At 64.5% G+C, this 56831-nt stretch carries 49 protein-coding genes, 1 tRNA gene and 3 pseudogenes; 33 read left to right on the top strand and 20 right to left on the bottom strand.

What is annotated here, in order from left to right:
- Nucleotides 1–45 precede the first annotated feature (45 nt).
- Nucleotides 46–240: a hypothetical protein gene (locus HLH25_RS13775; RefSeq protein ID WP_182974611.1), complete on the bottom strand. Its 195-nt coding sequence runs from the start codon at nucleotides 238–240 to the stop codon at nucleotides 46–48.
- An 81-nt stretch (nucleotides 241–321) separates the two neighbouring features.
- Here HLH25_RS13775 and HLH25_RS13770 point away from each other — a divergent pair, with 81 nt between their 5' ends.
- Nucleotides 322–879 carry a phosphate-starvation-inducible PsiE family protein gene (locus HLH25_RS13770; protein WP_182974610.1) on the top strand — a complete coding sequence of 186 codons (558 nt, stop codon included), beginning with the start codon at nucleotides 322–324 and terminating at the stop codon, nucleotides 877–879.
- Nucleotides 880–1346: 467 nt separating this feature from the next.
- On the opposite strand, the gene HLH25_RS13765 is transcribed toward HLH25_RS13770, so the two are convergent.
- On the bottom strand, nucleotides 1347–1838 hold the full coding sequence (locus HLH25_RS13765; RefSeq protein WP_182974609.1) for an Hsp20 family protein: 492 nt from the start codon (nucleotides 1836–1838) through the stop codon (nucleotides 1347–1349).
- 494 nt (nucleotides 1839–2332) lie between these two features.
- Between HLH25_RS13765 and HLH25_RS13760 the strand changes: the two genes are divergently transcribed.
- From HLH25_RS13760 to HLH25_RS13735, 6 genes and pseudogenes are all read left to right on the top strand, one after another.
- Complete coding sequence (locus tag HLH25_RS13760) at nucleotides 2333–2581, top strand: hypothetical protein (protein ID WP_182974662.1); 249 nt, start codon at nucleotides 2333–2335, stop codon at nucleotides 2579–2581.
- A 107-nt stretch (nucleotides 2582–2688) separates the two neighbouring features.
- Nucleotides 2689–2952, top strand: a complete 264-nt coding sequence (locus HLH25_RS13755; protein ID WP_012553568.1) for a type II toxin-antitoxin system RelB/DinJ family antitoxin — start codon at nucleotides 2689–2691, stop codon at nucleotides 2950–2952.
- Nucleotides 2953–3241: 289 nt separating this feature from the next.
- A pseudogene (locus HLH25_RS13750) lies at nucleotides 3242–3935 on the top strand (recombinase family protein).
- A gap of 94 nt (nucleotides 3936–4029) precedes the next feature.
- The gene (locus tag HLH25_RS13745) at nucleotides 4030–4200 is read left to right on the top strand and encodes a glutathione S-transferase family protein (protein WP_182974608.1); all 171 of its coding nucleotides are present in this window, start codon (nucleotides 4030–4032) and stop codon (nucleotides 4198–4200) included.
- Between the two features lie 64 nt (nucleotides 4201–4264).
- Nucleotides 4265–4687 carry an alternative ribosome rescue aminoacyl-tRNA hydrolase ArfB gene (gene arfB, locus HLH25_RS13740; protein ID WP_182974607.1) on the top strand — a complete coding sequence of 141 codons (423 nt, stop codon included), beginning with the start codon at nucleotides 4265–4267 and terminating at the stop codon, nucleotides 4685–4687.
- Between the two features lie 48 nt (nucleotides 4688–4735).
- Nucleotides 4736–6040 carry a replication-associated recombination protein A gene (locus HLH25_RS13735; protein WP_182974606.1) on the top strand — a complete coding sequence of 435 codons (1305 nt, stop codon included), beginning with the start codon at nucleotides 4736–4738 and terminating at the stop codon, nucleotides 6038–6040.
- A 65-nt stretch (nucleotides 6041–6105) separates the two neighbouring features.
- Here HLH25_RS13735 and HLH25_RS13730 read toward each other — a convergent pair whose 3' ends face one another.
- The 3 genes and pseudogenes from HLH25_RS13730 to HLH25_RS20325 all read right to left on the bottom strand — a co-directional run.
- Entirely contained in the window at nucleotides 6106–6243 is a 138-nt protein-coding gene (locus tag HLH25_RS13730) for a hypothetical protein (protein ID WP_182974661.1), read from the bottom strand.
- 34 nt (nucleotides 6244–6277) lie between these two features.
- Nucleotides 6278–6493, bottom strand: a pseudogene (locus HLH25_RS20330) (phage protease); the annotation flags it as partial.
- Nucleotides 6494–6522: 29 nt separating this feature from the next.
- Nucleotides 6523–6708, bottom strand: a pseudogene (locus tag HLH25_RS20325) (phage virion morphogenesis protein); the annotation flags it as partial.
- Nucleotides 6709–7172: 464 nt separating this feature from the next.
- On the opposite strand from HLH25_RS20325, the gene HLH25_RS13720 reads away from it, so the two are divergent.
- Complete coding sequence (locus tag HLH25_RS13720; protein WP_182974651.1) at nucleotides 7173–7487, top strand: DUF6525 family protein; 315 nt, start codon at nucleotides 7173–7175, stop codon at nucleotides 7485–7487.
- 82 nt (nucleotides 7488–7569) lie between these two features.
- On the opposite strand, the gene prpB is transcribed toward HLH25_RS13720, so the two are convergent.
- The 3 genes from prpB to HLH25_RS13705 all read right to left on the bottom strand — a co-directional run bounded on the left by prpB (nucleotide 7570) and on the right by HLH25_RS13705 (nucleotide 11275).
- Nucleotides 7570–8490: a methylisocitrate lyase gene (gene prpB / locus HLH25_RS13715; RefSeq protein WP_182974605.1), complete on the bottom strand. Its 921-nt coding sequence runs from the start codon at nucleotides 8488–8490 to the stop codon at nucleotides 7570–7572.
- Nucleotides 8487–9647, bottom strand: coding sequence for a bifunctional 2-methylcitrate synthase/citrate synthase (prpC, locus tag HLH25_RS13710; RefSeq protein ID WP_182974604.1), 1161 nt, complete (start codon nucleotides 9645–9647; stop codon nucleotides 8487–8489). The genes prpB and prpC overlap by 4 nt, the downstream gene beginning before the upstream one ends.
- 101 nt (nucleotides 9648–9748) lie before the next feature.
- Nucleotides 9749–11275, bottom strand: a complete 1527-nt coding sequence (locus HLH25_RS13705; RefSeq protein WP_182974603.1) for an MmgE/PrpD family protein — start codon at nucleotides 11273–11275, stop codon at nucleotides 9749–9751.
- A 124-nt stretch (nucleotides 11276–11399) separates the two neighbouring features.
- On the opposite strand from HLH25_RS13705, the gene HLH25_RS13700 reads away from it, so the two are divergent.
- From HLH25_RS13700 to HLH25_RS13655, 10 genes are all read left to right on the top strand, one after another.
- Entirely contained in the window at nucleotides 11400–12815 is a 1416-nt protein-coding gene (locus tag HLH25_RS13700; RefSeq protein ID WP_182974602.1) for a helix-turn-helix domain-containing protein, read from the top strand.
- A 138-nt stretch (nucleotides 12816–12953) separates the two neighbouring features.
- A complete protein-coding gene (locus HLH25_RS13695; protein ID WP_182974601.1) occupies nucleotides 12954–13514 on the top strand; it encodes a GNAT family N-acetyltransferase in 561 nt (186 codons plus the stop codon).
- A gap of 39 nt (nucleotides 13515–13553) precedes the next feature.
- Nucleotides 13554–14381 (top strand): 3-methyl-2-oxobutanoate hydroxymethyltransferase, encoded by an 828-nt coding sequence (gene panB / locus HLH25_RS13690; protein WP_182974600.1) that lies wholly within the window; start codon nucleotides 13554–13556, stop codon nucleotides 14379–14381.
- A gap of 110 nt (nucleotides 14382–14491) precedes the next feature.
- Nucleotides 14492–14941 (top strand): aminoglycoside 6'-N-acetyltransferase, encoded by a 450-nt coding sequence (gene aac(6'), locus HLH25_RS13685; protein ID WP_182974599.1) that lies wholly within the window; start codon nucleotides 14492–14494, stop codon nucleotides 14939–14941.
- Between the two features lie 223 nt (nucleotides 14942–15164).
- Entirely contained in the window at nucleotides 15165–17432 is a 2268-nt protein-coding gene (locus tag HLH25_RS13680) for a TonB-dependent siderophore receptor (RefSeq protein ID WP_182974598.1), read from the top strand.
- Nucleotides 17429–17713 carry a hypothetical protein gene (locus tag HLH25_RS13675; RefSeq protein ID WP_182974597.1) on the top strand — a complete coding sequence of 95 codons (285 nt, stop codon included), beginning with the start codon at nucleotides 17429–17431 and terminating at the stop codon, nucleotides 17711–17713. The genes HLH25_RS13680 and HLH25_RS13675 overlap by 4 nt, the downstream gene beginning before the upstream one ends.
- Nucleotides 17710–18006: a hypothetical protein gene (locus HLH25_RS13670; protein WP_182974596.1), complete on the top strand. Its 297-nt coding sequence runs from the start codon at nucleotides 17710–17712 to the stop codon at nucleotides 18004–18006. The genes HLH25_RS13675 and HLH25_RS13670 overlap by 4 nt, the downstream gene beginning before the upstream one ends.
- Nucleotides 18003–19565 (top strand): PepSY-associated TM helix domain-containing protein, encoded by a 1563-nt coding sequence (locus HLH25_RS13665; RefSeq protein WP_182974595.1) that lies wholly within the window; start codon nucleotides 18003–18005, stop codon nucleotides 19563–19565. Before HLH25_RS13670 ends, HLH25_RS13665 begins: the two co-directional genes overlap by 4 nt.
- A gap of 65 nt (nucleotides 19566–19630) precedes the next feature.
- Nucleotides 19631–20050: a fosfomycin resistance glutathione transferase gene (locus tag HLH25_RS13660; protein WP_182974594.1), complete on the top strand. Its 420-nt coding sequence runs from the start codon at nucleotides 19631–19633 to the stop codon at nucleotides 20048–20050.
- Nucleotides 20051–20164: 114 nt separating this feature from the next.
- Nucleotides 20165–22486 (top strand): TonB-dependent receptor, encoded by a 2322-nt coding sequence (locus HLH25_RS13655; protein ID WP_246402325.1) that lies wholly within the window; start codon nucleotides 20165–20167, stop codon nucleotides 22484–22486.
- A gap of 60 nt (nucleotides 22487–22546) precedes the next feature.
- On the opposite strand, the gene dgoD is transcribed toward HLH25_RS13655, so the two are convergent.
- The 5 genes from dgoD to HLH25_RS13630 form a co-directional block, all read right to left on the bottom strand.
- Nucleotides 22547–23695 carry a galactonate dehydratase gene (gene dgoD, locus HLH25_RS13650; protein WP_182974593.1) on the bottom strand — a complete coding sequence of 383 codons (1149 nt, stop codon included), beginning with the start codon at nucleotides 23693–23695 and terminating at the stop codon, nucleotides 22547–22549.
- Nucleotides 23692–25026, bottom strand: coding sequence for an MFS transporter (locus HLH25_RS13645; protein WP_182974592.1), 1335 nt, complete (start codon nucleotides 25024–25026; stop codon nucleotides 23692–23694). Before HLH25_RS13645 ends, dgoD begins: the two co-directional genes overlap by 4 nt.
- Before the next feature lie 64 nt (nucleotides 25027–25090).
- Nucleotides 25091–25711: a 2-dehydro-3-deoxy-6-phosphogalactonate aldolase gene (locus tag HLH25_RS13640; RefSeq protein WP_182974591.1), complete on the bottom strand. Its 621-nt coding sequence runs from the start codon at nucleotides 25709–25711 to the stop codon at nucleotides 25091–25093.
- Nucleotides 25708–26643 (bottom strand): 2-dehydro-3-deoxygalactonokinase, encoded by a 936-nt coding sequence (locus tag HLH25_RS13635; protein WP_182974590.1) that lies wholly within the window; start codon nucleotides 26641–26643, stop codon nucleotides 25708–25710. The genes HLH25_RS13640 and HLH25_RS13635 overlap by 4 nt, the downstream gene beginning before the upstream one ends.
- On the bottom strand, nucleotides 26640–27446 hold the full coding sequence (locus HLH25_RS13630; RefSeq protein WP_182974589.1) for an IclR family transcriptional regulator: 807 nt from the start codon (nucleotides 27444–27446) through the stop codon (nucleotides 26640–26642). Before HLH25_RS13630 ends, HLH25_RS13635 begins: the two co-directional genes overlap by 4 nt.
- A 364-nt stretch (nucleotides 27447–27810) precedes the next feature.
- On the opposite strand from HLH25_RS13630, the gene HLH25_RS13625 reads away from it, so the two are divergent.
- Nucleotides 27811–29376 (top strand): carbohydrate porin, encoded by a 1566-nt coding sequence (locus tag HLH25_RS13625; protein ID WP_182974588.1) that lies wholly within the window; start codon nucleotides 27811–27813, stop codon nucleotides 29374–29376.
- A gap of 64 nt (nucleotides 29377–29440) precedes the next feature.
- Here HLH25_RS13625 and HLH25_RS13620 read toward each other — a convergent pair.
- Nucleotides 29441–29517: transfer RNA gene (locus tag HLH25_RS13620), tRNA-Arg, on the bottom strand.
- Between the two features lie 52 nt (nucleotides 29518–29569).
- On the bottom strand, nucleotides 29570–30652 hold the full coding sequence (locus HLH25_RS13615; protein ID WP_182974587.1) for an alpha/beta fold hydrolase: 1083 nt from the start codon (nucleotides 30650–30652) through the stop codon (nucleotides 29570–29572).
- Nucleotides 30653–30710: 58 nt separating this feature from the next.
- Here HLH25_RS13615 and HLH25_RS13610 point away from each other — a divergent pair, with 58 nt between their 5' ends.
- The 4 genes from HLH25_RS13610 to HLH25_RS13595 all read left to right on the top strand — a co-directional run bounded on the left by HLH25_RS13610 (nucleotide 30711) and on the right by HLH25_RS13595 (nucleotide 36192).
- Entirely contained in the window at nucleotides 30711–30941 is a 231-nt protein-coding gene (locus HLH25_RS13610) for a zinc-finger domain-containing protein (RefSeq protein ID WP_114727402.1), read from the top strand.
- 11 nt (nucleotides 30942–30952) lie between these two features.
- Nucleotides 30953–33793, top strand: a complete 2841-nt coding sequence (polA, locus tag HLH25_RS13605; RefSeq protein ID WP_182974586.1) for a DNA polymerase I — start codon at nucleotides 30953–30955, stop codon at nucleotides 33791–33793.
- Nucleotides 33793–34404, top strand: coding sequence for an SCO family protein (locus HLH25_RS13600; RefSeq protein WP_182974585.1), 612 nt, complete (start codon nucleotides 33793–33795; stop codon nucleotides 34402–34404). Before polA ends, HLH25_RS13600 begins: the two co-directional genes overlap by 1 nt.
- Nucleotides 34405–34506: 102 nt before the next feature.
- Nucleotides 34507–36192, top strand: a complete 1686-nt coding sequence (locus HLH25_RS13595; protein WP_246402359.1) for an ABC transporter substrate-binding protein — start codon at nucleotides 34507–34509, stop codon at nucleotides 36190–36192.
- A gap of 287 nt (nucleotides 36193–36479) precedes the next feature.
- Here HLH25_RS13595 and HLH25_RS13590 read toward each other — a convergent pair whose 3' ends face one another.
- Both HLH25_RS13590 and HLH25_RS13585 read right to left on the bottom strand, forming a co-directional pair.
- On the bottom strand, nucleotides 36480–38978 hold the full coding sequence (locus tag HLH25_RS13590) for a zinc-dependent metalloprotease (RefSeq protein ID WP_182974583.1): 2499 nt from the start codon (nucleotides 38976–38978) through the stop codon (nucleotides 36480–36482).
- Nucleotides 38979–39121: 143 nt separating this feature from the next.
- Nucleotides 39122–40552 carry an amidohydrolase gene (locus tag HLH25_RS13585; RefSeq protein WP_343065502.1) on the bottom strand — a complete coding sequence of 477 codons (1431 nt, stop codon included), beginning with the start codon at nucleotides 40550–40552 and terminating at the stop codon, nucleotides 39122–39124.
- Between HLH25_RS13585 and HLH25_RS20675 the strand changes: the two genes are divergently transcribed.
- A complete protein-coding gene (locus HLH25_RS20675) occupies nucleotides 40496–40726 on the top strand; it encodes a hypothetical protein (RefSeq protein WP_343065503.1) in 231 nt (76 codons plus the stop codon). The genes HLH25_RS13585 and HLH25_RS20675 overlap by 57 nt on opposite strands.
- Here HLH25_RS20675 and HLH25_RS13580 read toward each other — a convergent pair.
- The 3 genes from HLH25_RS13580 to glyA form a co-directional block, all read right to left on the bottom strand.
- Nucleotides 40716–43499, bottom strand: a complete 2784-nt coding sequence (locus HLH25_RS13580; RefSeq protein WP_182974581.1) for a TonB-dependent receptor plug domain-containing protein — start codon at nucleotides 43497–43499, stop codon at nucleotides 40716–40718. The two genes, HLH25_RS20675 and HLH25_RS13580, sit on opposite strands and share 11 nt — an antisense overlap.
- Before the next feature lie 797 nt (nucleotides 43500–44296).
- A complete protein-coding gene (locus HLH25_RS13575; RefSeq protein ID WP_220791816.1) occupies nucleotides 44297–46108 on the bottom strand; it encodes an amidohydrolase family protein in 1812 nt (603 codons plus the stop codon).
- Nucleotides 46105–47412 (bottom strand): serine hydroxymethyltransferase, encoded by a 1308-nt coding sequence (glyA, locus tag HLH25_RS13570; protein ID WP_182974580.1) that lies wholly within the window; start codon nucleotides 47410–47412, stop codon nucleotides 46105–46107. Before glyA ends, HLH25_RS13575 begins: the two co-directional genes overlap by 4 nt.
- 206 nt (nucleotides 47413–47618) lie before the next feature.
- Here glyA and HLH25_RS13565 point away from each other — a divergent pair, with 206 nt between their 5' ends.
- The 9 genes from HLH25_RS13565 to HLH25_RS13525 all read left to right on the top strand — a co-directional run bounded on the left by HLH25_RS13565 (nucleotide 47619) and on the right by HLH25_RS13525 (nucleotide 56707).
- On the top strand, nucleotides 47619–48098 hold the full coding sequence (locus HLH25_RS13565; RefSeq protein ID WP_182974579.1) for an Lrp/AsnC family transcriptional regulator: 480 nt from the start codon (nucleotides 47619–47621) through the stop codon (nucleotides 48096–48098).
- 318 nt (nucleotides 48099–48416) lie between these two features.
- Complete coding sequence (locus HLH25_RS13560) at nucleotides 48417–48761, top strand: hypothetical protein (protein WP_182974578.1); 345 nt, start codon at nucleotides 48417–48419, stop codon at nucleotides 48759–48761.
- A 49-nt stretch (nucleotides 48762–48810) separates the two neighbouring features.
- Nucleotides 48811–49836, top strand: coding sequence for an ABC transporter permease (locus HLH25_RS13555; RefSeq protein ID WP_375288982.1), 1026 nt, complete (start codon nucleotides 48811–48813; stop codon nucleotides 49834–49836).
- Nucleotides 49836–50810, top strand: a complete 975-nt coding sequence (locus HLH25_RS13550) for an ABC transporter permease (protein WP_182974577.1) — start codon at nucleotides 49836–49838, stop codon at nucleotides 50808–50810. The genes HLH25_RS13555 and HLH25_RS13550 overlap by 1 nt, the downstream gene beginning before the upstream one ends.
- Entirely contained in the window at nucleotides 50800–51810 is a 1011-nt protein-coding gene (locus HLH25_RS13545; RefSeq protein WP_182974576.1) for an ABC transporter ATP-binding protein, read from the top strand. Before HLH25_RS13550 ends, HLH25_RS13545 begins: the two co-directional genes overlap by 11 nt.
- Complete coding sequence (locus tag HLH25_RS13540; protein ID WP_182974575.1) at nucleotides 51807–52802, top strand: ABC transporter ATP-binding protein; 996 nt, start codon at nucleotides 51807–51809, stop codon at nucleotides 52800–52802. The genes HLH25_RS13545 and HLH25_RS13540 overlap by 4 nt, the downstream gene beginning before the upstream one ends.
- 329 nt (nucleotides 52803–53131) lie before the next feature.
- Nucleotides 53132–54184 carry an alpha/beta hydrolase gene (locus tag HLH25_RS13535; protein WP_182974574.1) on the top strand — a complete coding sequence of 351 codons (1053 nt, stop codon included), beginning with the start codon at nucleotides 53132–53134 and terminating at the stop codon, nucleotides 54182–54184.
- Between the two features lie 442 nt (nucleotides 54185–54626).
- Nucleotides 54627–55679 (top strand): DNA polymerase IV, encoded by a 1053-nt coding sequence (dinB, locus tag HLH25_RS13530; protein ID WP_182974647.1) that lies wholly within the window; start codon nucleotides 54627–54629, stop codon nucleotides 55677–55679.
- A 101-nt stretch (nucleotides 55680–55780) separates the two neighbouring features.
- A complete protein-coding gene (locus HLH25_RS13525) occupies nucleotides 55781–56707 on the top strand; it encodes a 2-hydroxyacid dehydrogenase (protein WP_182974573.1) in 927 nt (308 codons plus the stop codon).
- Nucleotides 56708–56831: the final 124 nt, after the last annotated feature.

The raw sequence follows: 56831 nt of genomic DNA, 5'->3' as shown, positions 1-56831 counted from the left end.
CCCGGATGTGCGCCGGAACGACCACGTGTCTTTCCGCAGACTGTTTCAGTCCGCATGTGGGTCCGCATCCACATCCGAGGGATCGAGCGGTTCGACCAGTCCTTCCTTGTCCGGATCGATTGGTGGCTCCTCTTCGTCAGGTGCAGGCGCCGGATGCGGGCGCTGCTCCTTCTCCCGAAAAGGAAGCGGAGGCGGTTCGAACGGGCGGTGAGCGCCCATGATCCGGAACGTGTCCTGCATGGGGACGTTCTCCATTACTAAAAGAAAAGCCAGACCCAGGACGTGGGAACTATAACGCAATTCATAGATGGGAAAACGGCTATGGAAGACCTCTCCATGAAACGTTCCTGGCAGAGCAGGGACTGGTCCCGGCTCATCAAGCTGTTCAGGGGCCTGACATTCTACGAGCGTTTTGAACAGGCGATCATTCTGACCCTGATTGCGCTCATCATGCTGGTAACCGCCATAGCGACGATTCATCTGATCGGCGCGGTATGGCATTTGGTCGTCGATGTCGGAATCGATCCGATCAATCAGACGATCTTCCAGGCGATTTTTGGCGCGATCTTTACTGTTATCATCGCTCTTGAGTTCAAGCACTCCCTGCTGGTCGTTCTTGCCCAGCATGAGAACGTCATCCGGGTGCGGACCATCGTCCTGATCGCTCTCCTGGCGATTGCCCGCAAATTCATCCTGCTGGATCTGCATGATGTGACTGCCCTGGAATTGTTCGCTCTCTCGGCGGCTGTTCTGGCTCTGGGCATCGTCTACTGGCTGGTTCGCGAACAGGATGCGCGTGTCGCGCGCGATGCCAGGGAACAGGCGCATCTCGAAGATAATCCTGCGGCCCGCTGTGAGCCTGAACGGTCTTCATCCTGAAGAGTCGAGGTAAAGGCGGTCTCTAACGCCGCCTTTACTCAAAGCCCCATTACGTCCCGTGCGATGAGGACGACTTCTTCGCCGTCTCTGGCCCTGACGGCGCCAGATGATCTGTGTCGATGGGCCGGAACGGCGGAATGGGTTGTCCGGGATAATAGACCGGCCCCTTGTAATTCTGATCCAACTGGCTTGCGTTCAAGCTGTCGACCAGCATATCACCTGTGGCGTCATTCGTAATGAGTGCGCGCTCCGGTTTTGGGGATTGTGGACGTTCCCTCAGTCGCCCTCGCATCGAACGATGTTGCAGCCGCCCGGGCGAGATCAGCAGCATGTGCGTCCGACTGGCTCAGTAGAGACAAGCCCAGAGCAGCGCATGGCAGAAATATTTTCATCCTCTTCATGCTCATGACCTTTCGAGACTCTCCCCCGGCCGGATGAATGGCCGGGGGAGAGGTTTCGTCACGCTATCAGGCTGCCTCTTTCCGTGCCTCGATCTGGGGCACGGCTTCTTCCGCACGGTCCGCACGTATTGTAGAGGACGTAATCGCGATACGACGCGGCTTCATCGCTTCGGGTATCTCACGTTTCAGGGTAATGGACAGAAGTCCGTTCTCGAAGTGCGCATCGGTGACTTTCATATGCTCGGCCAGATCGAAGCGGCGTTCGAATTCTCTGCCCGCAATACCACGATGGAGATATTCGCCGGCACTTTGCGGCTCCAGCGCCTTTCGTCCTGCCACGACAAGAATATTGCGCTCCTGGGTGATCGTAAGGTCGTTCTCGGCAAGTCCGGCAACCGCCATGTCGATCCGGTAATCATCCTCACCGGTCTTGATGATATCGTAAGGCGGCCAGTTATCGGCCGTCGGAATCCGACCGGCGAGATCAAGGGCATTGAGCATTCTGTCAAAACCCACGCTCGAACGGAACAGGGGGGCAAAATCAACGGTGGCTCTCATAGCCATATCCTCCTTTGAGCAACATGGACACAAGATCAAAACTGATAGTTCTGTCTGCCGACCCCTTCGGCGGCCGGCAAATTCAATCTGGGAACTCCGTGCATGGTGTCAAGAGGCATCAAAAATGCAGAAAGGCAGGTTTGGGCGCCCTCTATCGCGTCTTCATTGCCTGCCCCATCACGATCCGGCGCTATGGCAAAAGCAGGTGTAGCAACGCCGTGAATTATGCGGCGCTTCAACTGAAGATTCTGTGCTTCTGACGCCCCGCCTTATTCACAAAACCATCAGAATAATTAATAGTTATTCATCATATCACCGAACGTTCTCCTTTTGTCGTCCGCCGGATTACGCCCGGATACGCCAGAGTACGCACACGCCTACAATTTCCGACACGAGTACCATGTCCTCGCTTCCAAAGTACAACGCCCTTGCCTTGAGGTATTCGTTTTTCATGCCCCATGATCCGGTTCTCTCCAGACGGGAAGGGCAGGACGATGACGGGCAAGGACCGCAGGGCGAAGACTGGGCCGATCGCGCCGGCCAATGATAATAACCCGTCGGGAACCGCATCCGATCCGGCGATGAAAGCGCGGATGGACGAACTGGTGTTCATCCTCGCCAGGATGCTTGGACGCCAGATCGCCCGCGAGGAATTCCAACGGCGGCTGGGTCAGATTGACACAGCCAACGACAACGATCCGTCAGACCGAAGGACAGCAAGTCGAGAGGAACCAGATGAATGACGCCTGTCCCATCCAGGGCACCATTTCAGGCAGGCCGGGATCACCTGTTTTGCGCTTCCTTTATTCGTACAAATGTATTACATTTGTCCTGCAATCAGGAGGAAGCCATGTCCGCCGTGACGTTCCGTGTCGATGACACCCTCAAGGCCGCCGCTGTCGCGAAGCTGTCGGCGCAAGGCATGTCCCTGTCCGACGTGCTGCGCGATACCCTGGCCTATATCGCCGAGACCGGCCAGCCGCCGGTCAAGCGCCGCCTTGTGACCGACGAGGATGCAAGGCTGATCGAGATCGTCCGCGAACGCCTCGCCGATCCCGCGCCGCGTCATCGCATGACGCTGGCGGACTTGAAGGCCCGCCATCCGGATGACTGAATACGCGATCGAGTTCGACGATCGTGCTCTAGGACGGCTACCGCCTCGTCTATCAGGTCGTGGAACAGCGGATCGTCATCTTCGTCATCGCGGTCGGACGCCGCGAGGATAGCGACATCTACACGGCGGCAACCGGGCGCATCCCGGAGACGCCAGCCGATCGGACACATCAGCCCAGCGGCAGAAACCGCAAGAGGTAAACCTTACAAAACCACCTATCGGGAGATTCGCCATGACCCGCGTTGCTCTCTATGCCCGCTAATCCTCGGACAACCAGCGGGGGGCTTCGATCGAGGACCAGTTCCGCCTCTGTGAGGAACGCGCCACGCGCGAGGACTGGCAGGTGGTGGAGTATTACCGCGACGCGGCCATCTTCGGGGCCAGCATGATCCTGCGCCCCGGCATCCAGACCGTGCTGCGCGACGGCTCAGGCCGGGCAGTTCGACGTCGTGCTGGCCGAATCCCTCGATCGCGTGTCCCGCGACCAGGCCGACGTCGCTACCCTGTTCAAGCGTCTCCAGTTTGCCGGCGTGACCATTGTCACCCTGGCCGAGGGCGAGATCTCCGAACTTCACGGCGGCCTCAAAGGCACGATGAACGCTTTGTTCCTCAAGGACCTAGCGATGAAGACCCATCGCGGCCTTCGGGGCCGGGTCGAGGCGGGTATCCATCCCAATGTCGCGGCGATCTTCAAGCACAAGGTCGAGCGGCTGGCGGAAACCCTGAACCACCCCGAGGACCGGCAGGAAGCGTCCGAGGCCATCCGCGCCCTGATCGAGAAGATCGTGCTTCATCCCGGCAAAGGCCGGGGCGAGATGCACGCCACGCTCCATGGCGAACTCGGAAACCTGCTCGACTTCGCCGCGTCACGCGATCAGGGGGCCAAAAACACGAACACTCCCGGAGCCAGGGCTTCGGGAGTGTCGGTATCGGGTATTGCGGGGGGGGCGCAATCGGCGGCCCCAGCGGACGCTGGAAGTTGAAGCCGATATCGCGCGCGTGGCGGCGATAGGGGAGACGGCGGAGAACCCCCCTGGGGGGCCTTGGCTGTTTGGATACTTCACGGCCGCCGATATCATGTTCGCGCCGGTGGCTTCCCGCTTCCAGACTTACGGTGTTTCCTTGGAAGGTCGTGCCGGGCGCTATCTGGAGCGGATGCTCTCTCACCCGCTGGCGCAGGCGTGGTTTGCCTCTGGACAGGATGAACCTGAAACCATTGATATGTTCGAACTGCCCACAAGCGGATAGACGGCAGATCTGCGATCACGGAGGAATAGCGCGTGGCGGCGCGAAACATGGTATGTCGCGCGCCATGGCAATCCCGATCCTTCCCGGACTGTCGCTGGCCGAGACCGAGCTGGAGGTCAGCTACATCCTTGCATCCGGCCCTGGCGGGCAGAACGTCAACAAGGTGGCCACGGCGGCGCAGTTGCGGTTTGACGCCGCGCGCTCGCCTTCGCTGCCCGAACGGGTGCGGGTGAGGCTGCTGGAAGTCGCGGGTAGCCGTGCCACGCGGGATGGGGTGATCGTGATCACGGCGCGGCGGTTTCGCACGCAGCTGCGCAACCGCGAGGATGCCATCGAGCGGCTGGCCGAATTGATCCGCGAGGCGGCGCATCGCCCCGCCTTTCGTGTGGCCACGCGGCCTGGTCGGGCCGCGCGCCAGCGCCGGCTGGATGGCAAGGCCCATCGGGCGGGTATCAAGCGGGGGCGTTCGGTGCGGTTGGATGATTAGGCGGGGCGCGCCCACGTTGGTCCGGGCAATTCGGTCCCGGGGTGAGCGATGAGCGATCTTTTCGACAGCGGGGCGCCGCTGGGGCGGGTGCCGCTGGCCGCCCAGTTGCGCCCGGCGACGCTGGATGACGTGATCGGGCAGTCGGCGGCGATCGCGCCGGGGTCTATCCTGCGCCGGCGGATTGCCGGCGGGGCGCTGGGCAGCGTCATCCTTTACGGACCGCCCGGCGTGGGCAAGACCTCGATCGCGCGGGCCGTGGGGAACATGCTCGGCAAGCGGTTCCGCCCGCTGCATGCGACGCGCAGCGGTGTTTCGGACATCCGCAAGCTGGCGGACGAGGCGCGGATGGTGCCGCTGCTGATCTTCGTCGATGAAGTGCAGCGTTTCACGGCGACCCAGACCGATGACCTGCTGGCGATCTGCGAGGAAGGCACGGCCGATTTCATCGGGGCCACCACCGGCAACCCGTATCATGTGCTGACCCCGGCGCTGGTGTCGCGCTCGACGATCCTGAAGCTGGAGCCGCTGAGTCTCGACGAGATGGAGCAGGTGGTGCGGCGTGGCATCGGCCATCTGCGCGCCGAGGGCGTGGAGATCGGGCTGACGGGGGAGCAGGTTCGCCGGATCGCGGGCCGTTCGGGGGGCGACGCGCGCCGGGCGCTGACGACGCTGGAAAGCCTGGCGGTGGGGCATGAAGCGCGGGCGGTCACGGTCAGCGACGCGATGCTGGATGAGGCTTATGCGGCGGCGCCCGTCAATCACGACCGGTCGGGCGATGCGCATTATGATGTCGTATCGGCCTTCGTGAAATCGATGCGCGGGTCGGACCCGGATGCCACGCTGTACTGGCTGGCGCGCCTGATCCATGGCGGTGAAGACCCGCGCTATATCGCGCGGCGGATCATGATCCATGCGTCGGAGGATGTGGGGCTGGCCGACAATACCGCGCTCCAGACCGCCGTGGCGGCGATGCAGGCCGTGGAGAAGATCGGGTATCCCGAGGCGCAGATCGTGCTGGCGCATGCGGCGCTGCATGTGGCGCGGGCGCCCAAATCGGGCTCGGCGTGCCGGGGGATTTCTACCGCCATGCAGTATGTGACGAGCAATCCGCCTGCCGCGGTGCCGCTGCATCTGCGCGATACCCATTACAAGGGGGCGGCGTCGCTCGGCCATGTCGGATATCGCTTTCCCCATGACGACCCGCGCGGTTGGGTGGAGCAGGTTTATGCGCCGATCGCGAAGGGGACGCTGTATCAGAGCGATGCCCGCGATGCGGCGACGTTCGAGAAGCGGGCCGATGAATATTGGCAGCGTGTGACCGGTGAGGAGCCGCCGCGCCGGGGGCGGACCTGATCCGGAGCGGAGCCCGTTCGCATGGGATGGCGGATTGTCGCTGGTGTGGATTCTTCGACAGGATCTTACGTTTTCGGGTCGTGGGCAGTTGGGACCACGATCTTCGACAGGGCCGCTTCGATGGGTGACCATTTTCCCGCGCGGGATGTCGCGGCGACGTAGCCATCGGGGCGCACCAGCCAGCGCGGCGGCCACGTCGGCATCGGTCGCGGTTTCGGGGAGGCCGAGCCTCCGCCGGATGTCAGCGAGGTCCGTTCGGTTCCCCTGGTTGTGCAGAGAGGCGAGTTGCAGGTTGGGCAGATTGGTGAGGGATGCGCGGGCGACCTGCGTCACCCGGCCGTTCGGGGCCATGAACGCGGGCGAAATCCCGCGATAGGCGCGCCCTTCCACGAGGGCGCGTCCGTCGGGCGTCCATTCGACACGCCCCCAGATGCCGTCCTGGCGGGCCTGCATCGCGACGATCCAGCCAACGGCCGGTGCCGGGCCGCCGCCTTGTCCGCCGCGTGATGCGGATTCAGCGGCGTCCAGGGCGTGCCGTCCGACGCCGTCTGGGTCTCGAACCGCCACTGGGTGGACTGGATCAAGTCCTCGCCCACCGCCGCCAGCACCCGCGACGGGTAGCGCCCGATCGCGGCGATGCGATCCAGGGCCGAGGCGATCTCTCGCATCGTCCCGGTCAGTCTGATCTGCGCCATTGATTTTCCCGTATCCGTCCGTCATCGTGCAGGCGCGGAACACGCGGTGAGAGCGCCGATATTCTCCCCAGCGCAGCCACCTCCCAAGGGGCGGATTATAGGGTTTCCGGGAGGCCCTATTCGCGTGTTCCGTCCTCCATCCTTCCCCATAGAAAACCGCGCCGCGCCAGACGCCGGCCTGTCTCTTTTTCCGGACGGGAGGCGGCGTGCGCGGGGGCGGAAGAGGAGGGGGCGTGATCGACGCGGGCGGAGGAGGGGAGTCGTCCGCGATAGGCTATATTGTTATGTTATAATATACGATATAGACTGGGCCGAACAGAACGGAATGGGCGGCCGCTGTGATGGACGAAAGAGCTGGGGTTTGCGTGTTGTCCGCAGGTGGCACGGAGGCCGGGACGCTGCCGGTTGCGGGCAACGAGCGGACGGTGCGGCATGAGATGTGGCGGCGATACGATGGGGATGACTGGGAGGCGTTCGACGTGCTGCCTCCCGCGATCCGTCAACGGGTCGCCGAACACGCTTATGATGCGTGGTCGGTGAATGTGATGGTTCTCTGGCGCCATTACAGACGGCTCCATGGACGGACGCCGCGCGCGGAACGGGCGTTGATCCGGTATCTCGATTATTGTGAAAGGCTGGAGCGGGCGGCTTTCGCCGCGCGATATGCGCAGGCATATGGCGCGGCATTGCCCCATGATGCGGCGGGCGCGACCATCCTGCGCGGCCGGCCGGCCGATGCGTCGGTGCGATGACGGGCCGCGCGCGGCGGAACGGGTGGGGGGAAGGGGATGGTGTCCCCTTCCGGCGGGTCGCGGGGTTTGACGACCGGGTTTTTTATGCCGGTTCGCCGACCTTTGGCAGAACCGTTTCCACGATCGACTGATCCAGCGCCTCGTATTCGTGATAGCGCAGGGTTCGGTAGAGGGCCTCGCGGGTTTGCATGTGGGGCAGCATGGCCTCGGTGCTGCCGTCGCGGCGCAGGGTGGTGTACAAATCTTCCTGCGCCTTGTTGGCGACCCGCAGCGAACTGACGGGCCAGATGATCATGCTGTAGCCCATGTCCGCGAATTCGCTGGCGGTGAAGAAGGGGGTGCGGCCGAATTCGGTCATGTTGGCCAACAGCTTGACGCCGGGCATGCGGCGGGCGAATTCGCGGAACATGTCCGCCGTCGTCAGGGCTTCGGGGAAGATCGCGTCGGCGCCGGCTTCGATATAGAGTTTGGCGCGCGCGACGGCGCCGTCGATGCCCTCGCTGGCCGCCGCGTCGGTGCGGGCGATGACGACCAGATCGCGCGCGGCCTTGCGGGCGGCGCCGACTTTCATGGCCATGTCGTGCGGGGTGGCGAGCTTCTTGTTGTTCAGGTGGCCGCATTTCTTGGGCAGGATCTGGTCTTCCAGATGCACGGCGCCGGCGCCCGCATCTTCGAAGGTGCGGACCATGTTCATGACGTTGAGCACCTCGCCGTAGCCGGTGTCGCCATCGACCAGCAGGGGCAGGCCGGTGGCGTTGACGATCTGGCGGATGAAGAACGTCACCTGGTCGATGGTGATGATGCCCAGGTCGGGCAGGCCCATGCTGGCCGTCATGGCCGCGCCCGAGAGATAGAGCGCGTCGAAGCCGGCGTCCTTGGCCTGTAGCGCGGCCTGTCCGTTATGGGCGCCGGGCAGTTGCAGGATGCCGGGCGCATTGAGCTGGGCGCGGAAGCGTTGGCCCGCCGATTTGTCGGCGGCGGCGCCGCCTGTCAGGTAAATCATGCTGCTTTCTCCATGCCGCCGCGCTGGTGCACGGGGGTGAAGGGCCTCTTGTCCGGCCCGATATAGTCCGCCGAGGGGCGGATGATCTTGCCGTTCTCGCGCTGTTCGATGACGTGGGCGCTCCAGCCGGTCAGGCGCGCGATGACGAAGATCGGCGTGAACATGGCGGTGGGGATGCGCATCATGTTGTAGGAAACGGCGCTGAACCAGTCGAGATTGGCGAACATGTTCCGCCGTTCGGCCATGACGCCCTCGATCCGCTCCGCCACGTTGTAGAGGCGCATCGCGCCGCTGCGGGCCGACAGGCGTTCCGCCCATTGCTTGATCACCGCGTTGCGCGGATCGGCGATGGTGTAGACCGGGTGGCCGAAGCCGATCACGACCTCGCGGTTTTCCAGCCGGCGCAGGATGTCGGCCTGGGCTTCGTCCGGCGTCTGGTACCGCTGCTGGATTTCCAGCGCCACCTCGTTGGCGCCGCCGTGGCGCGAGCCGCGCAGCGCGCCGATGCCGGCGGTGACGGCGGAATACATGTCCGACCCCGTGCCGGCCACCACGCGGCAGGCGAAGGTCGAGGCGTTGAATTCATGCTCCGCGTACAGGATCAGCGAGGCGTGCATGGCGCTGACCCACTCGGCCGGCGGGGCGTGGCCGTGCAGCATGTGCAGGAAATGGCCGCCGATGGTCTCGTCGTCGGTCTCGACGTCGATGCGTTTGCCGTTGGTCGAGAAATGATACCAGTACAGCAGCACCGAACCCATGGAGGCCAGCAGCCGGTCCGCGATTTCGCGCGCGCCGACCGGGTTCATGTCGCGCCGTTCGGGCAGGATGCAGCCCAGGGCGGACACGCCGGTACGCATGACGTCCATCGGGTGGGCGGCGGCCGGGATGTCCTCCAGCAGGCGGCGCAGGCGGACGGGCAGGCCGCGCATGGCGCGCAGGCGCTCCTTGTATTCCGCCAGTTCGGCGGCGTCGGGCAGGTGGCCGTGAATCAGCAGGTGGGCGACTTCCTCGAACGCGCAGGATTCCGCGAGGTCCTTGATGTTGTAGCCGCGATAATGCAGGTCGTTGCCGGTGTGGCCGACCGAGCTGAGGGCGGTTTCGCCGGCGGTGACGCCGGAGAGGGCGACCGATTTCTTGGGCTTGGACGCTTGGGTCATGTCACGTCTCCTTTTTGTGCCTTTTCGCAGGGCGCTGCCCTGCACCCGGAAGGGGACTCTCGTCCCCTTCACCCCTGTTCGTTGAGGGGTGGGGTGGTCTTTTATGCCGGGAAATTGAAGATTCCGGTCTTGTCGGTGGCTTTCAGCAATTGCGGCGGAAGGGTGATTTCGAGATGGCGCAGTTCGTCGGCACGCAGGGCGGGCAGGCGTTGGGCGACGTCCAGGAAGCGTTCGATTTCGGCGGGAAGCAGGATGCCTTCGGTCAGGACGCGGAATTTCCGGATGTAGTCGGGCCGGGTCCACGGGGTCGCGCCCAGGGGGTGGGCGTTGGCCACCGCCAGTTCGCCGTCCAGCTTCGTGCCGTCATTGAAGGCGATGGTGATGCGGCCGCCGAAGGCTTTTACCGCCGGATCGTCGGCGTGATAGCGGGCGGTCCATTTCGGGTCTTCCACCGTGTGGATCTTGCGCCATAGCCGTACCGTGTCTTCGCGTTGCGCGCGCTCGGGCAGGTAGGAGCGGACATGGTGCCACGCGCCGTCCTGCAGGGCGACCGCGACGATATACATGATCGAATGGTCCAGCGTCTCGCGCGAGGCCGTGGGGTCGAATTTCTGCGGGTCGTTGGAGCCGGTGCCGATCACGTAATGGGTGTGGTGGCTGGTCTCGATCAGGATGTCCTTCACGTCGTCCCAACTGCGGCCGGACGCTTTGACCTCGGCGCCCAGGCGGAAGGCGAGGTCGATCAGGGCCTGGCTTTGATATTCCGCCGAATGTTCCTTGGTGTAGCTGTCGAGGATCGCGCGTTTGGCTTCGCCGGCCTCGGGCAGGGCGACGCGGTAATGGGCATCCTTGCCGTCCAGCATCCAGGCGATCACGCCGTCTTCGCCCTCGTAGATCGGGCTGGGGGAGGTTTCGCCCAGCATGGCGCGGTCCACGGCCTCGACGGCCATCTTGCCGGCGTGGGAGGGGGCGTAGGCTTTCCATGAGGAAATCTCGCCCTTGCGGCTCTGGCGGGTGGCGGTGGTGACGTGCAGGGCGTGCTGGATCGACTGGTAGATGGTCTCGGTGGGCAGGCCCAGCAGGGTGCCGATGCCGGCCGCGACCGATGGGCCGAGATGGGCGACATGGTCGATCTTGTGCTTGTGCAGGCAGATCGCCCGCACCAGGTCGATCTGGATTTCGTAGCCGGTGGCGATGCCGCGCACCAGTTCGGCGCCCGAGCGGCCGCATTGCTGGGCCACGGCGAGGATGGCGGGGATGTTGTCGCCGGGATGCGAATATTCGGCGGCCAGGAACGTGTCGTGGTAATCCAGTTCGCGCACCGCCGTGCCGTTGGCCCAGGCGGCCCATTCGGCGTGGACGCGCACGTCCGGCCCGCAGCCGAACAGGGTGGCGCCGCCGGGCCTGGCATGGGCCAGGGCTTCGGCGCGGGCGCTGACCACCGTGTGGCGGTTGACCGAGGCGATGGCGACCGAGGCGTTGTCGATCACGCGATTGATGATCATCTCGGTGACGTCGGGGACGATGGCGACCGGGTCGGCCGCGACCTCGGCGATCTGCCAGGCCAGTTGCGCGTTGCGCGCCAGCCGGTCGCTCTCGGGGTGAACGGTGATGTCGTAATGCCGCATGGCTTCGTTCCTCTTCAGGGGCCTTGCTGCGGAGTATGGCCGTTCTCGCGCATTCGGGAATGGCGATCCGGGCGAAATGGTGCCACGGTCGGGCAGTGGTTTTGCGAAGGGTGCGAAGGTGGCAATGGCGGGCGAGAAGATCTTCGCTGGGTCGAGAATCCGTGATTTGCGCAACAGGAATGGGCAGTCGCAGCAGGGACTGGCGACGGCGCTGGGTCTCTCCGCGAGCTATCTCAACCAGATCGAGAACGATCAGCGCCCTTTGACGCCCGGCATTCTGTTAAAACTTTGCACGATGTTCGGCGTGGAGCCGACCTGGTTCAGCGACAGTGGCGATGTTCAGCGCATGCAGGTGCTGCGCGAGATCCTGGGGGACCCGCTGTTCAGTACCATGCCCTATCCGCGGCAGTTGCAGGAGGCGGTGCGGGGCGCGCCGTGGCTGTGCGACCAGTTCGTGACGCTCTATCGCGCCTTTCGCGCGTTGCGGGAGGAGCGGGGGCCGGGGGGGGCCGCGACGCCGGCGCCGCAGCCGGGCACCGGGTCGTATGACTCGGTGGGCGACTGGGTGCAGGCCGAACGGAATTATTTCGACGAGATCGACCGTGCGGCGGAAGGGCTGTACGAGACCGCGCGGCTGGACGAGGGCGGGCCGGCCGAGATGCTGGGGCGTTATCTGCGCGACCGGCACGATATCCGGATCGTGACCGATGCGGGGCTGGACCGGGAAGGGGTGATGTGGCGGTTCGACCGGCGGGCGCGCCGGTTGTCGCTGACCGGGGGCGCGCCGCCGGAGAGCAGTGCGTTCTGGCTGGCGCAGGTGATCGGGCGGCTGGATTACGGGCAGGTTCTGGCCCGGCCGGTGCGCCGATCGGGGCTGGGCAGCGCCGATGCGCGGGCGCTGGCTACCGTGGGGATGAGCAATTATTTCGCCGGGGCGCTGCTGCTGCCTTATGAGCGGTTTCGCCGGGCGGCGCGGCAGACGCGGCATGATCTGGATTTGTTGCAGCGCCAGTTCGGGGTGAGTTTCGAGCAGGTGTGCCATCGGCTCTCCACCATGCAGCGGCCGGGGGCGGAGGGGATTCCGTTCTATTTCATCAAGACCGATATCGCCGGCAATGTGCTGAAGAGCTACAGCGCCACCCGCTTCAGCCGCGCGCGGTTCGGCGGGTTGTGCGCGCAATGGAATGTGTTCGAATGTTTTTCGGCGCCGGGCAAGCTGCATGTCCAGATGTCGCGCACCACCGATGAGGCCGTCTATATCAGCGTTGCGCGGACGGTGGGGCATTCTCCGGTTTCCTATTTCGACCGGCCGCGCCTGGTGGCGATCGTGCTGGGGTGCGCGGTGTCGCATGCTCCGGAACTGGTCTATTCGGCGGGGCTGGACCTGACGGACGACCGGATGGTGATCCCGATCGGGCCGGGGTGTCGGGCCTGCATCCGCACCGATTGCCGCCATCGGGCGATCCCGGCCACCGGCTTCGGGATCGACGCGGGCAGCGAGGAGCGCGGGGTGGTGCCGTATCACATGGTGGCACCGTGAGAGCGTTGCGTGGAAATGCGTGCTTGATCGCCGCCGGCCTGGATTTCCAGGCCGGCCATGGGTGGATTGACCGCATGGCGGGTCCGTTCCATGCACGGCGTCATGAAAAGCGCGACATCGGGACAGGGAGAATGGCAGATGCATGGTGACTGGCAGATCCGGCCGGCCCGGCCGGATGAGGCCGTGCTGTTGCCGGCGGTGGAAGAGGCGTCGGGCGCGCTGTTTCGCACCATCCCCGATCTGGCCTGGATCGCGGATGACGGCGTGATGCCGGCGGAGGCGCATCTGGCGGCCATTGAGGCCGGAACGTGCTGGGTGGCTGTGGATGGCGAGGCTGTTGCCGGTTTTCTGTCCGCCCGTGTGGCGGGCGAGGACGGTGATGGCGCGGATGCCGGCCGGGCGGTGCTGCATGTGTGGGAGATGTCGGTGGCACCCGCGCATCAGGGCCGGGGACTGGGCCGGGCGTTGCTGGAGCACGCGGCTGCTTATGCGGCGGCGCAGGCGATGGCGGCTGTGACCCTGACGACGTTTCGGGATGTGGCGTGGAATGCGCCGTTCTATGCGCGCGCCGGTTTTGCGGTCCTGCCCGACGTGGCGCTGACGCCGCGTTTGCGGGACGTTCTGGCGGCGGAAGTGGCGCATGGCCTGCCGGGGGCGCGGCGGTGCGCCATGCGGCGGCCGGTTTCTCTCGTTTCCTGATCGTCCTTTCATAAACCGCCAAATTTCATGGATCGTATCATGCGTATCACCGTTTTCGACATCCAGGCCATGAAGGAGTCCGGGCAGCGGATCGCCATGCTGACGGCGTACGATCACCCATCCGCCGCGCTGGCTGAACGGGCGCAGGTGCCGATGCTGCTGGTGGGGGATTCGCTGGGGATGGTGGTCCATGGGGCCGACACCACCCTGCCGGTGACGCTGGACGACATGATCCGCCATGCGCGTGCCGTGGTGCGTGGCAGCAGCCGGGCGCTGGTGGTGGCCGACCTGCCGTTTCTGACCTATGCGACCGAGGCCGATGCCATCGCCTCCGCCCGGCGGGTGATGCAGGAGGCCGGGGTGCAGGCGCTGAAGCTGGAAGGCGGGGTATCCATTGCCCCGACGGTGCGGCGGCTGACCGAACTGGGCGTGCCGGTGATGGGCCATCTGGGCCTGACGCCGCAGGCACAGCATACGCTGGGCCTGCGCGTGCAGGCGCGGCAGGCGGAGGCGGCACGGCGGCTGGTGGAGGACGCGCTGGCCTTGCAGGATGCCGGGGCGTTTGCCCTGGTGCTGGAACTGGTGCCGGCGCCGCTGGCGGAAGCGGTGACGCAGCGGCTGCGGATTCCGGTGATCGGCATCGGGGCCGGGGCGGGGTGCGACGGGCAGGTGCAGGTGTGGCACGATCTGTTGGGCCTGTTGCCGGGTAAATCGCCGCGCCATGCAAAGCGTTATGCCGATATCGGTGTCGCGATCGAGGAGGCGGTGCGGGCCTATGTGGGCGATGTGCAATCCGGCGCCTTCCCCACGGCGGCGCAGAGCAGCAGCATGGACCCGGACGAACTGTCGCGCGCGCTGGAGGGATGACAGGGAGAGTGCTTGCGACGGTGTGACCGTCATGGCGGGGCGCGCTTCGTTTGGACACGCCTTGGGGCGGATGAGGCTTGTCCGGCGCACGCGGGGCGACGGAAGGGCGGATGATGGAAATCATAGCGGTGTCCGCAGGTCATATCGGTGCTTATGCGGCCCTGCGGGTGGCGTTGTGGCCGGCGGAGGGTGTTGCCGGGCACCGGGAAGAGATCGAGCGGGCCATGGCGGCACCGGATGCCGGTCATGTGGCCTTTCTGGCCGTTGCCGGAAGGGATGTGTGCGGCTTTGCCGAGGCGGCGCTGCGGCATGATTATGTGAATGGGTGCACGACCTCGCCCGTCGCCTTTGTCGAGGGGCTTTATGTATCGCCGGACTGGCGGCTGCACGGGGTGGCGCGCCTGTTGATCGACCGGGTGGTGGCGTGGGCGCGCGGGCTGGGATGTGCGGAAATCGCATCGGATGCGGATGTGTCCAATACGGACAGCCATGCGATGCACGCGGCATTGGGATTCGCCGAAACCGAGCGGGTCGTGTTTTTCCGACGCAGTCTGCGCTGAGAGCCTGACCGGCGCATGGTCCGGTGACGCAGGACAGGGGCAAAACCCGGCCCCGTTCCGCCTTTTTCGGGAAAATGACGTCTTTGTCGCGGGATGTGCGAAGAGGGGGGCGTCACATTGTGGCGAATGTATCAAAATATTGATGCTCGTGCTCTTTTGTTGACAGTAAGTCTCAATTGCATCAAAGCCCCGCTGCATGGTTTCAGTCGCGGAAAAGGGGCCGATGAGACAGTCAGTTCGTTTGGCGGGCATTGCTGCCCCCGTTGTGCTCATGGCGTCGTTCGGCGTGCCGGCCGTGGCGGCCGCGCCGGAACAGGATGTCGTTCAGGAGAAGGCGGCAAAGGAAAAGCAGGACGGGAAAGGCGGCAAGGAGGAAGTGATCGTGGTGACGGCGACCGGGCTGTCGCACGCCACGTCTTCCACCAAGACGCGGACGCCGATCATCGACTCTCCGCAGACCATTTCCATTGTCAGTCGCGAGGAAATCGAATTGCGGGCCTCGCCGACCGTGGCGGATGCGCTGGCCTATACCGCCGGGGTGCAGTCGGAGCCGAGCGGTATCGACAGCCGTGTCGATGAAGTGTCGGTGCGCGGTTTCGGTGCCGGTGGATTTTCCTCGAACAACAATTTCGTCGATGGGCTGCGCCTGCCGTCCGGTGGGCAATGGACGCGGACATCGTTCGATCCGTTCGCGTTGCAGCAGATCGAAGTGCTCAAGGGGCCGTCGGGTGCTCTCTACGGGCAGACGGCACCGGGGGGCATCGTCAATCTGACGACCAAGCGGCCGACCGAGCAGAGCCATGGCGAGTTCTTCCTACAAACGGCAGGCTTTACCGATCTGGGGAACTGGCAGGGGCAGGCTTCGGGCGATGTGTCGGGCAAGCTGACCAAGGACGGGGCCGTGTCGGGGCGGATCGTGGCGGTGGCGCGCTATGGCGGGACGCAGGTGAATGATGTGTCGGTCGGCCGCTATTACGTGTCGCCCAGCCTGACCTGGAAATTCGCGCCGCACTCGTCCTGGACGCTTCTGGGGCAGTATCAGCGGGATGCCGGTGGGTCCACCTTTCAGTTCCTGCCGAAGACGGGCACCCTTGTTGCGTCGAAAGGACGCCGTATCGCCAATGATGCGAATATCGGCGAGCCGGACTGGGATACGTTCGACCGTACCCAGGCACTGGCCGGTTCGTTCCTCGAACACCGTTTCAGCCGCTTTCTGACGGTGCGGAACAATCTGCGCTATACCTATCTCGACAATCTCTATCGCGCGACGGTGCTCTCCGGTGACACGCTGGCGGCCTGCCCGCCGACCCTGAAAGGGTGTGTGGCGGGCGAGACGGTCAACCGCCGTGCGGTGGAAGGGCGGGGCCGCTCGCAGGGCGTTGCCATGGATACGCAGCTCGAGGGGCATGTACGCACCGGGCCTGTGCAGCATACATTGCTGGCGGGGACGGATTTTTTCTATACCAGTTGGGAGAGTTCGCGCGATCTGGCGAACCCGGCGCTGGTGTTGCCCATGCTGGATATCTTCGATCCGGTCTCGCGCGGGGCGGCGGGTTATGAACGCGGGTTGAGGCCGCAGGTCTATAGCGCGACGGAATCGAGCCAGAAGGGCGTGTATTTTCAGGACCAGCTCAAATATGAGCGGTTGCGGGTGACGATCGGCGGGCGGCAGGACTGGGCGGAGGACGATACGCTCAACATCCTGACCAGGAAACGCTATGTCACGGATTCCAATAAATTCACCTGGCGGGCGGGGGCGGTCTATCTGCTGGATTTCGGGCTGGCGCCTTATTTCAGCTATGCGACCTCGTTCCTGCCGCTGGTGTCCGACCCGTCCACTTCGCTGGACGGCAAGCCCTTCAAGCCGACGACCGGCGACCAGTACGAGGCCGGACTGCGCTATCAGTATGGCAAATCCATCTATGTGACGTTTGGTGGTTACCAGATCACCCAGCAGAATATGACGACGGTCTCGCCCGGTGGGGAACAGTGCGGCACGACGACCTGTCTGGTGCAGACCAGCGAAGGCCGCGTCCGGGGGCTGGAACTGGAAGGCCGCGCCACCCTGCCGTGGGACATGGCGGTGATCTTCACCGGCACCCGCAGCGATGCCAAGGTCACGAAATCGAACACCGCCTTGCAGGTCGGCAATTATCTGCCGCAGGCGCCGAAATGGATGGCATCGCTGTTCGTTGACCAGCGGGTGCGTTCGGGCATGTTCCGTGGCGCGGGTGTCGGGGGCGGTGTGCGCTATACCGGCCACAGCTATGGCGATACGGCGAATACGCTGTCGATTCCGGGCTATACGTTGTTCGACATGTTCCTGCGCTACGATTTCGGTGCCGCGCATCCGCGTTATGACGGGCTGTCGTTCTCGGTCAATATGCGCAATATCGCCAACAAGCGGTTTGTCGCGACCTGCACCGCCGTGTCGGCCTGCTATTACGGGCAGGGGCGCAGCCTGACCATGCGTCTGGAATATCGCTGGTGACGGCTTCGGTCTTCTTCCTCGCGGTGGGGAGTGGGGCGTCGGTTGTGGGGGGGATGCTGTGCTATCTCGCCTCGCGGCACCAGCGCCTGCTGGTTGCCCGTCCTGCTGCGGGGCCGTGCCTGACGGGTGCGGCCGTCGCAACCTGTGTCGCGCTGGGCTGCCTGTTGCAGGTCCGGGGACCGGCGACGGCTGTGTTCATGGTCGTGCTGTTGCTGATGGCGGTCTGGAGCATCGTGCCGGCGATGGTCGCCTTCCTGATGCAGCGGGAGGGGCGGCGATGAAAGGCGCGCGGCTGGATAATCGCCAGTGGGTGGCCAAGCTGGCGGCCGGGATCGTGCCGGGCTGCGCGCTGGCCCTCGCGGTCATGGCCGTGGTCGGGGCGCTGTGCCATACGACGGGCAGCCCGATGACGCTCTCGGCGCAGTTGCTGCTGTGGTTGGCCGGATTGCTTTGGGCGGTGATCCTGTCCGGCTGTTTCCTGTTTCGCTCCGGGGGGTGGGCCTGGGGTGTGCTGGGGGGCGGGGCCGTCGCGGTCTGGCTGTTGTTCGCCGTTCTGAAGAGCGTGTTGCCATGAAGATCCGGTCCGATATCGTCGCGGTTTATCGCGAGGTTCATAGCTGGGCGGGGATTCTCGCGGGGCTGTTTCTCTTCGTCGCTTTTTATGCCGGTGCCATCAGCATGTTCGAGCAGCCGATTCAGGCGTGGCTGACGCCGCCGGCGGGCCTGCCCGCGCCGGTGTCGCTCGACCGGACGCCGGAGCTGATGGAAAAGACCTTTGCCGCGTTCCCCGAGGCACGCGCGCATTATACGGTCGTTCTGGCGCCCGATGCGACGCAGCCGGGGCGGCTGATCTGGCCCAAGGGCGGCGGCGGCCATGGGCATGGGCCGGCCGTCAGTGTCGCGGCGGCTCTGGCACCGGACGGGAGCGTGGTGACGGTGACGCAGGCGCCGTCCGAGGCAGCGCATTTCATCGACGAACTGCATCAGAAAATCGGCCTGCCGTTGCCGCACGATGTGGCGATGCCGATCATGGGGGTGGTTGCGCTGGTCTATGCGGTGGCCCTGGTGTCTGGGGTGATCGCGTTTCTGCCGGCGCTGACGCGCACGCTGTTCGCGGTGCGGCTGGAGGGCGGGAAGGCGCGTGCGTGGCTCGACCTGCATAATTTGTTCGGGTTCTTTTCGCTGCCCTTTCATATCGTCATGGCGGTCACGTCGGTCGTTTTCGCTTTCCACGAACAGATCTTCGCCGTTCAGGGGCATCTTTTCCATCAGGACAGAGTGCCGCATGTCGCGCGGATGGCGCATGGGCCGGAAGCAGCCATGCCCCGCCCGGCAGCGCCTCTGGCGCCGGCTGAACTGGTTGCGGCGCTGGCGCGGCAGGCGCCGGGATTCGTGCCCGATACGCTCGATTACGCCATGCGGCCGATGGGGCCGGGCGGCCGGACGCTGACGCTGCGCGTTGCCGGGCATGATGCGCGTTTCGGCCTGAGGGGGCCGGTCAGCGGCTTTGCCGGGCTTGATCCCTATACCGGTCGGGTGATTTCGGCGGACTATCTGCCCGGCCGGCAGTCGAACGGTTTTGCGATCGTGACCGCGTTCTTCTCGCTGCATTTCGGCAGTTATGGCGGGGCGCCCGTGCGTTTGGGGTATCTGGTGCTCGGGTTCGGCGGGGCGTTTCTGTTCTATACGGGCAATCGGTTGTGGATCATGGCCCGGCGGCGGTCCGAACGGCGGACGGGTGTCGTGACGGACACGCGCGGTACCTGGGTCCTGTCGCGCCTGACGCTGGGCTGCACCACGGGGTGCATGACCGGGGTGGCTGTCGTGCTGGCTGTCGCTGCGCTGTCGCCCGGTGCATCGTCGTATGCCGTGTTGTCCTGGGTCTATTATGCGGTCTTCCTGGCGTGCGTGCTTGGTGCGTTCTGTCTGACGGCACGGACGGGGGCGCCGGTTCTGCTGCTGGGTACGGCCGCGGCCAATCTGGTTCTCGCCATCGTGGCCGGGGGGCTGGCGGCGCACGGGATCGGCATTTCCGGCGGCATCGCGCTGACGGCCCTGCTGGTAGCCGGATGCGTGGCCGTGCCGGGGGTGCGCGGCGTGGCGGCGGGCAGGGTCGTGCAGGCTGCGGATTGAGGTGCGGGGTCCTTGTGGGGCGGTTAAGCTGATGCTCCGATAAAGACCCCGCGACAGGACGAACCATGGCCCCGGCAATCAGCGGACTGAATCATATTACCCTTGCGGTGACGGATCTGGATCGGTCCGTGGCCTTCTATCGCGATACGCTTGGCTGCGTGCTCCGCGCGCAATGGCCTGACGGTGCCTATCTCGAAGCCGGTGCGTTATGGCTCTGCCTGACCCGTGAGGAGGAAATGGGGCAGATGCCCCGGCCGGATTATACCCATATCGCTTTCAGCGTGTCCGAGGAGGATTATCCGGCGTTGGCGGAACGGCTGCGTGCCTCGTGCCGCGTGTGGCGGCAGAACCGGAGCGAGGGGGCATCGACGTATTTTCTCGATCCTGACGGACACAAGCTGGAGGTGCATGTCGGGTCTCTGGATTCGAGGCTGGCGCATTATCGGGCGCATCCGGAGAAGGGGGTGGCGGTTTTCCTCGCCTGAGGCGGCGGGAGGGTGAATGTCCGCATGGGGTGGAATGGCTGTTGCTCCGCTTCGCCGGATCGGCCATAGCCCGAGCCTGATGCAGATGTTCAATTTTACAGGCCGAGGCACCGCATGATCACACGTTGCAGCAGGCTTCGGGGTGCCGGATCGGTGTGGGCCTCGGGCGTGTCCATCGGGGCATGCATGGTGGCGCTGCTCTCTGCTGCATCCGCGCAGACCGCGCCGGAGCGGGTCGCGACGCCCGAGAGCGGTCGCCGGCCGGTGGCGGCGCGGAAAGCTCCGCCGGCTCCGACGGTGCCCGAGACGGTGGAGGTCAACGGAATCCGGCGCGCCTTTACCTATGGGGCCGCCCAGCATCTGCCGGATGCCGATACGCGCGTGACGGCGGAGCGGTTGACCGAGCGCGGGGTCGTGGATCTGCGCGGGCTGGAATATGTGGCGCCGAACCTGACGGTGCAGACCATCAACGGCACGGCTTCGACCAATTTCTATCTGCGTGGCCTGGGCTTCAACGACTTTACCCAGAACAATATGGGGCCGGTCGTGACCTATGTGGACGACGTGGCCTTTCCCTACTCGACCATGGCTTCGGGGCTGATGTTCGACATGGCGGGTGTGACCGTCACGCCCGGCCCGGTCGGCACCGAGCATGGCCAATCGACCACCGGCGGCGAGGTGAAGCTGCGGACGAACGACCCCACCGATACGTTCCATTATGGCGCGAGCGAGGACATTGCGTCCTATGCCCGCAGTCGGAGCGATGCCTATGTCTCGGGGCCGATTGCCGACGGGTTGAGCTTTCGCCTCGCCGGGCAGGTAAGGCAGGGCGGTGGCTGGCAGACTGATCCGCTGAATGGCGCGCATCTGGGCGATGCCGATAGCTGGGCACTGCGGGCCAAGCTGAAATGGACGCCTGACGCGCGGACGACGGTGATGCTCTCGGGCCATGTGGTCCGCGACCAGAGCGAGGTGGTGGGCGGTGTGCCCGTCGCGCGCCTGATCGGTTCGGCGCCGATCCCGCATCTGGGCTGGACGCAGACGGAATGGTCGGCCAGGAATGCCTTTACCGATGTGATCGGGCGCCAGCACGGGTTGAAGCCCAGCGAGAATAACTGGTTCTGGGGCGCGGACCTGCATATTGCCCATGATTTCGGCCCAGTGACCGTGACGGCAGTCAGCGCCTTCGAGACCGAGCGCGAAGCCGAGTACACCGATCAGGATGCGACGGCGGCGGCCCAGGCGGATGCCTATCGCACGATTGCCGCCAACAGCTTTACGCAGGAAGTGCGGTTGGCGAACAGTCACGCCAGCGACAGGCTGCAATGGGTGGTCGGCGCCTATTACCAGCGTTCGCGGATGAATCAGGCCTTTCCGTTCGACTACACGGATTACCTGCCGGCCCGTGGCTACATGCAGGTCTCCACCTTCGGGTTGAATCAGGAGGCCACGTCGCAGTTCGGCCATGTCAGCTATCGCCTGCCGCGCAATGTGACGCTGTTTGTGGGGCTGCTGCATGAAATCGACGACCGGGGGATTACCGGACTGACGTCGCGGATCTATGGCGGGCGCACGCTGAATTTCCACGGCGAGAACACGGCGGCGGCGCAGTTTGCCGGGCAGGTGGGGGTGTCGTGGCAGGCGACGAAGAATGTCCTGCTCTATTACAAGATGAGCAAGGGCTTCAAACCGGGGGGCTTTACCGCCAACAACACCCAGGTTCAGGCGCAGCTCGACCCTTTCAAGCCCGAAAGCGTGCTGACCTATGAACTGGGGCTGAAGAGCGACCCGATTCCCAACGTGCTGCGGATCAATGCCGCTGCGTTCTACAACGATTTTCACAATCAGCAGATTCTCGGCACGATCCTGATCCCGAATTACGGGCCGTTGAGCCAGTTGACCAATGTGCCGAAATCGGAAAGCTGGGGCTTCGAGGGCACGATCGACCTGCATCCGTTCCGCCATGTATTCGTGACCCAGAATGTCGGCTGGCAGCGCGGGAATTTCCAGAATTTTCCCACCGTCAATCGTGCGAAGACCAATGCCTATTATGCGCGGACGGGCGTATGGAAGGCGATCAACGATAATTTTTCGGGCGTGGATAACGGGCAGCCGAAACTGACGCTGAACGGGCAGCTCGACTGGCGCCAGGCCATCAGCCACGATTATGCGGTCGAGTTCGGGCCGAACTGGGTCTATCGCGGCGCGCAGGCCATGACGCCGGGTGGGACGGGCTTCTATCGCCTGCCGCCCTATTTCCTGCTGGGCGCGCATGTGACGCTGCGACCGGCGTCGGATCGCTGGCAGGTGACGGTCTATGCGTCGAACATCCTGAACCGGCAGTATTTTACCTCCGGCGGGCAGGCGACGACGACGTATCTCTACATTCCTGGTTCACCGCGTTTCATCGGCGGCCGGGTGTCCTGCGGGTTCTGAGAGCATGACGGGACAGGGGCGCCGGGGGAGCCGGCCCACCTGTCCAATGCCGTGCGGCCGTCACCACTCCGCGAAGCTGCCGTCCGCGTGGCGCCAGACCGGGTTGCGCCAGCGGTGCCCGTCGGCCGCCCGCGCACGGACATAATCCTCGTTGATCTCCACCCCCAGGCCCGGCGAGTCGGGGATGGCGACGTGGCCGTCCTTGTAGGCGAAGATTTCGGGGTTGGTGATGTAGTCCAGCAGGTCGTTGCCCCGATTGTAATGAATGCCCAGCGACTGTTCCTGGATAAAGGCATTGTAGCAGACGGCATCGAGTTGCAGGTTGGCCGCCAGGGCGATGGGGCCGAGCGGACAGTGCAGCGCCAGCGCGACATCGTAGGCTTCCGCCATGTTCGCGATCTTGCGCGTTTCGGTGATGCCGCCGGCGTGGGAGGGGTCCGGCTGGATGATGTCCACATGGCCGTCGGCCAGGATCTTCTTGAAGTCCCAGCGGGAATACAGGCGCTCGCCCAATGCGATGGGCGTGGAGCAGTGGCGGGTGATCTCTTCCAGCGCCTCGGCATGTTCGCTCAGGACCGGTTCCTCGATGAACATCAGGCGGAACGGGTCGAGTTCGCGGGCCAGGATCTTGGCCATCGGCCGGTGGACGCGGCCGTGGAAATCGACCCCGATCCCGAAATCCTGGCCCATCGCCTCGCGGATCGCCTGGACGCGGGCAAGCACCGCGTCCACCTTGGCGTGGCTGTCGACGAACTGCATTTCCTCCGTGCCGTTCATCTTCACGGCCGTGAAACCACGGCTGCCGACGTCCCGCGCCATCGCCGCCGTGTCGGCCGGCCGATCGCCGCCGATCCAGGAATAGACGCGGATGCGGTCGCGCAGCTTGCCGCCGAGCAATTGATGCACCGGCACGCCCAGAGCGCGGCCCTTGATGTCCCACAGAGCCTGGTCGATGCCGGCGATGGCGCTCATATGCTGGCCACCGCCGCGATAGAAGCCGCCGCGATACATCACCGTCCAATGATCCTCGATCAGGAACGGATCGCGGCCGATGAGGTAATCGGACAATTCGTCGACGGCGGCGGCGACGGTATGGGCGCGCCCCTCCAGCACCGGCTCGCCCCAGCCGGAAATGCCTTCATCGGTTTCGATCTTCAGAAAGCACCAGCGCGGCGGCACGATGAACGTGGTGAGTTTGGTGATCTTCATGAGCGGACCCTCTGTTCGATGATGGGGGACATTGGTGTGGGTGTCGGGTGGCGTGGCCGGCCGGCGGCTTTCAGACCAACAAGGCCGCCGGTAGTCAGGGCGGCGGCGATCAGCAGCATGCCGGAGTCGTAGCTGCCGGTTGCATCCTTGATCCGGCCGATCAGGGGGGGCAGACCCATGCCGGCGAACTGCGCCATGGCATTGATCAGCCCGATGCCGGCGGCCGATGCCGCGCCGGAAAGCTGGCCGGCGGTAGTGGCCCAGAAGACGGGCGTGGCGGCCCAGTTCAGCCCCACGGCCGCGATCAGCAGCCCATACGCGGCGACGGATGCGCCCGTCCGTGCCACCAGGATGCTGCCCGCCAGCAGCAGGCCGGACAGGAGCAGTGGCAGGCCCAGATGCAGCGCGCGTTCGCCGGTATGATCGGAATGACGGCCGTTGGCGTACATCAGGATGCAGGCCAGCAGGAACGGCAGCGCCGAGAGCAGGCCGACCAGAAGCGTGTCGCCGCCCGACATGCTCTTGATCAGGAGCGGCATGAACAACGTGACGCCGATCGTGCCGAATGCCTGCAACAGCCATACCATGGCCAGGGCCCATACCCGGCCGCTGCGCAGGGCCGGGCGCCAGTCATGGGAATGGTCCGGGCCTTGCTGGGCATGGTCGGCCGCGAGCGTCCTGGCCAGCCATGTCTTTTCCTCGGGAGACAGGAACGTGCCCGTGGTCGGGCTGTCCGGCAGGCAGACCAGGACCAGCGCACCGAGCAGAACCGCCGGCAGGCCCTCGATCATGAACAGCCAGCGCCATCCGGCAATGTTTCCCACGCCGTCGAGCTTCATCAGCAGCCCGGAGACCGGCAGGCCGATGACCGAGGCAAGGGCCGCGCCGATATAGAAGAACGACATCGCACGCCCCCGCTCGCGGGCCGGATACCACAGCGAGAGGTAATAGATGACACCGGGCGTGAAGCCGGCTTCGGCCGCGCCGAGCAGCAGGCGGACCCCGTAGAGCTGCCAGTGGCTGTTGACGAAGCCGAGCAGGACGGCGACGACACCCCACGAGACCATGATGCGCGCGATCCAGCGCCGTGCGCCGAACCGCACAAGGGCCAGATTGCTGGGGATTTCGAAAATCGTATAGGTAATGAAGAATATTCCGGCGGCGATGCCGTACATTTCCGCGGTCATCTTCAGGTCCGCGCTCATTGCCAGCGCCGCGATCGAGATGTTCGAGCGGTCGATATAGGCGGCGAAGTAGCACAGCATCAGGAAGGGTAGCAGCCGCCAGGAAATGCGCCGGATCGTGTCCGCGCGCTGTCTTTCATCAAACATGGGCGTGTGTCCCGCAGGCGCCGTTTTCCGGCGCGTTCTTATTGTTGTTTTCTGGTGGGGAGGATTATTCGAGCGCGGCCCACGCATCGGCGAAGGCGCGCGCGCGGTCGGTAACCTGGCCTGCGTTGTCGCCGGGGCGATAGAGGGCCGAACCGAGGCCGAACCCCGCCGCACCGGCCGCGACATAGGGCGCCATGGTCTCGGGCGTGATGCCGCCGACGGGCAGGAAGCGTGTGCGCTGCGGAAAGACGCTGCGCCATGCCTTGAGGACCGCCGGCGGCATGGACTCGGCAGGAAACAGCTTCAGCGCGTCGGCACCATGGCGCAGGGCGGCAAAGCCTTCGGTAGGGGTGGCGACGCCCGGCGTGCAGACCATGCCGGCGGCTTTGGCGGCCTGGATGACCTGTGGGTCGCTGTGGGGCATCACCGCCAGCCGGCCGCCGGCTTCGGCCAGCCGGTCGATCTGTTCCCCTGCGGTGACGGTGCCGGCGCCGACCAGGATGTCCGGCCCCAGCTCCGCGGCGAGGCGGCGGATACTGTCGAAGGGGTCGGGCGAGTTGAGCGGCACCTCGATGATGGCGAAGCCGGCGGTGACGAGCGCCTGGCCGATCGGTACCGCCTCGTCGGGCCGCACGCCGCGCAGGATTGCGACCAGGGGGAAACGGTCGAGGAAGCGCTGGATCATGGCATGGTCTCCTGGACGGGTTCGGGGATGACCAGTCCGGCCAGGCAGGCGATGCGCCACAGGCCGGCTTCGGCCGCGCCTTCGATGGCGGGGACATCGGTGATGCCGAAATGGCTGAGGGCGCGGCGGTAACGGGCGCAGAGCGCCGCATCGCCGATAAGGGCCAGCCGACCGGCCCCATGGCCGGCGGCCAGCGCGCCGCGGATCTCGTCGCCGATCAGCAGGCCGGACAGATAGGGCAGGCTGGCGGCCGCGGGCAGCGTGCCCAGCAGCACCTGCGCGCGTGCCGAGAATAGGAGCGCCGCGAGCCCGTCGCCGTCGCGGGCGGTCGTGACGCCCGCGTCGAAGCCGCTCTCGTCGGGGGGCAGGTCGCCTTGCAGGCGCCCCAGGATGGAATGGCCGCGCAGTACGGCGAAGAGTTCACCCGTCATGAAGGTGGCGAAGCCGGCGATGCGCCCGTCTGCGAGAACGGCCCATTTGCTATGGGTGCCGGGCAGCAGCAGCCGGCCGCGGGCCAGGCCGGGATCAATCGTCAGCGCGCCGATGATCTGTGTTTCCTCGCCGCGCATGACTTCGGCGCGCGGGGTGTCCATCGCCAAGCCGGGCACGATGTGCAGCACGCCGCCATCGCCGGAGGGAACGCTGATCAGGCTCTCGGCCATTTCGGCGGCACCGGCGGCGTTGCGGCGATAGGGGGCCTGCGCCCATCCTTGCGTGCTGCCGATCATGCCGGCGGCGATGGCAGGCAGATGCGGCCACCGCCTGCGCCACGCTCCGGCGATCTGTGCGAAGGAGGCTGGGAAACCATCCGGCGGCGTCTGCATGATTCCCAACCGTTCGGCCCGGCGTTCCAGCACCGTGCCGTCGGCTCCCAGCAGGAATGCGCGCAGCGAGGACGTGCCCCAGTCGAGCGCGATCAGACGGGGTGTCATGCGAAGGCCCTCCGCCGGGGTAGCCAGCCCAGTTCGCGCGAGATGGCCTGCGCGGTGGCGACCACGGCGGGGGCCAGTTCGTGCATGCGTGTCTCGGACATATAAACCGTGGCGCTGGCGACGCTGACGGCGGCGATCACCGTGCCGGTCGCGTCGCGGATGGCGGCGGCCACGCATCGAATGCCGGGCTCGTTCTCCTCGAAATCGAAGGCGCAGGCCGCAAGGCCGGACTGGCGCAGCCCTGCGCGATAGTCGGGCCAGGCGGGCAGCCGTGCGTTGGGCGTGGCCGGATGGCTGAGAGCCGCGTCGTAAAGCGTCCGCCACTCGGCTTCCGGCAGATCCAGCATCAGTGCCTTGCCCAGGCCGGTGGAGGCGATCGGCATGCGTTTGCCCACGCGCGACCGCATTTCCAGGCCGCGCTGCCCGGCAATCTTGTCCAGATACAGCACTTCGATGCCTTCGCGGATGCCCAGATGCACGGTGTCGCGGGTGGTGGCGCCCAGGGCATCGAGATGCGGGCGGGCTACGGCCACCACCGGCAGGGTGTCGCGGGCCAGAAAACCCATTTCCACCAGGCGGGGACCCAGAATGAACGTCTGGCCGCCACCGCTGGACGGTGCGCGCAGATAGCCCGCCTGCACCAGGGCACTGGCCAGCCGGTGGGTGGTACTGCGGCTGCATCCGATGGTGGCGGCGATGTCGGTCAATGTGCGATGGCCCGCCGCCACGGCCTCGATCACTGCCAGGCCGCGCGTCAGGGTCTGTGTCCCGGCGGGAAAGGCGACGCTATCGGTTCCTGTCATGTCCGTGTTCTTCCGTCTGCTTGCCGGCACCATGAGGCGGGTGATGGGGTGTCGTCAATATTTTGGAATGACATCTCATATAGTGGGATATGTTGGTTGATCAGCCGATGGGTTTGCTTCTATCGATACGGAAGACTGCGCAGCATCCTGGAAATTTATCCTGGTATTTCGGGACAAGTTCGGGATGCGAGACGGGGTTCAATATCAAGAGCGTCATATGAGGCGTCACATGCGTAACCAGAGAAACAGAGATCGTTCGCGGAATCGGTGGCGGGACGGGAGTCTTCGTCGGCGCTAGCGGTTGCGGCACGCCCGGCAAGACGGCGTGCCCGGCTTGAGCTGTTCTGTGCAAGCGGATCTTTTCATGAAAATTCACGATGTATCGCGGACCTTGCTGTCCGCCATGGCCCTGCTGTGTCTTCAGGATATGCCTGCATGGGCCGGGCCGGATTCTCTTGGGACGCATGCGGCGGCGCCTGTCGTTTCTCCTGCCCCCGAACCGGCCGGCAAGGCCAGCACGCGCGTGATTGTGAACAAGGGGGCGGTCGTGCGGTCTTCAGCAATCCTGCCTGCCGATAACCTGCATGTGGCGTCAGCCGACGACATGCCTTCTTCGACGCGGCAGCGCGAAAACCTGGGCGTGAACGCATCCGCCCTGGGGTCGACCTGGTCGGAAGTGCGTGTCGTGCCGACACTGGACCGGCTGCTGGGCGCGATGGGTGGCTGGCGGCAGCGCCTGTCGGATGCCGGTTTCGATTTCACCTTGAGCTATCTGGCGGAGACCGTCGGCAATGTGGCGGGCGGGCGTCGGAGAGGGGTGGATTATTCGCACCAGATCGTCATGGGAACCGATTTCGATCTTGAAAAGATGATGGGTGCAAAAGGGCTTTCGTTCCACATGCTGGGTGTCCAGCGCGCGGGCCGGAGTGTTGCGACCGATTATCTGGGGGTGACGGGCCTGACCCAGCCGCAGGAGGATTATGGAGTTGGCGGCAACGTGCTCTACAAACTGGTTTATATCTATCTTGAGCAGAAGCTGTTCGGTGGAAAGCTGCTGGTGGATGTCGGCCACATGCCGGCCAATCTCAAGTTCGGCACATCGTATTTCGCGTGCTATGCGCTCAATAACGTGACATGCGCGCATCCCACGGCATTGTCGGCCGGCACGAAATGGCGGTCCTGGCCTTTTTCGCAATGGGGCATGATGGCACGGTTCAATCCCGGTCGGCACCTCTATGCGCAGGCTGGCTTCTTCGAAGCATCGGCAACCGAAGGAGGGCGGGCGGGATTCAATTTCTCGTTTGCGCCTCTTGGTTATGTCATTCCGATGGAACTGGGGTGGGAACCCTCGCTCGGGCGCGATCGGCTGACCGGCCATTACAAGCTCGGCGGATATATCGATACGTCCGATCATCCCGATCCCTTCACCGCGCAGGACGGTACGCCGATTCTGCTCTCTCACCGGCCGGCGCGGATCGAACGTCAGCGGGGGGCGTGGTATGTGGGGGCGGACCAGATGGTGCTGCGTTACGGCACGGCGAAAGACCAGGGGCTCATTCTCTTCGGCATCGCCGGTTGGGATATGGGGGCATCGCTGCCCGCGCAGAGCCAGTATACGGTCGGCATCATCTCGCAGGGCATGTTTCCCGCCCGTGTGACGGATGCGATTTCCCTGTTCTGGTCATGGCAGAACGTCAATCGCAAGATCACACGACTACAGGAAATGCAGGCGGACCTGGGCTACGAGACGCTGCATGGCGGTGTGCGGATGCCGCAGGCGAGCTTTCAGGTCGTGGAACTGACCTACACGGCCTTCCTGACCAGAGGGCTGAAGATCCTGCCGGATCTGCAATACGTCATTCATCCGGATGCGACGCGGACCTATCCGAATGCTCTGGAGGCCGGCTTCCGGCTTCTGGCGCAGTTCTGAGCAGCGCATATAGTGGGAGAAGCCCTGAGAGCGCAGGATGAAAAAAAACGATTTTTCAGGGAATTGGCGGACCCGAAAGGATTCGAACCTTCGACCTTCGCCTTCGGAGGGCGACGCTCTATCCAGCTGAGCTACGGGTCCAGTGACGCCTCAATACCCCGAACCGTTTCGGGGCGCCAGCCCTTGTGGGCAATTATTTGCCGGCCAGGGCGCCCAGCGGCGCCAGAAACGGGGGTGGGGTGTCGCTGCCATCGTGGGGCAGGGCCTGCCAGGCAGCGGCGGCGAGGTCGCCGCCCGAGGGGAGGGGGCGGTCGGGGTCGGTGATCCATTGGGCGATATCGGCGGTCGTGGCCTGACGGCTGCGGCCGCGCAGCAGCAGGTGGTAGCCCTGCGGGATGAAGTCGCGCCGCACGCCGGGTGGCAGGTGGCGCCACAGGGTGGCCATGGCCGACGGGGGGACGAGCTGGTCGTGGCCGCCATAGATCACCAGCGTGGGACCGCGCAGATGCGGGGCGGCGTCGGCGGCCTGGTGCATCAGGGTGGCCAGGCCGGCGATGGCGCGCATGCGCGTGGCGCGCAGGGTCAGCGGGTCGAAATAGAGGCGGCGCATGGCCGCCATGTCGTCGCCCGCCACGACGTGGACGGGGAGTTCATGGCCGGTCAGGCGCCAGTCGGGTGCCGTGGCGGCCAGCAGGTGCAGCACGGTTTCGGGGGCGGGACCCAGTTTCCAGATCGCCGGGGCCAGCAGGATGGTGCCGGCGGCGGGTGGTGCGTCCGGGCGCGCCATCAGGCAGGTCAGGACCGCGCCGCCCATGCTCTCGCCCAGCAGGTAAAGCGGCACGCCGGGATGGCGGCTGGCGATGATCAGGGCTTCGTCGCGCGCATCCGCGACCATGCGGTTGGTGCCTGCCCACAGGCCGCGATCCGGCATGCCGCCGAAGCCGCGCAGGTCGGGGGCGTAGAGGGTGATGCCCTGTGCCGCGAGCGCGGGGGCCGCGAATTCCCAGGCGTCGCGGCTGTCGTCGAATCCATGCAGCGCCAGCATGACCGCCCGGACCTGTCCGCGCGCGGGCCAGACGCGGGTGGGGATTGCGGTGCCGTCGGGCAGGTGCAGGATGGTGTCGGGCGGCACCAGACGGCCATCCGCCGCCCAGGCGGCGGGCGGATGTGGCGGCGGCGGATCCTGCATCGCGCAGCCTGCGAGCAGCAGGAGCGGGGCCAGATAGCGCAGGCGTGACAGGCGGAGGTTTGAAAGCACGGTGATCCTGCGTATCATCCCCCCATCATCCTGACTACCGGCCGATGGGGCCATCATCACGAGGCGGAGCGAACATATGCAGGTCCAGACCCTTCCGGCCCAATCCGGCGATCCGGTCCCCCATCCGCGCCTCGGCCATGTCGAGACGGTGATCGTGCAGTCGCGCGTGCTGTCCTGTGACGGCGGGCTGGGGGCGCTGGGGCATCCGCGCGTGTGGCTGCGCATTGCCGGGCACCAGACCTTCTGCCCCTATTGCTCGCGCCTGTTCGTATTGAGCCCCGATGCCGGGGAAGACAGCGCGCACTGATCCGACCCAGCATGTCCAGCGACGCCCCGATTCACCTGATCCTCGTTGACGGATCGGGGTTCATCTTCCGTGCCTTCCATGCCCTGCCGCCGATGACCGCGCCCGATGGCACGCCGGTCAACGCCGTGTTCGGCTTCACCAACATGCTGGCGCGGCTGCTGCGCGACCATGTGGGCACGCATCTCGCCGTCATTTTCGATGCGGGCCGGTTGACGTTTCGCAACGAACTTTATGACCAGTACAAAGCCCATCGGCCGGAGCCGCCGGAGGATCTGCGGCCGCAATTCGCCCTGGTGCGGGACGCGACCTCGGCCTTCGGTGTGCCGGGGATCGAGGAAGCGGGGTGGGAGGCTGACGATCTGATCGCGGCCTATGCCCGCCGTGTGACCGATGCGGGGGGGCGCTGCACCATCGTTTCGTCCGACAAGGACCTGATGCAGCTTATCCGTCCGGGTGTGGAGATGCAGGACCCGATCCGCCAGAAGCCGATCGGGCCGGCCGAGGTCGAGGCGAAATTCGGCGTGACGCCCGACAAGGTGATCGACGTGCAGGCGCTGATCGGCGATTCGGTCGATAACGTGCCGGGCGTGCCGGGGATCGGACCCAAGACCGCCTCGGCGCTGATTGCGGAATATGGGTCGCTGGATGCGATCCTGGCGGCCGCGCCCGCGATGAAGGCTTCGAAACGGCGCGATAATCTGATCGAACATGCCGAGCGCGCGCGCCTGTCGCGGGAACTGGTGACGTTGCGCGAGGACGCGCCGTGCCCGGTGCCGCTGGAGGAACTGGTCTGCCGCGAGCCCGATGAGGCGGAACTGGGCGCGTGGCTGGGCCGGATGGGTTTCCGCTCGCTGGTGCATCGGATGGGGCTGAAGCAGACGGCGGCGGCGGTTGGTGTCGCCAGTCACGCGGCGGCCCCGGCCGTGGCGCGCGCCGGTGCGGAGGCCGGTGCGGAGGTCGCGCCGGGCGCGGCGCCTGCCGCACCCGATCGGGCGCCGTTTGGGCCTTATGAGACCGTACGCACCGCCGAGGCGCTGGACGCCTGGGTGGCGGAGGCGCGCCGGGTCGGGTTCTGCGCCGTCGATACCGAGACCGACGGGCTGGACCCCTTGCATGCCGGGCTGGTCGGGATCTCGCTGGCGGTGGCGCCGGGGCGCTCCTGCTACATTCCGCTGGCCCATGAGGGCGCGCCGGCGCAGGCGCAGCTTCTGCCCGAGGAGGGGGTGGAAGAAGACCCCGTCGGCGTTCAGATGCCGGTTGCCGCCGCGCTGGACAGTCTGGGTCCGCTGTTCATCGACCCATCGGTGCTGAAGATTTTCCAGAATGCCAAGTTCGACCTGCTGGTACTGACCCGTGCCGGCGCGCCGCAGCCGACGCCGATCGACGACACCATGCTGATTTCCTATGCCCAGTATGCCGGACGGCATGGGCAGGGCATGGACGAATTGTCGCGGCTGTATCTGGGCCATACGCCGATTTCCTATGACGAGGTGACGGGTACCGGGCGCAACCGTGTGCCGTTTGCGCGGGTCGATGTGGCGCGGGCGACCGCATATGCGGCCGAGGATACGGATGTGACGCTGCGGCTGTGGCTGTCGCTGCATCCGACCCTGCGGCCCAACCGGGCGCTGGCGCTGTATGAGGAGCTGGAACGGCCTCTGGTGGCTGTGCTGGCCGACATGGAACGGGCCGGCATTGCGGTGGACGTGACCGAACTGCGGCGTCTGTCGGCCGATTTCGCGGCGCGCATGGGCGAGATGGAAGTGGAGATCCATCGTCTGGCCGGCCGGTCGTTCAATGTCGGCTCGCCCAAGCAGTTGGGCGAGATCCTGTTCGACGAAATGGGTCTGGCCGGCGGCAAGCGGATGAAATCGGGCGCCTGGGGGACCGATTCGTCGGTGTTGCAGGATCTGGCCGACCAGGGGCATGACCTGCCGGCGCGCATTCTCGCCTGGCGGCAACTGGCCAAGCTGAAATCGACCTATGCCGATGCGCTGGTGAGCCAGGCCGATCCGGGGACGGAGCGGGTGCATACCTCGTTCCAGATGGCGATTACCTCGACCGGTCGCCTGTCGTCCAACGAGCCGAATTTGCAGAACATTCCCATCCGCACCGAGGAGGGCGGGCGCATTCGCCGCGCTTTTGTCGCGGCGCCGGGCCATGTGCTGCTGTCGGCGGATTATTCGCAGATCGAATTGCGGCTGCTGGCCCATGTGGCGAACATTCCAGCCCTGCGCGAGGCTTTCGCGCTGGGGCAGGATATCCATGCCCGCACGGCGTCCGAGGTCTTCGGCGTGCCGATCGAAGGGATGGACCCGCTGACGCGGCGGCGGGCCAAGGCGATCAATTTCGGCATCATCTACGGCATCAGCGCCTTCGGGCTGGGGCGGCAGCTCGGCATTCCGCCGGGCGAGGCGCGATCGTATATCGACGCCTATTTCGCCCGCTATCCCGAGATCCGCGACTATATGGACCGGATGAAGGAAGAGGCGAAGGCGAACGGCTACGTCACCACCCCGTTCGGGCGGCGGTGCTGGGTGCCGGGCATCGGCGACCGCAACGCGGCCCGCCGGTCCTATGCCGAGCGGCAGGCGATCAACGCGCCGTTGCAGGGCGGGGCGGCCGACATCATCAAGCGCGCGATGGTGCGCCTGCCGCGTGTGCTGGCCGATGCCGGGCTTGACGGACGGCTGCTGCTTCAGGTCCATGACGAACTTGTGTTCGAGGTACGGCAGGGCCAGGAGGGCGATCTGTCGGGACTCGTGAAACAGGTCATGGAATCCGCCGCCGACCTTTCGGTGAAGCTGGTGGTGGAAACCGGGACCGGAACGAACTGGGCGGACGCACATTGATGCAGAAACGGGACAAGCGCCGGCTGGCGATCGGGGCGGTCATTGCCGTGCTTTCGGCGGTGGGGGGCTATGCGGGCTACTGGGCGATGGATCGCGCCGGCCCGCTGCTTTCCACCCACGGCAACGAGATCGGCGGGTCGTTCCGGCTGGTCAGCGCGGCCGAGGGCGAGGTGTCGGACAGCAATTTCCGGGGCCGCTGGATGCTGGTCTATTTCGGCTACACGCACTGCCCCGACGAGCAATGCGGCGCGACGCTGCGGGCGATGGCCGGGGCGATGGACCTGCTGGGGCCGAAACATCGGTCCGTGGCGCCGCTGTTCATCTCGGTGGACCCGATGCGCGACACGGCCGAGGCGATGCGCGCCTATACGCTGCGCTTCGGGCCGCGCATCTTCGCCATGACCGGCGCGCCGACCATGCTCAAGGCCGTGACCGCCGAATATCATGCGCCCTACGTGCGTCATGAGGGCAAGGATGGCGATTACAGCATGGAACCGTCACCGCGTATCGTCATCATGTCGCCCGAAGGGCGCTATGCCGGCACGATCCAGTCCGATGCTTCGGCACAGGATATCGCGGACCGTCTGAACAGCCTGATGGCGGCGCAATAGGTGCGGGGGCGACGGTTCGGAGCCTGTCCGGACATGCGCTCTGGCGGCGATCCGACGCGCGTTTGCAGACAGGCTGTGAGCCTGCCTTTTCTGTTCGTCGGCATGCTGGCGGTGCTGGCGGGTATGCCAGCCGCCCGCGCGCAGGATTCCGCGCCGCCGGGCAGCGCCCGGCCGGTGGGAGACGGGCAGACGCTGGGTAGCCCGCATCGTCGGGGAACCTTGCGGCTCACGGCGTCATCCTCGGGCGGAACACTTGACCCGCAGGTGAATTATACCTCGGAATATGCCCAGCTTTTCACCGTGCTGTATGACGGGCTGCTGAATTTCCGCAAGGCGGACGATCGCACCAGTGACGAGGTGGTGGCCGATCTGGCCGAGGCGGTGCCGCAGCCCGAGGATGGCGGGCGGACCTGGCGTTTCACCCTGCGGCAGGGGGTGCGGTTCTCCACCGGGCAGGAGGTCACGGTGGCGGATGTCGCGGCCTCGATCCGGCGTCTGTTCCGGGTCGGCAGCCCGACGGCGGGGGCGTTCTACGGTGCCATCGTCGGGGCGGATCTGTGCCTGCGCGACCCCGCGCATTGCACGCTGGCGGGTGGGCTGGAGGTCGATCCGGCCACGCGGGAAGTGGTCTTTCACCTGAAGCAGCCGGACGCCGAGTTTCCGCAGAAACTGGCTTTTCCGCATGCCTCGATCCTGCCGGCGAACATGCCGGACCATGATCTGGGCAATGTGCCGGCACCGACCACGGGGCCGTACCGGTTCGTCAGCTACGATCCGGACCGGGGGGCGGTGCTGGAGCGCAATCCGTTCTTCCATGTGTGGAGCGCCGAGGCGCAGCCCGATGGCTATGTCGATCATATCCACTACGATTTCGGCCTGCCGGACGAAGCGGCGGTGACGGCGGTGGAAAACGGCCAGTATGACTGGATGTTCGACATGAAGCCGCTGGACCGGCTGGGCGAACTGGGCGCGCGCCATACCCGGCAGGTGCATATCCGCGCGCTCTACGGCATCTATTACGTGCCGATGAACGTCAATCTTCCGCCCTTCAACAACCGTCTGGCCCGTCAGGCGGTGAACCGGGCGCTGGACCGGCGGGCGATGACCATCCTGTATGGCGGCAGCGCCGTCGCCGGGCCGCTCTGCACCATGGTGCCGCCCGGCATCCCCGGCGCGCTGGATGAATGCGCCTATACGAAGGGGGCGGACCTGGACCATCCGGCGCCCTCCTGGCAGGGGCCGGATCTGGAGGGCGCACGCCGGCTGGTGGCGGCCAGCGGCACCGCCGGGCAGAAAGTGACGGTGGTGGTGCAGAACACCAATGTCGAGATGAGCATGGGGGTGTGGCTGCGCAACATGCTCCAGGCCATCGGCTACGACGCCAGCGTCAAGCCTCTGGCCCATGCGGTGCAGCTTGGATACATCCAGAATACATCGAACCATGTGCAGATCAGCCTGACGGACTGGTTTGCCGATTATCCCTGGGCCTCGAATTTTCTGGACGATCTGTTCGGCTGCGAGAATTTCCATCCCGGCACCGACAATTCGATCAACATCGCGGGCTATTGCGACAAGGACGCCCAGGCGGCGATGGACGCGGCCAAGCAGGAAACCGATCCGGCACGGGCGGCGGAACTGTGGGCGCAGGCGGGGCGGATCATCGCCCGGGATTCTCCGGCCGCACCGGCCATTCGCATCAATTATATTGATCTGGTATCGTCGCGGCTGGGGAATTATTTCTATTCGGACCTCTATCACATGATCTTCTCGCAGGTTTGGGTTCAGTGAGGGGGTTCCCGGCGCGCCTGCTCGGTGCATGGCATGGATGACGGAGCGCCGATGGTGGCGCATCGCGGTGCTACGCTGGAACTGATGGCAGCGTTCTTCGGCGGTTCGGTCGATATGCGGATTGCGTGCGCGCAATAGACTGCGCGCAACAGACTCTACGGATTGAGGCCCCGCTCCATGACGGGCTGGGGGCATCATGGGGCCGGGACGGTCGTACGCCAATCGGTCCGTTGGACGGGGAACCCGGCCTTGCTCACACAAGGCCGGGTCTCTCGCCGGGGCCGATGTCAGAAGGGTTGTTCTTCCGTCAGCCAGTCATCCTCTCCTCCGCCGATCGGCGTTCCGGGGGGAATGGTTGGAGCCGGTCGGGTGGCTTTCGCGGCCTCCCTGGCCAGACGCGGCTGGTCTTTCAGGAGCGCGCTCATCCGATGGCTCCATGATGCATCCGCATCTGTATCATGGACCGTTCCCAACTGATCGGCAGCCGTCTTGAGGGCCCCGGACAAGGCGAGAGCGACGTCGGGCGTGACCTTGGGGTTGTCGCGGACGCTGGCCATCGTCACCAATGTCCGGTAGGCAATGCGCTGCTCGACTTCGGTGCTGTGTCTGGCGATAATCTGCGACGCAATGCGGTCGAGCAGGTAATCGAGCCCCGGTTGGGCAGGGTCGTGGCCGTGCTGCAGATGGACACGCTCCAGCCGGTTCGGCCCCAGCAGGGCATTGAGTGTGATCTGGGCCGCGACGTCGGTGGCGTTGAGCGGGTCGAAGACGGCTGACCCGGCCGTCCGGAAGATTTCAGTATTATATTGAGGGTCCTCGTTGCCGTTGACCCCGAATGAGAGTTCGAGCGCCAGTGCCGGTGACACCGCCAGCACTTTCGGTGACAGTGCGTCGAGCAGCGCGTCAATTGCGGCCTTCTGCAAGCCGGCATCTGCTGGCACCGGCTTCGCGCTGACGCCGCCGACCACGGCATACCGAAAATCCACGCCACCGATGATCTTGGCCGTCGCTTCGATATTGTAGCGATGCAGAAGCCACAGCGGCACGAATTTCCTGCGAAGGTCGGACAGTGCCTCGCCCTTGCGCAACGTGCCTGGTCCGAAATTCGAAAGAGCGATCTGGCGGACGTCGAGCATATGTTTCAGGTCCGCGGGCTTGTCGGCTCCATCCGTCCACATGCTGTTTCCGGGCAGGCCCGTATCGGGATCGCGCCCGTCGATGTCGGTGCCGAAGCGAAAGCCCGCCTTTTCGATGGCATCCGCCTTTTGCGCGGCGGCGACATCGGGATCCTTTCCGGGGGCCGGATCGCCATAGAGCCAGTCGATCATATATTTGTCCCATGCCCCGACACCGGTGGCATAGGCGTCGGAGAGGTCGATCTTGCCGTCCTTGATACCGATGCGCGGCCCTGGATAATCCATCACCGAGGTCCGGTCCTGCGTGCTGCCCATGAAATTATGGATCAGGCCGATCGCATGGCCGACTTCGTGGACACCCAACTGTCTGATGCGGGCAAGCGAGACCCTGACCGCATCGTTGGCGCCCCCGCTATTCTCGGCAGCCGTGCCGGCCAGGGCCTCGAAAATCATGAGATCCTGCCGTAGACGCAGACCTTCGAGGACGACGTTTCCGCGGATGATTTCACCCGTGCGTGGATCGATGACGCCCATGCCGTATGAATAGCTGCGAGTCTGCCGTTCGTTCCAGTTGACGATATTGTAGCGGATATCCTGCGGATCGACGCCGGGCGGCAGGATCCTGACCTGGAAGGCGTCGATGAAGCCCGCGGCCTCGAACGCCTGATTCCACCAGGACACGCCTTCGGCAAGCGCGGAACGGACGGGCTCGGGCGCCGCATTGTCGATATAGAACACGATCGGCTTGACGACGCGCGATTTCGCGGCCGTGGGGTCGATTTTTACCAGGCGAAAACGGTTGGCGTATTGGAGGAGTACATCCTCGCCCAGCGGCGCCCCGAAATCATAGACCGGGCTGGCATGCGAGCCGGAGCGGATATCGAACTTCCGTGGCACGAAGCCGGCATCCGGAAGTTTCACGAGAGAGTGATGGACCGTGAAACTCACCTGCCCGGGATCGGGCGAGAGGAGCGACATTTCAGGGCCGGGCGTTTCGGACGCGAAGGTCTGGACCGCTTCGACCTCGATATTCTCGGGGAATGATTTGAGGCTGGAGAGATCGACGCCGCCCAGGGACGGAAGCTGATGGAAACCCTTGGCCCCGCTGTCCAGAACATCGGGCAGTTTCAGGCCGCCGCCATTCAGGCTGGTCGCGATATCCATCGTATCATGAAGAAAAAACGGCGTCAGGTCGGCGGTGACCGTTCCGCCGGGACCGGTTGAGATCATGTCGAGCATGCAGATTACGCTGAACGGGAAGCTGCGTTCGACACCTTCGCGGATATCCTTGTCGCCGCGGGACGTGAATTTCGGGTTTTCGAATATGACTGCGACCTTGTTCCCGATCTTGCGGAATGCGAGGACCCGTGTCGGACCGAGCATTCCATGGTCAAGCCGGATACGGGCCGATCCGACGCCGGTGCGCAGGGCGGACGCATATAAATACCGCCCATACACGCCGTTTTCGTCCGGCGAGGGCAGTGTGACAAAGATTTTTCCGGATTTCGCGTCCGTTTTCATGGAAAGCAAAGCCGGCTCCGTCGCCGCGGCAAGGGCCGGGACCGGAAGCGACAGGCTAGATGTCACGACGGGCAGTGCGATGACCAGCGACGACACGCCGCCGAGAATATGATGACGCAGGCGTAACATGGATGGACCTTTCTGCTTTCAGGATTGAATCTGGATGTCCCCGCCTGAGAGGTCCGCCCGTCACCCGTGCTGCGGTCGGGGCGGGCGTCGGCCTGCTTCAGGGCCGTGGTTGCTCTCTCGGTGTTGGCAAGGAGTTTTGAATTCTATTTCTCAGTCAATGTCGGATATTTTATTCCAAGCTGATCCAGATACGTGTCGTATTTTGTGCTGTCGTAATAATATTTCTCCATTTGCGGTCGGTATTCCTCCATGACTTTTCTGTTCAGCCAGATCGCCGGCTTGTCGGAATCTGTTATCAGCGGCGCGTAATGATCTGTCTTGAGCTGAACATTATTGAAGTAATCCTTTGCATCCGCGATCAATTTCGGTGTCGTCATCAGGTCGAGGATCGTCATCGAAAGCGCCTTGGCGCCCGCGACCGCGCCCTTATGGGCGATCGGTGTCGCCATCGACATGGCGGATGTCACATGATGACCGATCATGTTGGGGATATTCGATGGAAACCACATCGTGATCGTCGGCACCGTCCACATGATATCGCCGATGTCATCCGATCCGCCGCCAATGGATGTCGGGCGGTTTTCCGGCGTCGAGAGGGGCGCCACCTTGTCGCGAAGCGGCTCGACCTTCCTGTGATTGGCTTGCTGCACCGCTTTGGCGAAGGCCTGGTCATCCGCCGACCATTTCGGCATGCCGACGGCAACGATATTGGCATAGGCGGCTTCGGCGATCGGCTTGTTGCCGAAATTCGGCGCCGCGTATCCCAGAATCTGATGCGTTACCGTTGTACCTGTCTGGAGCGCGGCACCGTCGGCTATCTGGTTTGCGGTATCGTAGAGAGATTTGACGGCACTGAATGTCCGGTCCCGCAGAAAGTACCAGACGGACGCCGTATCGGGCACGACGTTAGGCTGGCCGCCGCCGTTCGTGATCACGTAATGGGAACGCTGTGTCACCGGTAGGTGCTCGCGCCGGAAATTCCACGCGACGTCCATCAGTTCCACGCCATCGAGTGCGCTGCGCCCTTCCCAGGGCATGCCTGCCGAATGGGCGGTCTTTCCGTGGAACGTATATTCGACGGAAACCATGCCGTTCATTCCTGCATCGCCATATCCGGTGAAGAACATGTTGCTGACATGGTTGAAGATGCAGGCGTCGACACCCTTGAACAGGCCCGAGCGCACGTAATAGGCCTTGGAAGCGAGATTTTCCTCCGCCACGCCGGGCCAGATAAGCAAGCGGCCCGGAATATGGTGCTTTTCCATCACCTCCTTGGCCGCGATCGCTGCGGCCACGACCAGTGGCATGCCGGCATTGTGGCCCTCGCCATGGCCGGGCGCGCCGGGAACGAGGGGCTTCACGTTGGGAATGCCGGGCGTCTGCGACAGGCCCAGCAGATCGTCGATATCGCTGCCGACGGCGATCAATGGACCGCCACTTCCCCATGTGGCGGTAAAGGCTGTGGGGATTCCCGCGACGCCGGGAGTCACCTTGAAACCGGCCTTCCTGAGAACCCCTTGAAGATAGGCGGATGTCCTGAATTCCTGGAATCCCGGTTCGCCATAGCTGAAGATCGTGTCGGTTCCGACCTGGATCTGCTTCGCCTGACTATCGACATCGGCGATCGCTTCGGCCTTGAGGGCCGGGTCCGCGGCGGCGAGGGCGACCACCGGCAAAGTCGCCATGCAGAATGTGGTTGCGAGCAGGAATTGATGACGGGTCATGACCTTATGCCTTTTAGAAACTGACGCTCATGGCGAGCCGGAAGGTACGACCGACGGTGTCATACAGGGATGGATTGGTCTGGGCATAAGCCGGTACGTTGTTGCCGCTGGGCCCGTTGCCGACCAGCACCGGATACGTGTTCATCATATTGCTCATCACGAACGTCGTCCGGGCCGCGCGGCCGTAGAGGTTGAATTCGTAAGACAGGGACGTGTCGAAATAGACCGCGCCGGCGATCCTGTTATTGTTGATCGTGCGGTATTGCGGCGTCGACACTGGGCAGTTTGTCGTGCACTGCACATAGTCATTTCCATAGACGCCCGCACTGAAGCCGCGTGCCGTCAGGTTGAATGTGAAATTATCGAGATTATAGAACGCGCTGATGCGGTAATCCCAACTGGGTTCATTATAGGTTCCCGACAGGGTTCCGCCGTTCACGCCAGCGTAGTTGATCGGATACGTGTTATTATTGATGACGTTTGATATGTAACGGGTGATCTCGCCATGGACATTGAAGACGCCCGGCAGCTTCTTCCAGATATTCGACATGCGGATGCGGTAGCTGGCCGCGATATCGAATCCTCGCTCCTTCTGGCTTGCGAAGTTAAACGGCTGGATGGTGATCGTGCTGAGCTGGCCGTTCGTGTAGTGGATATTGTTGCAATAGGCCGCGCCGCCCGAATAGCAGAAATCGACAGTCTGCTGGGAGGTGACCGATCCGATGGCATTTTTAATATCGATATCGTAATAATCGAACGACGCCATGAAGCCGGGCAGGAAGCGCGGACTGACCACGGCACCGACGGTCCATGTGTTGGCCGTTTCGGGGGCGAGGTGTGGATTGCCGACCGTGTTTTCGGTGAAGGCCTGGGAGCCCGTGAGAGGCGCATTCGCTGGAAGAATGACGGTGTTGGTCCGTGCCGTTCCTGCCGCGAACATTTCGTTCAGATTGGGCGCGCGGATATCATGGCTGAACGTGCCGCGGAACTTGATGTCCGGGATCGGGGAATATGTGGCACCGGCTTTCCAAGTTTCGACGCTACCCGATGTCGAATAATCAGTATAGCGGCCCGCCGCGTCGATATCGAACCCTTTCCAGACCGGCATATCGAGTTCGATATAGCCTTCCTTCACGTTATAGGCGCCCTTGGTGACCCGGTAGTTTCCATACAGCCAGCCGGACGTATAGATTGGATCGACATCGCCATCGATCGATTCACGACGCCAGTCGCCGCCCATGGCGATCGAGGCGTTGCCGCCGGGAAGGTGGAACATGGTGCCGCCGATATCGAAGGCGGCGACGTGCTGCTGCAGCGTCTGGTCGCGCGTCGGCCCGTCCTTGGCGCTGCCTTCGTAGATGTAATTCAGCGCGGCAGCGGACGGCCCGGCAGTGCCGAGGCGGTCGATGGGCACGCAGCCATTGTTCGGATCGGTAATTGAGGAACGGCAGACGATCTGCCCGTTATTCACCACGGCATCCTGCGCCTGGGCCATCCGCGCGTTATTCCATGTATTGATCAGCCGGACATGATCGAGCGTCCTGCCATACTGATAGTACCAGTCCCAATGCCATTTGTTCCCGACAAAATTGAATTTGCCGTTCATTCCGCCGACATAGCGGAACACTTCACGATCGATGTTGCTTCCGGGAACCGGGAAGCCGGCATTGCTGGTTCCCATCGTGAATGATTTCTGGCCTGCTGCGGCAAGTTTCCCGGCGACTGCGGGATAATACTGGTTCAGATATGCGTTATCAGAATTGATGACGACGCCTGTGCTCGGCGTCTGCTGATAGTAGCTTTGTCCCTGATACTTGTTCCACGAGAACTGGCCGAAGATTTCCGTATTGTCCGAGATGTCATAGGATGTGCGGTTAAAGACGCCGATTCTGTCCTCGCTCGGGGCAAGGGAGTTGGTCCCCACATGGCCATCCAGCGTTGTGGCTGTATCACCCCCGATCATATAAGGATTCGACGTCGCGTTATGGACGCCGTAATTCAGTTGCCCGGTCTGCCCGTTGCCCTTGAAATAGGTACCGGTCAGGGGACCTGATGTGATCAGGCCACCCGCGCTATAGGTGAACGGTGCAAAACCCGATCCGACGAGAAGCTGCGGTTGTCCATTGTGCGGCGTGTAGTTTGGATTGTCGATCTGGAAATAGCCGCTGTTGTTCCATGGACGATCGATGGAATCGACCCCGAATCGCTGGTAGTACTGGGCATCCACAAGGACGTGGAGCTTTCCGCCGAGGAAAGTCTTGCCTATTGTTGCGTCGAGCTTGTAGTACGGGTCGTCCGCGTAGGTCGTGAACCCGGTGCTGGCGTCGAGTTTTACGCCCTTGAAATTCTTGTTCAGAATGAAATTCACGACGCCGCCGACCGCATCGGACCCATACTGGGCCGATGCGCCGCCCGTCACGACTTCGACACGCTGCACGAGATTTTGCGGAATCGTGTTGACGTCCACAAGGCCGGTCGAAGATGACGCGATGGAACGCTGGCCGTCGATCAGGATCAGCGTACGATTGGCGCCCAGACCCCGCAAATTCACCGAGTTGATACCTGCGAGGCCGGACGACAGGAAGCCGGAACTGCTCGATGAGGTCGAGCCCTGGGTCACGGACGGCATCTGATTGACCAGATCGGATATATTCGCCGGCTGTTGGGCCGCGATGTCGGCGGCCCCCATGACCGTCACCGGCGTGGGCGAGGAGAAGCCCGTTCGCGCGATATGGCTGCCGGTCACCATCACCTGTTCGCCATCGGATGTGCGGCGAGGCGCGGCCGCTGCAGCCATGACGCGTTTGCGTTGGATGGCAGACGTCGCAGCGTTGTCTCCGGCAGTCGTCTTGGTCGCCGGTGGGGCCACCCGCGGGGCCGTTGCCGGTACTCGTGTCTTTGCATGCGGTGTCGGCGTCGCTGCTGTCGCATGCAACATGACGGGTAGGGGGACCAGTATCGTCGCTGTCAGAAGATACCGATACAAGGACTGCAATGCAGGTCTTCTTGTCACTGTCGCTTTCATTCCATACACCCGCCTAAATTTCAGGTAGCAAAGCGGCGTCGGGCGTTGCCGGAGCTTCTCTGGGCAACACTATTCCGATCCAGAAACGGATAGTAAATCAAACATCGAAACGAATTCCGCGAATTAACGGGGTTACGGTGAGAATATGTGATGGATTTCCGCATATTCTATCGATTTCGTAACGATTTTGAGCATGAAATCGGGGGACCTTTGATGTCTCTCCACTGCAAGGATGCATCTGGCCCAGATTTCGTGCGCAGCCGGCACGCTTGATCGTGGCGTTTCGGTGTGGTGTCGTTCAGGAGTGGCATGGCGCGCACGGGCGGAACCCCGTCCATCGCGGTGCACGCGGTGGCGTCGGACGGGAATGGATGCCTTTCGTCCGTCAATGCCTCATTCTAAAGGAAGAGGACCCAGGGCGCGCCTGACGTGAGCGTCTCCACCGAGCCGGTGTTCGGTGCAAATGCTCTGATCCGTCATCTTCAGTCTGCGCCTCAAGCCTGAGGACGATCGACTGGAATCGCGTTGAAGGTGCCTGTCAAACACGTCAGGCAACCCAACGGTTGGTGTCAGTAGAAGCGGACCTGGCCGATCTGCATCCAGAAAGGCGAACCCGCCGTGCAGGCGCCGCCCAGCCCAATGGCGGTGAGGTCGCTGCCATTGCCGGCCAGCGTGTCGGGCCGGCCGTGTGCCGGGGAACCGTGAAAGGTCGAGAACGGCACATTGACCGTCTGCCAGCGGTCCTGGACGGTGAAGGGTGCCTCCAGGGATGGCAAGGCCGCCTGATCCAGGGTGATGCGGGCTGGGCACGCGCTTCCGCGCACCATGAATCGGACGCCGGCCCAGCGATGCGCATCGACCGGATCGATCGCTCCGCGCGAGAGCGGTAGCACGATGCCGGCATAAGGGGCCTTTTTCTGCGACATTTCGGCCTGGATCGAGAGAATATGGTGCCCCGCGTCGTCCGGGATGATGGTCGCGACCACGATGCTGCGATCGGGGCCGCGATCGGCGGCCACGGTACGCAACGTATCGAGGGATGTCCGTCCGTCGGAGCGTTCGAAATCGTCGATCAGGAGCTGTGCCGGCGTTGCGGGACGATGGTCCTGCCGATTGGCGTCGGGCAGCGGCGGTGCATCCATGCCCCAGATCAGCCGGCCGTCTTCGATGACTGCGACCAGATGATGGACGGCGGAAATATCCGTGGCCGGATTGTCTTGGAACAGGTCGAGGTCGGCCCGCTGGCCGACGGCAATCGTGCCCCGGTCCGCTGCGATTCCGGCCAGTCGCGCGCTGGTGGCGGTTGCCGCCGTCAGGGCTTCCGCTGGCGTCAGCCCGGCACGAACCAGAAGTGCGAGTTCATGTAGGGTTGAGGGGCCGTGTGGCGTCCCCGGCATGCCAGCGTCCGTCCCGACGCCGATCGGAACGCCGGCATCGTGAAGCAGCTTGACGTTCCTGAGTGCGTTGGCGAATTTCTCGTGACGCTGCGCGACCTGTTGCGGGGCCTTGGAACTCAGCGGGCCCGGCTTGTCGGGATCGTAGACGGCAAGTGTCGGGACTTCCCCCATGCCGCTCCGGTGGATCTCTTCCACCTCCGTGGGGGTCAGCACGCTGTCCTGCAGGATATGCGCCAGAGCGTCGACATGTGCCCGCGCCGCGATCAGCCCCCGCTGGACCGTGACCGTGTGCGTAAAGACCTTCAGCCCCGCATCGTGGGCTGCGGACGCCACCGCCGCCAGCGCGTCCTCGTTCATGCTGGTGTTGTCGGGTGACATGCCATAGCGCCAGCCGTCCGTGAACGCCTTGATGAGGTCGGGACGATAGGGCAGGGCGGCGGAGACCGCCGCGCGTCCGTCCTCGGCGGTCGTGATCCAGCGGGTCGTCGCCTGGTCGGCCCAATCGGCCCCGTGACCCCCGACTGTGCTGATCCTGGCCGCGAAGCGGACATGCGGTGCGGCCAGGCCGGTCAGCCAGGCGCGCAACGGGGCATAGGCCTCCGGCGCTTCGTTGAAGTCATTGACGGTCGTGACACCGGATTTGAGATAGGCCGTAGCGATAGCAGGAACGGTTGCGGGTACGCCGGCCGATGTCCAGTGCGTATGAAGGTCGAACAGACCGGGGGTGAGCGTCAGGCCAGTCGCGTCGACGATCCGGGTGCCGGGCGGTACCGCGACATGCTCGCCGACGGCCGTGATCCGATCGCCTCGAACAAGGACGGTCTCCCTGCGGGTCCTCCCGTCAATCGCGTCGAAAACATCGGCGCCTTCGATCGCAAGCGCGGTTGGCCCGGCAGCGTAAGTGGGCAGGGGCGGGGCAGAGCCTGCGAGGACCCATGATGCGCCGAGCCACAAGCGGATACGCCACCGGTTCATATCGATCATTCCTTGTCTCCGGGGGTTTTCTGATAGATGGGAAATCGTGCGCACAATGTTTTGACGCGTTCATTGACGCTGTTTTCGACGGACGTGTCACCGTTGCCGTCGGAAGCGGCCAGGGCGGTCAGTACTTCGTCGATCATCTCGCCGATCTGGCGGAATTCCGCCTCTCGGAATCCGCGCGCCGTTGCCGCCGGGCTGCCCAGGCGGATACCCGACGTCACGGCGGGTTTCTCGGGGTCGAACGGCACGGCGTTCTTGTTCGCGGTGATCCCCGCGCGTTCCAAAGCGTGTTCCGCTGCTTTGCCCGTCACCTTCTTCGCCCGCAGGTCCACCAGCAGCAGGTGGCTGTCCGTGCCGCCCGTCACCAGTTCGAAGCCGCGCGCGACCAGGACTTCTCCCAGCACGCGGGCGTTTGCCATGACCGCTGCTTGATAATCGCTGAATTCCTGTGCCAGCGCCTCGCCAAACGCCACAGCTTTCGCCGCGATGACATGCATCAGCGGTCCACCCTGCAGACCGGGGAACACTGCCGAATTGATCTTCCTGAACAGGGTCTCGTCATTGGTCAGGATCAGGCCGCCACGCGGACCCCGCAATGTCTTGTGCGTCGTGCTGGTCACCACGTCGGCATGGGGAATTGGGCTGGGATAGAGTCCTGCCGCGACCAGACCGGCGAAATGCGCCATGTCCACCATCAGCTTCGCGCCGACCTCGTCGGCGATTGTGCGGAAGCGTGCGAAATCGATGATGCGCGGGTAGGCGGAACCGCCAGCCACGATCAGTTTCGGCCGGTGCCGGCGGGCCAGGGTTTCCATCTGGTCGTAATCCAGCAATCCGTCCTGACGTCGTACACCGTACTGTACTGCATTGAACCACTTGCCGGAGTAGTTGGGCGCCGCGCCATGAGTCAGATGGCCGCCCGCGGCCAGGCTCATGCCGAGTATCGTGTCTCCCGGAGAGAGTATGGCCATGAACGCTGCCTGGTTCGCATTGGCACCGGAATGGGGCTGCACATTGGCATAAGCCGCGCCGAAGAGGCGGGTCACGCGCATGATCGCCAGTGTCTCGACCTTATCCACCTCGCGGCACCCGCCATAATATCGTCGTCCGGGATAGCCTTCGGCATATTTGTTGGTGAGAACGCTGCCCTGCGCCTGTAGAATAGCCTCGGACACCATGTTCTCACTGGCAATCAGTTCGATCCCGTCACGCTGACGCGTCATTTCGCCGGCAATCGCCGCCGCGATCTCTGGGTCGGTCTCGTCGAGGGGCGAACGAAAGAAGCGCTTGAGCGCTGTTTCGGTCATGATGAAGCCTTTCATGGTTGCCTTGTTGCCTTCCAGCGTTTTCGGTCCGGAGGAGAGCGTTCATGGGGACAAGCGCGTGTGTTTCCAGAGTGCGGAAGAAACGGTTCAAAATGACTTGCTTATGGGATAACATAACGTGATAGTAACGATATCGGTAATTTTGGCCGCAAAATATTCGAATCTCGCTAAGATAAGGGCTTTTTTTGATGAATGCCGTCACGTCTGCTCTCGATAGCACCGATTTCAGAATCCTACGCGAAGTCGCCGCCAATGGACGAGTCAGCGACGTCCAGTTGGGAGAAAAAATCCATCTCTCCAGTACCGCATCGGCTCGTCGTAGAAAAATACTCGAAGAAACGGGCGTTATTACGGGATATACCGCCACCATTGATCTGGAACGTCTTGGAATGGGCGTCACGGTCCTTGTCCGGATCGAATTGACGTCCCAAACTGGCCAAGCGCTCGACGATTTCGAAAATGTGGCGGTCCGCTGTCCGTCCGTAACATATTGCTATTTTGTTTCGGGGGATACGGATTTTATCCTTATCCTGCATGTCAGGTCGATTGACGACTATGATCGGGTTTACCGCGACGAACTGTCGACACTGCCGCATGTCGCCCATATTCGCAGCAGTTTTGTGATCCGCAAAATTGCTCAGCGGATCGTTCCGCCTTCTGTCGGATGACGGCTCCGGGGCGGCGTACTGTTCTCCACCGGTCAAATTCCGTTGACTCCCTTTGTTATTTATAAGAAACGGGCCTCCGTGGGTTTGGTCCGCTACGTGCATGTTATCCATAAAATTGAAACGTTTTCTGTGAATGTCATGGGGCTCTGAAGCCATGTCGTGATGGATAGTGTCGGTAGACGTCAGATTTATGATGGAAACGCAATCCAGGCACGGTGCCCTATATGGGGATTGGGGATATGCGACTCGTCGGCCGGAGCGACGGAACACCTGCGCGCCCGAATGCCGGGATGCCTTGAGGATCGGAGAAGCGAAGAGGTGGTCACTCTGCAGGAATCGGCAAGCAGTGACATCCGCCGGGTGGCCGGATTATCATCCGCCGTCATGACCGATCCGATCACCCAGCGCATCGCGCGCTTCAGATGCCGTCATAGGCAAAAAATTGGGGAATGCCGCAATCGTGGCTATATGCTCTGGCGCGCCGCTGCCGGAGCCTCTGTCATCTGGCGGAATCCGGGGCAGATCGGTCCTGTTGGGGGGGGCTATCGGTCCTTGCGGAAAGAATGTTGGACCAGCGTCGCGTTCTCTGGGCGCACCATTCTGGCCATCGGCAACGCCCTGTCGTTCGTCGCATTGGAGGATATCTTCTGGCCAGCGATATAGCCGCGACACATTCCAGAATGCGGAAAGTCGAGTTGATGCGGTTGCCCCTATGAATATGCCGGCTGCATCGTCGGCGTCTTATACGCCCAGACCAGCCGGGCCGTGGCGCCGCGCCGGGCGGCGGTTGGTGCGCGATCGGGCGGCGATGGTGGCGTTGGCGGTGCTGCTGGCGGTGGCGGCGGCGTGCCTGATGGCGCCGCTTTATGCGCGCGACGTGGCGCATACCGATCCGTTTACCTCCAACGTCGCGGGGGCGGTGACGATCGACGGGCGCAGCGTTGATATCATGCAGCCCAATGACAATCCGCTGCATCTGGGCCTGTCGCCGATCGGACCGACCTGGCGCGCCTCGGCCGACCTGCTGGGGGCGGACAGCCAGGGGCGGGATCTGGCGGCGCGCCTGCTCTATGGCGGGCGGACCTCGCTGCTGATTGCCTTCTGTGCCGCCGCGCTGTGCATCGTGCTGGCGGCCGTCGTGGGCATCGTCGCCGGTTATGTCGGGGGGATCGTGGATGCCGTGCTGTCGCGCATCATGGACATCATGTGGGCGGTGCCGGTTTATCTGTTCGCGATCTCGCTTTCCATCGTGACCGTCAGCCAGGGGCTGAAGCTGGGGCCGATCGTGATCGGCAGCGATAATCTGCTGATCCCGATCTGCATCATCGCGCTGGTCTATGTGCCCTATGCGGCGCGGCCGGTGCGCGGGCGGGTGATGACGTTGCGTCGGGCGGAGTTCGTCACCGCCGCTCGGGCGCTGGGGGTGCCGGGTTATCGCATCGTGCTGCGGGATATCCTGCCCAATGTCACCGGCACGCTGGTGGTGCTGGCGCCGCTGATGATGGCGCTGGCGATGATGGCGGAATCGGCGCTGTCGTTCCTTTCCATCGGCGTGCAGGCGCCCGGCGCGTCGTGGGGGACGATCATCCAGGATGGCGAGGGGTTGATCTATACCCGCCCGATGGTGGCCATCGCGCCGGGGCTGGCGATCGTGATCGTGGTGCTGGCGCTGAACGTGCTGGGGGACGGCATGCGCGACGCGCTGGATGTGCGCGACAGCGGGCGGGAGCGCGGCTGATGGTCATGAGCGTCCTGCGGCGTCTGGGCCAGACGCTGTTCGTGCTGTTCGGGATTTCGGTGCTGGTGTTCCTGGTGTTCTTCGCCACGCCGGGAGCGGACCCGACGGCGCGCATCGCCGGCCGCAATGCCTCGCCCGAGACGATGGCGCGGGTGCGCGTGGAATACGGGTTCGACCGGCCCTTGCCGGTGCAATATGCGCGGATGATGGAAAAGCTGTTCGTGACGCGGGATCTGACCTCCTACGTCAATCGCGGGCAGAAGGTGGTGCCGGAGATTCTGGAGGCGGCGCCGGTCACGGTGTCGCTGGTTTCCGGCGCGGCGCTGATCTGGGTGGTGCTGTCGGTGGCCATGGGCATGACGGCGGCGGCTCTGCGTGGCGGCTGGGTGGATCGCGGCCTGATGATGCTGGGGCTGGTCGGGATTTCGATTCCGGTCTTCTGGCTGGGGCAGGTGGTGAATCTGGTCACGCAGAGCCGCTATCACGATAGCTGGCTGTTTTCCTGGGTGCCGGGGCTGGGCTATGTGCCGCTGACCGAGGACCCGCTGGGCTGGTTCCGCGCGCTGGTCCTGCCGTGGCTGACGCTGGCGGTGCTGTTCGTGGGCATTTACAGCCGCGTGCTGCGTGCCGATCTGGTGGCGGTGCAGAGCGAGGATTTCATGCGTACCGCCCGTGCCAAGGGGCTGTCGCCCGTGCGGGTGCTGCTGGTCCATGGGCTGCGCACGTCGATGATCACGTTCGTTTCGCTGTTCGGGCTGGATTTCGCGCAATTGGTGGGCGGTGGCGCGCTGTTGACGGAGGTGGTGTTCGGTTTGCAGGGCGTTGGGCGGCTGACCTATCAGGCGCTGTCGAACCTCGACCTGCCGCTGATCATGGCGACGGTGATGTATTCGGCGGTGTTCGTCGTGATCGCCAATGCCGTCGTGGACATGCTGTATCTCTTCCTTGACCCCCGGGTGCGCGATGGACGGTGACATGCTGCTGGCGGTGCGCGACCTGACGGTGGCGCTGCCCATCGGCGGGCGGCTGGTGCCGATCGTCGAATCCGTATCCTTTACGCTGGGCGCGCGGGAAATCCTGGGTATCGTGGGCGAGTCCGGCTCGGGCAAGAGCGTGACCTCGCTGGCGGTCATGGGGCTGATCGACGTGCCGGGCGCGCGCGTCAGCGGGTCGGTGCGCTTTCGCGGGCGCGAACTGGTGGGACTGGCGCCGCGCGCCTATCGCGCGTTGCGCGGGCGTGAGATCGCGATGATCTTTCAGGACCCGATGACGGCCTTTACGCCTGTCTATACGGTCGGGCGGCAGATCGACGAACAGATCCGCGCCCATCAGAAGATATCGCGCACCGATGCGCGCGCGCGCACCGTGCGTCTGCTGGGCGATATGGGCGTGCCCGACCCCGAGCGGGTGGCCGGGCGCCATCCGCACCAGCTTTCCGGCGGTCTGCGCCAGCGGGCGATGATTGCGATGGCGCTGTCGTGCAATCCGGCGCTGCTGATCGCCGACGAACCGACGACGGCGCTGGATGTGACGGTGCAGGCGCAGATCCTGGACCTGCTGCGCGGGTTGCGGCGGGAATACGGGTCGTCGGTGCTGCTGATCACCCACGACATGGGCGTGGTGGCCGAGACCTGCGACCGTACGCTGGTGCTGTATAGCGGGCTGGTGGCCGAGCGCGGGCCGACCGGCGCGTTGTTCGCGCAGCCGGGGCACCCGTACACGGCGGCGTTGCTGGATTCGATTCCGCCGCTGCATGGGCCGCGTCCGGCGCGTCTGCCCTCCATTCCCGGCAGTCCGCCGGCCCCCGCCGAGCGCCCGGCCGGGTGCCCCTTCGCGCCGCGCTGCGTCTATGTGCAGGATTCCTGCGCCGTGCGGCCGCCGCTGGTTGCGTGCGGGGAGCAGGATGTCGCCTGTGTGCTGCCGGCCGAGGGGCGCCCGCTGCCGCCGCGTTTCGTTTCGGAGATGCGTGCATGACCACCCGGCCGGACGCTCCGCCATCTCCGCTGATTGCAGCGGAGGATTTGCGCATGACCTACCGCGTCGGGCGCGGGCAGGTGCTGCGCGCGCTCGATGGGGTGTCGCTCGCCGTCCGGCCCGGCGAGGTGCTGGGGCTGGTGGGCGAGTCCGGTTGCGGCAAATCGACCCTCGGCCGCTGCCTGCTGCGGCTGGTGCAGCCGAGTAGCGGGCGCGTCGTCTTCGATGGCACCGACATCACCACGCTGCCCGAGCGGCGCCTGCGCCCGCTGCGGCAGGACATGCAGATGGTGTTTCAGGATTCCTATGCCGCGCTGAATCCGCGTCGCCGGGTCGGCGACCTGATTGCCGAGCCGTTGCGGGTGCATCCCGCCCCCGGCGGCGGGCGGCGCAGTCGGGCCGATATCGCCGCCCGGCTGGCGGAACTGATGGATCTGGTGGGCCTGCCGCAGGCGGCGCTGGAGCGTTATCCGCACGAATTTTCCGGCGGCCAGCGGCAACGGATCAACATCGCCCGCGCGCTGGCGCTTTCCCCCCGGCTGGTGGTCGCCGATGAGCCGGTGGCGGCGCTGGATGTGTCGATCCAGGCGCAGATCGTGAATCTGTTCATGGATCTGCGTGACCGGCTGGGGCTGACCTATGTGTTCGTCGCGCACGATCTGGCGGTGGTGCGGCAGATTTCGACCCGCGTTGCGGTCATGTATCTGGGCGCGATCGTCGAACTGGGCGAGGCCGACGCCGTGCTGCACCATCCGGCCCATCCCTACACCGCCGCCCTGATCGCTGCCGTGCCCGAGCCGGTGGTGCGCAAGGAAGGGTTGCCGCCGCCATTGCGCGGCGACGTGCCCAGCCCGATCGCACCGCCACCGGGCTGCCGGTTTCACACGCGCTGCCCGGTGGTGCGCGACCGATGCCGGGTCGATCCGCCGGTGCTGCATGCCCTGGCGGATGGGCGTGAAGTGGTCTGTCACTATCCGTTAGCCGGGGAATGAGTGCGCGAGGCTTCGGCCCGCACCCACCCAAGGCAGTCGTCTTCGAAAATTTCTTCTCGGGCAACGAGCAGGGATGAAGGGGACGACTGTACCCTTCCGGGTTCGGGCGGAGCCTGACCGTTATGCTCGGAAATGTCGCGATACGGGACAGCAACACCAGGTGGGCCATACCGTGACATGATCGAAATCATGAACGCTTCCATGTCGCAGCAGTGTGGAGGAAGGCGGAGAATGATGAAATATTCATAAAATATGGAAAGAGCGTTCTTTTTTCGGCGGCCATTTCAGTATAGGGCGCAATGCGTGGACTTGAAAATTGGGAGTCGGCGATGAGGGCGCGACGGATCGTTCTCCTGGCGGCGATGCTGGGATTGGTGATCGGGTTGGTGGTCGGGCTGGGGCCGCGTGTGCGGCCGTGGAACGGTGCGCTCGCAATGCCGGCCGTGCCCTCCGACCCCGCCGCGCTGACGGCGTGGATCGCGGCTGGTGAAGCGGCGGCCGGCCCCCTGCGGCCCGGTGCTGAAGCGCGGATCGTCTGGGCCGATCCGGCGCATCCTGCGCGCACCGCCTGCGCCATCGTCTATCTGCATGGTTTCACCGCCAGCCAGGGCGAGGGCGCGCCGGTTCATGCCGATCTCGCGCGTCTGTTCGGCTGCAATCTCTATCTGGCGCGTCTGCCGGGCCATGGGCTACAGGCGCCGGACGCCATGCGTGGCCTGACGGCGGAGCGGCTGGCGCAGGGGGCGGCGCGGGCACTGGCGATCGGCGGGGCGATCGGCGAGCGGGTGATCGTGATCGGCACCTCCACCGGCGGCGCCCTGGCGCTGGATCTCGCGGCGCGCTTTCCGCAGGCGCTCTCCGGGCTGGTTCTGTGGTCGCCACTGGTGCGCGAACGGGGGAACCAGTTGGACCCGCTGTTCTGGCCGTGGGGACTGCAATTGATGTGGCTGGTGCATAATCACGGCCATGACGTGACGCATGCTCCCGCGCTGGGGCCGGTCTGGACCGGGGATGTGCATGTCGATGGCTATGTCGCGCTGGCCGAACTGACGCGCGGGCGGATGGTCGCGCCGGTGTTTCACCAGGTCACGGCGCCGGTCTTCCTCGGTTATTACGATCGTGATCCGGCGCATACCGACCCGACGGTGGAGGTGCCGGCGATGAGGGAGATGTTCGGGCAACTGGGCACGCCGGCGGCCCTGCGCCGTCAGGTGGATTTTCCGCAGGCCGACAGTCATGTGATCGCCTCGCCGCTGCGCTCGCGCACCCCGGACGCCGTGTGTCGGGCCACGCGCGATTATCTGCGTGATGTGCTGCGTCTGCCCTATGCCCCGGATGGCGACCCGGCCGTATGCGATACGGTGCGTCCGCTCGCAGGCTAGCACCCGGCTTTATGCACGCCATCGGTGCATGGGGGCCTCTTTTCGCATGGATGGCCGCTAAAATATTGATTTATCTGAGGTTAAGAAACGTAAATCTGGACGAATCCGGTTTTCCGGCACTAGTCAGGGGGAAGGAGAGGCGGATAAAATACCGTAGGCACCGGGGCAGTGCGCCCCGATTGTCGCATCCAAGGAAGTGAGACCGATGGCTGAATGTCCGACGAATTGTAAGATCAAGTCCCCCTGCGTGAAGGGGCTCCTGGCCGTGGGTCTGGTTGCGGCGCTGGCCTTCGTGGTCAAGAAAGTGTTTTGCAACAAGAACTGAGCCTCCAGTCTCCGTCCCGGCCGCGCGCCGGGGCGGTGCCTTTCCGGTCTCGCGGGTAAAGTCGTGGCGGGATGGGAAGAGGCGGCGCCCGTGATCCGGCGGATCATCCATGTCGACATGGACGCGTTCTATGCGTCGGTCGAGCAGAGGGACGATCCGGCCTTGCGGGGGCGGCCGGTCGCCGTCGGCGGCAGTCGGCAGCGCGGCGTGGTCGCCGCCGCCAGTTACGAGGCCCGGCAATATGGCGTGCGTTCGGCCATGCCATCGGTCACCGCGCGGCGCAAATGCCCCGAACTGGTCTTCGTGCCGCCGCGCTTTGATGTTTATCGGGCGGTTTCGGCCCAGATCCACGCTGTTTTCGCCCGCTATACGAAGCTGATCCAGCCGCTTTCGCTCGACGAAGCTTATCTGGATGTCACGGTATCGTTGATCGCGCATCCGTCCGCCACCGCGATTGCCGAGGAAATCCGGGCCGCGATCCGGGCGGAGACGGGGCTGACGGCTTCGGCCGGCGTGTCGTACAACAAATTCCTGGCCAAGCTGGCATCGGATGTCCGCAAGCCCAACGGGCAATATGTCATTACTCCGCGCATGGGGCCGCGCTTTGTCGAGGCCCTGCCGGTCGAGCGGTTCCACGGCATCGGCCCCGCCACGGCGGCGCGCATGCACGCTTTGGGCATCCGCACCGGGCTGGATCTGCGGGCGTGGGACATGGAGCGTCTGGCGCGCCATTTCGGTCGGGCCGCCGCGTTTTATCATGGCATCGCGCGCGGGGTGGACGAGCGGCCGGTGGAGCCCGACCGCAAGCGCAAATCCATCGGCGCCGAACGTACGCTGGAGCAGGATATCCATCATTGGGAGCAGGCCCTGCCTGTGCTCGATCTGTTGGTCGACCGGGTGTGGGAGGCTTGCGCCAAGCGGGGGTTGGGCGGGCGCACGGTTACGGTGAAGGTTCGTTATGCCGATTTTCGTCATACTGGCCGGGCTCGTTCGCTCGCCGCGCCTCTTGCCTCCCGCGCCGCATTGCGGGAGGTGGCGGTGGGGCTGATGCGGCCGTTCTTTCCGCCCGAAATGGGGGTGCGCCTGCTGGGGGTGACGCTTTCGAACCTCGATGATGGGGAAACCGCCGCATCGGGCACGCAGTTCGCCCTCGCGCTGGACGCATCCTGACGCCGGCGGCTGGGCGCTTGCCGCGAGCGGGAGAAATGGCCCATAAATCACGGGTTTCCGGCGCCGATATCGTGGCCGGGCGCATCGCGGGATAGCATGAAATGGCGTTGCTTGTCAGAACTTCACGCGACCGGTCGGCGGCCTGGCGCACGGCGCTGCATCAGGCGGCCCCCGATCTCGATATCCGGGTATGGCCCGAATGCGGCGACCCGGCGGAAATCACCGCGCTGCTGACCTGGAAAGCGCCGCCCGATCTCGTGCAGCGTTTTCCCAACCTGCGGGTTATCTTCTCGGAGGGTGCCGGGGTCGATCAGTTTCTTTCGCTGGACCTGCCGGAGACCGTCAGCCTGGTGCGGATCGTCGATCCGGCGCTGACGGGGATGATGGTGGAATATGGCACCTGGGCCACGCTGGCCCTGCATCGGCGGATTCCGGCCTATCAGCGGGCGCAGGCGGCCCATGAATGGAAGGGCCTGCCTGATATGCTGGCGCGCGACCGGCGGGTGGGCGTGCTGGGGCTCGGCGTGCTGGGGCGCGCCCTGCTGGAGCGCCTGCGGCTGTTCGGTTTCGATTGCGCCGGCTGGAGCCGGGGGGGGCATGTGCTCGACGGCGTGATGTGCTTTGCCGGGGCGGAAGGGCTTCAGCCGTTCCTCGCCCGGACCGACATTCTGATCTGTCTGCTGCCGCTGACCGACGAGACGCGCGGTATCCTCTCGGCAGCCCATTTCGACGCCATGCCGCGCGGGGCGGCGCTGATCAATTGCGGGCGCGGCGGCCATCTGGTGGAGCAGGATCTGCTCGATGCGCTGGCGTCCGGCCAGTTGTCCCATGCGATTCTGGATGTCACGACGCCGGAGCCGCTGCCCGTGGATCATCCGTTCTGGGACCATCCCGGTGTGACCATCACGCCGCATGTCGCCAGTGACACGACGCCGGCCAGCGCCGCCGCCCAGGTGATCGAGAACCTGAAATGCCTGCAACGGGGCGAGGCGCCGGTCGGGCTGGTCGATCGCCAACGCGGTTACTGAGCAGGCGGCTTAGCCCGCATTTCTCACACGCTGATGTGGGGCGGTCTGACGGAGCGCCGTCAGCTGGTTGCGAGCGGTTCTGATCTGTTTTCGTAACAGGAAACCGAATTTTGGGCACGCGCCA

The organism is Gluconacetobacter dulcium, from assembly GCF_014174165.1.
Lineage (GTDB): Bacteria > Pseudomonadota > Alphaproteobacteria > Acetobacterales > Acetobacteraceae > Gluconacetobacter > Gluconacetobacter dulcium.
The sequence above is the reverse complement of the archived record's forward strand: the minus strand, read 5'-3'. Positions and strand labels throughout refer to the sequence as shown.

Coding starts and splice junctions, on each gene's coding strand:
- HLH25_RS13775 (WP_182974611.1), bottom strand. CDS start 240: ATGCAGGACACGTTCCGGATCATGGGCGCTCACCGCCCGTTCGAACCG.
- HLH25_RS13770 (WP_182974610.1), top strand. CDS start 322: ATGGAAGACCTCTCCATGAAACGTTCCTGGCAGAGCAGGGACTGGTCC.
- HLH25_RS13765 (WP_182974609.1), bottom strand. CDS start 1,838: ATGAGAGCCACCGTTGATTTTGCCCCCCTGTTCCGTTCGAGCGTGGGT.
- HLH25_RS13760 (WP_182974662.1), top strand. CDS start 2,333: ATGACGGGCAAGGACCGCAGGGCGAAGACTGGGCCGATCGCGCCGGCC.
- HLH25_RS13755 (WP_012553568.1), top strand. CDS start 2,689: ATGTCCGCCGTGACGTTCCGTGTCGATGACACCCTCAAGGCCGCCGCT.
- HLH25_RS13745 (WP_182974608.1), top strand. CDS start 4,030: ATGTTCGCGCCGGTGGCTTCCCGCTTCCAGACTTACGGTGTTTCCTTG.
- arfB (WP_182974607.1), top strand. CDS start 4,265: ATGGCAATCCCGATCCTTCCCGGACTGTCGCTGGCCGAGACCGAGCTG.
- HLH25_RS13735 (WP_182974606.1), top strand. CDS start 4,736: ATGAGCGATCTTTTCGACAGCGGGGCGCCGCTGGGGCGGGTGCCGCTG.
- HLH25_RS13730 (WP_182974661.1), bottom strand. CDS start 6,243: ATGCCGACGTGGCCGCCGCGCTGGCTGGTGCGCCCCGATGGCTACGTC.
- HLH25_RS13720 (WP_182974651.1), top strand. CDS start 7,173: ATGTGGCGGCGATACGATGGGGATGACTGGGAGGCGTTCGACGTGCTG.
- prpB (WP_182974605.1), bottom strand. CDS start 8,490: ATGATTTACCTGACAGGCGGCGCCGCCGCCGACAAATCGGCGGGCCAA.
- prpC (WP_182974604.1), bottom strand. CDS start 9,647: ATGACCCAAGCGTCCAAGCCCAAGAAATCGGTCGCCCTCTCCGGCGTC.
- HLH25_RS13705 (WP_182974603.1), bottom strand. CDS start 11,275: ATGCGGCATTACGACATCACCGTTCACCCCGAGAGCGACCGGCTGGCG.
- HLH25_RS13700 (WP_182974602.1), top strand. CDS start 11,400: ATGGCGGGCGAGAAGATCTTCGCTGGGTCGAGAATCCGTGATTTGCGC.
- HLH25_RS13695 (WP_182974601.1), top strand. CDS start 12,954: ATGCATGGTGACTGGCAGATCCGGCCGGCCCGGCCGGATGAGGCCGTG.
- panB (WP_182974600.1), top strand. CDS start 13,554: ATGCGTATCACCGTTTTCGACATCCAGGCCATGAAGGAGTCCGGGCAG.
- HLH25_RS13680 (WP_182974598.1), top strand. CDS start 15,165: ATGAGACAGTCAGTTCGTTTGGCGGGCATTGCTGCCCCCGTTGTGCTC.
- HLH25_RS13670 (WP_182974596.1), top strand. CDS start 17,710: ATGAAAGGCGCGCGGCTGGATAATCGCCAGTGGGTGGCCAAGCTGGCG.
- HLH25_RS13665 (WP_182974595.1), top strand. CDS start 18,003: ATGAAGATCCGGTCCGATATCGTCGCGGTTTATCGCGAGGTTCATAGC.
- HLH25_RS13660 (WP_182974594.1), top strand. CDS start 19,631: ATGGCCCCGGCAATCAGCGGACTGAATCATATTACCCTTGCGGTGACG.
- HLH25_RS13655 (WP_246402325.1), top strand. CDS start 20,165: ATGATCACACGTTGCAGCAGGCTTCGGGGTGCCGGATCGGTGTGGGCC.
- dgoD (WP_182974593.1), bottom strand. CDS start 23,695: ATGAAGATCACCAAACTCACCACGTTCATCGTGCCGCCGCGCTGGTGC.
- HLH25_RS13645 (WP_182974592.1), bottom strand. CDS start 25,026: ATGTTTGATGAAAGACAGCGCGCGGACACGATCCGGCGCATTTCCTGG.
- HLH25_RS13640 (WP_182974591.1), bottom strand. CDS start 25,711: ATGATCCAGCGCTTCCTCGACCGTTTCCCCCTGGTCGCAATCCTGCGC.
- HLH25_RS13635 (WP_182974590.1), bottom strand. CDS start 26,643: ATGACACCCCGTCTGATCGCGCTCGACTGGGGCACGTCCTCGCTGCGC.
- HLH25_RS13630 (WP_182974589.1), bottom strand. CDS start 27,446: ATGACAGGAACCGATAGCGTCGCCTTTCCCGCCGGGACACAGACCCTG.
- HLH25_RS13625 (WP_182974588.1), top strand. CDS start 27,811: ATGAAAATTCACGATGTATCGCGGACCTTGCTGTCCGCCATGGCCCTG.
- HLH25_RS13615 (WP_182974587.1), bottom strand. CDS start 30,652: ATGATACGCAGGATCACCGTGCTTTCAAACCTCCGCCTGTCACGCCTG.
- HLH25_RS13610 (WP_114727402.1), top strand. CDS start 30,711: ATGCAGGTCCAGACCCTTCCGGCCCAATCCGGCGATCCGGTCCCCCAT.
- polA (WP_182974586.1), top strand. CDS start 30,953: ATGTCCAGCGACGCCCCGATTCACCTGATCCTCGTTGACGGATCGGGG.
- HLH25_RS13600 (WP_182974585.1), top strand. CDS start 33,793: ATGCAGAAACGGGACAAGCGCCGGCTGGCGATCGGGGCGGTCATTGCC.
- HLH25_RS13595 (WP_246402359.1), top strand. CDS start 34,507: ATGCTGGCGGTGCTGGCGGGTATGCCAGCCGCCCGCGCGCAGGATTCC.
- HLH25_RS13590 (WP_182974583.1), bottom strand. CDS start 38,978: ATGTTACGCCTGCGTCATCATATTCTCGGCGGCGTGTCGTCGCTGGTC.
- HLH25_RS13580 (WP_182974581.1), bottom strand. CDS start 43,499: ATGGCTGCAGCGGCCGCGCCTCGCCGCACATCCGATGGCGAACAGGTG.
- HLH25_RS13575 (WP_220791816.1), bottom strand. CDS start 46,108: ATGATCGATATGAACCGGTGGCGTATCCGCTTGTGGCTCGGCGCATCA.
- glyA (WP_182974580.1), bottom strand. CDS start 47,412: ATGACCGAAACAGCGCTCAAGCGCTTCTTTCGTTCGCCCCTCGACGAG.
- HLH25_RS13565 (WP_182974579.1), top strand. CDS start 47,619: ATGAATGCCGTCACGTCTGCTCTCGATAGCACCGATTTCAGAATCCTA.
- HLH25_RS13555 (WP_375288982.1), top strand. CDS start 48,811: ATGAATATGCCGGCTGCATCGTCGGCGTCTTATACGCCCAGACCAGCC.
- HLH25_RS13550 (WP_182974577.1), top strand. CDS start 49,836: ATGGTCATGAGCGTCCTGCGGCGTCTGGGCCAGACGCTGTTCGTGCTG.
- HLH25_RS13545 (WP_182974576.1), top strand. CDS start 50,800: ATGGACGGTGACATGCTGCTGGCGGTGCGCGACCTGACGGTGGCGCTG.
- HLH25_RS13540 (WP_182974575.1), top strand. CDS start 51,807: ATGACCACCCGGCCGGACGCTCCGCCATCTCCGCTGATTGCAGCGGAG.
- HLH25_RS13535 (WP_182974574.1), top strand. CDS start 53,132: ATGAGGGCGCGACGGATCGTTCTCCTGGCGGCGATGCTGGGATTGGTG.
- dinB (WP_182974647.1), top strand. CDS start 54,627: ATGGACGCGTTCTATGCGTCGGTCGAGCAGAGGGACGATCCGGCCTTG.
- HLH25_RS13525 (WP_182974573.1), top strand. CDS start 55,781: ATGGCGTTGCTTGTCAGAACTTCACGCGACCGGTCGGCGGCCTGGCGC.